Here is a 57671-nt window from a genome sequence, read left to right as displayed (position 1 = left end):
GGGGGCAGGTCGCATCGATCGTTGTGAGGTTCCGGGAGGCGGCCTCCTGATGCACGGTCGGCGCGACGCCGTGCGCGGAGAACATCACCACCTGGCCCTCGGGGACCTCCGTCGTCGAGTCGACGAAGATCGCGCCCTTCTTCTCCAGGCTCTGCACGACGTGCTTGTTGTGAACGATCTCGTGGCGGACGTAGACCGGGGATCCGTACAGTTCCAGGGCCTTCTCGACGGCTATCACAGCGCGGTCGACCCCCGCGCACCAGCCCCGGGGGGATGCGAGCAGGACACGGCCGTGGGGGCGCGTGATGGCAGTGGGTTCACTCATGCGAGGTCACTTCCAGCGGTGGCGGTGGCGGTGGACACAGTTGGCTGGACTCTCGTGGCGGGTTCAGGGTCAGTGTGCATCGTTCACGTCGTTCCACAACTTGACCGGTTGCTCCGGGTAGAACTGCCGTGCCCATTTACGGAACGGTCCGATCGGTCCCTCACCGGCCGCGATCCTCGGCGGGTTCGTGTATTTCTTGGAGGACCAGATCTGGAAGTCGGAGTTCACTTCCCGCATCAGAAGCCGGTACACCAGGGGGTGCATGGCCCGCCCCGTCGCCTTGAACGCCCTTTGGACCAGGGCTGCTTCCCTTCCGTAGGGGGGTGTGAGTCGGATGCTGGCGCCGATGGCCATGTGTACGCGCCATGGCTCGACGGGGCGTGGTGAGACCAGGATGCGCTGTTCCAGTCCGAGTGCCGCGATGTTGATGCGGATGGTGGAGAACCCGAGGCCGTGGTGCTGGATCTCGGCGCGCAGTTTCAGCGGGGGCAACGGGCGAATCGGCCGGATGAGGTCGAGGTCCTGGCTGAGGATGTGGCCTTCGAGAACTGCCGGTTGGGACGCGGCGCTGTAGCCGTGCAGCAGCAGTACATGTCGGATGTCGGCTCCGTTCTCCAGGACCTCCTGCGGGTGCGTGGGCACGTCGTAGGTGATGTAGCGGGCCGGTGTGTGGTGGGAGGTGAGAAATTCGGGGATGGTCCAGGACGGGGAGTTGGCTCCTGCCCAGGCGAAGATGCCGCCGTTGGTCTCCTGGCAGTGGAGTACGGGGAGTGTGCAGTGTTTGGGCTTGTCGGTGTAGCCCGGCCCCACGTGGGCTATCGCGCCGTTCGCGTCATAGGCGAAGTGGTGGAAGGGGCAGACGATGTTCTCGCCCTGCACGGTGCCGTGTCCCAGGTGTGCTCCCAGATGCGGACAGTGGGCACGTACGGCGCGCACGTGTCCCGAGGTTGTGCGGTAGACGACGACGTCCTGCCCCATCAGCCTTCGGGTGGCGACCTTGCCGGTGCCCAGTTCCGCTGACGGGATCAGCAGGTACCAGCTCTCCGGGTAGGGCAGCGGGCTGCGGCCCACATAGCCGGGAGTGGGTTCGCTCTCGCCCGCGACGGCGAAGTGCCGCCAGTTCGCTTGGGGTTTCATACGCCACATGCCGCTCTCCTCAGGCCGCGTGGCAACCGGTCAGGTGGGCCAGATGCTCTGCGTCGGGCAGTACCGCGTGAGCTTTGCCGTAGTAGCGTCCGATCTGCCCCTGCCACTCCAGATTGCCGCCCACCCACTCCAGGACTTCTCGTCCCCAGCGGTGGCACGCAGCACGGCCTGCCTCGTCGATGTAGAGGAGTTCACAGGTACGGTCGATGTCGTTCTGCGACTGGTGGTAGTCGGTGGTGCGTTGCTGGATCATCTCTACGACTCGCTGCCGGGCCACGTCGATGTCCAGGCCCGTCCTCGCAAGGAGCAGGACTGCATTGGAACCATCGCCGCGCGCCTGGTCCTTCTTGACGCTTGCCACGTCATTGCAGAGTGTCACCAGGTCGGCCGCAGCGTCCCGGAGCCTGCGGTACCCGACATGGGTGCGGAAGCGGGCTGGGAGTTCATAGCGGTGGGCCCGCTCCAGCATGTCGAAGCACGGGGATGTGCCGACCACGGTGCGCCGGAGTTCCAGGTACTCGCCGATCGAGGGGTCCTCGGTCGTCGCCTCCGAGAGATAGCCCCAGAAGTAGTCCAGCCAACTGCGTGCGGCGTGCTCACACCAGGCCGGGCTCATCCCCTCGCAGGATCGCTCCCACGTCGGGATGAACGCCCTCACCAGCGGAGCATCGAATTGGTCCGGGTCCATCGGGGCCTTCGCGTGCAAGACCTCGGAGATCGCTTCCAGATAGCCGACTCCCGCGCCCGGGTCCTTCCAGAACGTGGATTCGAAGGAGTCGTCCGTGGCCACGAACTGGCACATCATGTCGATGGCCAACTCGTGGTCGGATCCGTGCGCGTCCGGATAGCAGTAGCCGATGATCCGCTCTGGATCGGCCTCCCGGTATCGGCGCCAGGTCACAGCCGTGTCCTCGGTGATCCCGCAGGCATGACACCAGGCGATCGCCATCCGCTGGCCGTCGGCGATATGCGGATTGGTGCGGTGCGGCAACGGGGTGCGGATGATCGAATTGGTGTCCTTGACGGCGTTCACAATGGCGCTCCTTGGTCGGCGGTCCCGGGCGGATAGAACTGGCGCACGTGACGGCGGTAGATCCCTACCGCCTTGTCTCCAGATGCCAGCTGGGGTCGGTGCATGTACCTCTTGCTCTTCCAGATCACGTTGTCCTCGTCCAGGACCTTGCCGATCTTGTAGACGACCGCCCTCGCCAGCAGGCGCGCCAGAAGTGCCTGCACCGGTCGGGGAAGGTGTTGGAGAGGTCCTGTCACAGCACAGGAAGCCAGCAGCCGGATGTCCGTCTCCCATACGTCTGTCGCTGTGAACAGTGCCCAGGAGCGCACGGTGACGCCCACGCGTGGGAAGTCGATCTCCGCCACCAAGTACCCCAGACCGGCGATCAACACGGTCTGGCCGACCCAGATGTTGCCCACCCCGGGAATCCGCGCAATGGGCACCTTCGTATGTACGCGGAGGAACGGCCCGTCCGTTTCCGGCGGTGCGATCTCTTCCAACGGCACGGCGTGCACCACACTGAAATGCCGGTAGTCCACCGTGTTCTCATACAGTTCCTGAGGGTGACTGGACACATGCTTGAAGTGCAGTTGGGCTCGGTGAAAGCCCTGCGGGTCCACCTGCGGGATATCCCAGTACGGGGCCGCACCATCGTGCGCGTACCAGATCATCACCAGGCCGTTGAGTTCCCGGATGGTCCGCTGCGTGAGGGTCAGCTTCTTCGGTGGTTCGCTGTTGGGCACGCGCACACAGGTGCCGTCGGGGTCGTACTCGAAGGCGTGGAAGGGGCATTGGATGTTCTCCCCGACGATCCTCCCGCCGATTCCCAAGTGGGCTCCAAGGTGCGGGCAGTGCGGTTCCACAGCGCGCACAACACCTTTCTCGGTCCGGTACAGGACGACATCTGATCCCATGAAGGAGCGGGTGAGGACCGTTCCCGGTTTCAGTTCGGATGCCAATCCCAGACAGAACCAACCAGCCGGATAGGGCAGTGGAGGCCACTGGTCGCCCGAAGTCATCGGGCGTTGGGGTTCGAGTTTGGTCATGACACCTGATCCTCCTGTGGTGAATGCAGACGAGGCTGACGGTTGTGGACCCGTTCGTGTTGGCAGGGCTCGGCTACCGGGCTCATGTGCTTCTCCGAACAGCCTCATCGGCAAGGCGGCGCAGGGCGTCGGCGGCTGCGGGCTGGATCGGTGCGGTGTCCAGGGCGGCAAGAGCCGTCTCGTACCGTTGCTCGATCATGTGGTTGACGGTGTCGTGGGCACTGGTGGCCTGGATGATGCGGCAGGCCACTTTGGCCTGGCTTTCGGTGAGGGTGGGGCATCCGAGGAGGAGCCGCAGTTGGTCGGCCTGTGCACGGTGGGCGCGCTGAAGGGTGTGGGCAATCAGCACGGTGGCTTTGCCTTCTCGGAGGTCGTCGAGTACGGGTTTGCCGGTGACATCCGGGGCACCGAAGACGCCGAGCAGATCGTCACGGAGCTGGAACGCCTCCCCCAGTGGAACCGCGTACGCCGACAGGGCCTCCAGCAGCGGCTGGCTGGCATCGGTGAGTGCTGCGCCGAGGTGAAGGGGGCGTTCGATCGTGTACTTGGCGGTCTTGTAGCGGCAGACCGCCAGGGCGTGTTCGATGTCGTCGGTGGGTGCCCCGGCGGTGGTGACGTCGAGGTACTGCCCGTACATGACCTCGGTGCGCATGGTGTCGATCAGCGGTAGGACGTCGGCCAACTGCCGACGGGTGAGGCCGGCGGTGTGAAGGAGTTCATCGGACCACGCAAGCGCGAGGTCGCCGATGAGGACGGCGGCGCTGTTGCCCAGTTGATCCGCCGCGGACCCGGTGCGCCCGTGGGTGTGGTGTGCCGCCACAGCACGGTGGACGGTGGGATGTCCGCGACGGGTGTCGGACTCGTCCATGACGTCGTCGTGGATGAGGCAGAAGGCATGGAACATCTCCAACGACGCCGCGACCTGGACGACCGAACGCGGAAGGCCCTGCCCTCCCGCTGCCTGCCAGCCGGTCACACACAACAGGGGGCGAATCCGTTTCCCGCCGGCTGCGAGGAAGCCCCGCAGGACTGCGGTCACTTCAGCAGGCATGCGCTGTGCGGCGGCGGTGCGGGCCTTCTCGGTGAGGAAGCAGTCGAGTATCCCGTCGACTTCGACGCGGACCAGATCCTGGTCGAGGCCGCGGTGCTCCGCGGCCGGGATGGTGATGGCGGTCATGTGGATTCCCCTACAGATGTGTTCTGGGCTGCGGGTTCATCGACGAGTCGGAGGGCTTCATCCAGGAGGGCGTCGACGATCTTGTTTTCGGGGACGGTGCGGATGACCTCGCCCTGGGCGAAGATCTGGCCTTTGCCATTGCCGCAGGAGACGCCGAGGTCGGCTTCGCGTGCCTCGCCGGGGCCGTTGACGACGCAGCCCATCACCGCGATGCGCAAGGGGTGGGGGAAGCCGTCGAACGCGGCTTCCACTCGGGAGGCGAGTTGGTGGATGTCGACTTGGAGGCGTCCGCAGCCGGGGCAGGAGACAATCTCCAGCTTCCGGGGGCGCAGGCCGAGGGAGGACAGGATGTGGCAGCCGGCCTTCACCTGCTCGACCGGGGGCGCGGAGAGGGAGACCCGGATGGTGTCGCCGATGCCTTCCCTGAGAAGGACCCCGAGGGCGACAGCGGATTTGATGGCCCCTTGGAAGGCAGGTCCGGCTTCGGTGACACCGAGGTGGAGGGGGTGGTCGCAGGCGCGGGCGAGGAGTTGGTTCGCGGCAATCATGGTGAGCGGGTCATGGTGCTTGACCGCGATCTTGATGTCCGTGAAGCCGTGTTCCTCGAACAGGGAGCACTCCCACAAAGCGGACTCCACCAGTGCCTCGGGGGTCGCGCTGCCGTGCTTGGCGAGCAGGCGGGGGTCAAGGGAGCCGGCGTTGACCCCGATACGGATCGGCACCCCCGCCGCCCCGGCGGCCTTCGCGATCTGGCCGACGCGGTCGTCGAACCTGCGGATGTTGCCCGGGTTCACCCGGACCGCCGCACAGCCTGCGTCGATCGCTGCGTAGACATAGCGGGGCTGGAAGTGGATGTCGGCTATCACCGGCAGCTTCGACCGGGCGACGATGCGCGGGAGGGCGTCGGCGTCGTCCTGCGAGGGGACCGCGACGCGGATGATGTCGCAGCCGGCTGCGGTGACCTCCGCTATCTGCTGAAGGGTGGCGTCGACGTCCGCGGTCACGGTGGTGGTCATGGTCTGTACGGAGACCGGTGCGCCGCCGCCGACGACAACGCTCCCCACGTGGATGGGGTGGGTGCGGCGGCGCACCGGAGTCTTCGGCACCGCGGGAAGGCCCAGCTCAACGGTGGGCATCACGCCTCCCCGGGGGCCGTCGCCGAGCCGGTCGTGGTCCGGGTGGGCGGCGCGGCCCGATGATGGGGCTGATGGCTCGTCACCAACGCCTCGCCGTGGTGCTCATGGCCATGGGCCAAGCCGATGGCACGGTGTGCGGCCATCCGTAGTCCCGGCACCGCGGAGAGCAGACTCACATCCCACATGCCGTGATGACTCGGCCCGTCGGGGCCGGTGATCCCGGCCCGGTCGAGCACGAACGTCACCGCCAGTCGGTGCAGGGCCACATCCATCAGGACCTGGTCGAATGCCCGGTTCAGGAACGTCGCGTAGAGGGCGACGACCGGATGGAATCCGCCCATCGCCAGCCCGGCCGCCGAGGTGACGGCGTGCTGCTCGGCGATTCCGACGTCGAAGACCCGCTTCGGGAACCTCTCCCGCATCGGATGCAGCCCTGTCGGTCGGAGCATCGAGGCGGTTATCGCCACCACATCGTTGTGTTCGGCGGCCACTTGCGCCAGGTTCTGCCCGAAGACGCTCGTCCACGACTGCCCGGAAGACCCCGCACGTACGGCGGGACGTCCGGTTGTCCGGGCGACGACGCCGACCGCGTGGAGACAGTCCGCCTCATCGGCCTCAGCCGGCTGGTAGCCCCTCCCCTTCACCGTGACCACATGCACCACCACAGGCCCGCCCAGATCCCGTGCGCGGCGCAGCGCGTCCTCGACCGCCCCGGTGTTGTGACCATCAACCGGCCCCAGGTAGGTGAAGCCCAGTTCGCGGAAGAGATTGCTGCGGTGGCCTGTGATGCCGCGGTCCCGCTTGAGGGTGGTCAGGTGGTCGGTGAGGGCACCGGTGGTGGGGGCGTAGGAGCGGCCGTTGTCATTGAGGACCACGATCACGGGCCGACCGGTGCCGCCGAGGTTGTTGAGCGCTTCCCATCCCATCCCGCCGGTCAGCGCGCCGTCGCCGATGACCGCGACCACCGCCCGGCTGTCCTCACCGGCTAGTTCGCGGGCCCTGACGAGGCCGTCTGCATACGACAGTGCGGTGGTGGCGTGCGAGTTCTCCACCACGTCGTGCTCGGACTCGGTACGGGACGGGTATCCGGTCAGACCTCCGGCCTGGCGCAGCGAGTCGAAGTCCTGGTGGCGGCCGGTCAATAGCTTGTGCACATAAGCCTGGTGGCCGATGTCGAACACGAGCGCATCGCGCGGCGAGTCGAACACCCGGTGCAGGGCGAGGGTGAGTTCCACCATCCCCAGGTTCGGGCCCAGATGACCGCCCGACGCACACACCTTCTCCACCAGGAAGTCTCTGATCTGCGCCGCCAGCAACGGCACCCGCTCAGCGGGAACGGCGCGCAGCGCCCTAGGGCCACTGATCCCGGCCAACAAGGGGAAGGTCCTGGTACGGGGGCGTTTGCTGACGTCGGTAGTCATCTGGCATCGGGTCCTCATGGTTGGTGGGCACGGCGAAGCAGACGTGTTCGACCGTGGTGTTGTGTCCGGCGACCGCGGTGGGCCCAGGCCCCGCGCGGCGGAACGAGTTCTGCCGCGCGGGCCGACGGCGGAATGCCCCGGCGGTGATGCCGCGCACGCTTGGGGATGCGTACATCCCAGAGTGCCCCCAAACCGGTTCCTGAACGATTCCGGCCTTGATCGTTCCGTGAGCGCGTTGAACGCCTGTGCACCCGTCCACAAGGCTGCTCAGTCGTGTGAAGCGGTACGGAAGTCCCTGTAGGGCGGGTGTGACACCGCCCAATGCTCAGCCCTGGCGCAGGACCGCTGTCCTGGCACGGAGGGGATGCAGGAGTGCGGGTGGTGTCCGTGGAAGGCCGCCCGCCCGCAGCGGAGTTGACGCCGCGACCGAGAGTCCGAGCACCGGAATACGGCGTGACGCGTCCGGAATCCGGTCACAGCGTCTCTGCCCGTCGACCCCCGGCATCGAGTCGGGAGGCCCGACTCCCCCGATCAGGGCCTGCCAGCAGTTTCGGTCCTGCGGCTTGCTGGGCCCATGGGTTCCGCTGGCCATCTCACGTCATGGCAGCAGCGGCGGGCCGCTTTCGATCATGGCTCGCACGGGCAGCCTGACAGGCTGCCCGCCCGTCTTTGCCGTGGCCCACTCAAGAGGATGCGCAATATGGGCAGAACGCCCTCTACAAGCCACCAGTTGGATGGATCAGGGGCTGACGTTGCCCTGGGACGCCGTGGAGAGCGCGCTGGAGACCGGCTTCCTTATGTTCACGGGCGACGAGGCAGACCGAGCATTCCGGGCTGACGTGCGCCATGCCCTCCGCACCGGATCCCACTGACGACGCCCTGACCACCAAGTACGCGCAGAACGCCCAGTACGCCCAGTACGCCGGTCCCGCGAAGGAGGCTCACCCCACCCGGCCGTGGCCCAGTATTCGGGTGGCGACTTCCAGGGGGTCGGCCCAGATGTCCTCGGAGACCGGATCGTCGTCGGCCCGTCGGCGCATCTCCTGGACCAGGGCCCACAAGGTCGCGGGGTCCTCGTCGGTGCTGGTGCGGGTCAGCAGGCCGATGCGTTCCAGTGTGTCCATGCGCTCGGTGAATCCGATGCGCATCTCTTGGTCGGGGTCCGGGGTGACGGCGGCAACGACCGGTACGCCGTTGGCCACGAGTTCGCAGCTGGTGAAGCCCAGGGCATTGGCCAGCACGACATCCGCGGCCCGGTAGTACAGTTCGGGCCGATCGCTGCGCCCGACCCAGTGGATGTTGGGGGCGGTCGGGACACGGCCCCGGGTGGGCGGGGGGTCTGCCATCAGGAGCAGTTGGTCCCCGAGTGCGGCGTGTCCGCTCCATGCCTGGAGTGCCTGCAACTGGATCCGCAGTGCGTCGATGCGGTCCGGCCGGCCTCCCGCCGCCACGGTCAGGACGAGCGCGTCCTCGTCGATGCCGAGGGTCTTCCGCGCCTCGGCCCGCTGTGGGGTGAAGGAGTCCACCAGGGGGCCGCAGTACCAGATCGGCGCGGTGGTGGCCGGAGCGAGCGGATGTGCCTCGGGAAAGTCGGGGACCACGACTTCCCGTGCGTCGTCCAAGCGCGCGTCGAACTCCGGCAAGCCGAGCTCGGCGAAGAACCAGTCGGTGATCAGCACGTTCGGAAGGTCAAGTACATTGCGGCAGAATCCGGGCACGGTCAGGAACTCGTCGCTCACCACGAGGTCAGCGTCAGCATGCTCGTACAGGAATCGCCAGATGCGCCAACTCGCCGCCTCGCCCATATCGTCGGCGTCGTCGAAACCGAGGTCGACGGCCTCGACACCGCGGGAGCGGTAGTAGTCCGCTCCGCTTCCCGCCGAGGCCAGCCTGATCTGTATCCCGGGGTTCACCCGGCGCATGGCGGCCATGATCCTCAGGTCCCGGGCGGCGTGACCGTAGCCGTGCCCGCGGGAGACGAAGTTGACTCTCATCGGTGGGTTCCTCTTCAACTGCTGGGCAACCGGTGGTCGGGGAGTAGTTGCGCGTCGCGGCTTCCGGACGGGGTGACGCCCTCGGTGAACGCCTCATGGGCGAAGGTCTCCAGGACGGGTGACAGTTCCAGGAGTCTTTCCGGCAGCAGGTACTGGTCGAAGATCCCGGGGCCGATGTTGGCCAGGGCGATCTGCCCCAGTCTCCGGTCGAGCACCCGGGCCGGGGCCACGGCATGGTCGTCGAGGAGCCGGCGCAGTTCGACACCCCCCAGCCATGCGGTGATCCACAGGCTGATGACGATGTCGGGCCGCAGATCCGGTTCGGCGCGGTGCAGACCCGCCGCCCTGCGGGCCGCCGTGCGTTGTAGGGCGGGCACATCCACATCTCGGCTGCGCAGGACGTCGAGCAGACCGCTCTGCGACCAGCCGAAGGCGCTGTCGGGGTTCCGTTCCAGGTAGTACGGCCTGCCGTACGAGCGGGAGAAGCACGGCAGCAGGTCCACCCGGGCATCCACGACCGGCGAGGTGTCGCCATGGGGCTCGGTGGTATAGCAGGCGGCGAGCCGCAGCCCCATCGGGGTATTGCCGGTGAGACTCATCTCGGTCGCGTGCTGGACCAGATGCGGAACGGTGACGTACGCGGGCACACCGAGCCGGTGCAGCACACCGGCGATCATGACGTCGTCCTGCGGAACCTCCGGCGTCGTCCTCGCGAGTTTTCGGGCTGCCTTCGCCGGCAGGACGAGTCCGATACAGGGTGTGTACGGGTCGCACACCTCGGCGAAGGGCTGTCCGAGCCAGGCCGCCAGGTGGACGGCGGACGACGTGGCCGAAGCCCATTCCGTGTAGAGGCTGATCGCGGCGGCCGGCCGCTCCCGGACTGCGCGCAGCACACGTTCCCGCAGGTCCGGAACGGGGACGGCGTCGTCCTGAAGGACCAGGTGGTGAGTGGCCTCGGGTGCCAGCGCCCCCCACGCGAGCACCGCGGTCCTCGCCGAACAGGAGCCGGGGCCGTACGGGTCGGGATCCTCGACGACCTGGAGGCGCAACTCCGGAAGGCTGTCCCTGAGTGCGAGGGCTCTCGCCCTGCGGGCGGGATGGGTCATGATCGCCGCGGATAGTCTGACGGGCGGGCTCACGGTGCCGCACCCGCCTCGGACAGGTCCTCGTCGCGCAGGCGGAGGAGGTCGGAGTAGCGGCCGGGCGCGGTACGGAGTTCGCCGTGGGTGCCCTTCTCGGCGACGACCCCTTCCGCGAGAACGACGACGCGGTCGGTGTCCTTGACTCCGGACAGCCGGTGGCTGATGACGACCGTGGTCCGGTTGCCGCGCAGTTCCTCCAACGCCGCCTGCACCGTTCGTTCCGTCGCCCAGTCCAGCGCGCTCGTCACCTCGTCGAGCACGACGACGGGGGCGTCCGACAGCAGGGCGCGGGCCAGCCCGAGTCGCTGGCGTTCGCCACCGGAGAGTTGGTAGCCCCTTTCACCGACCGAGGTGTCCAGTCCTTCGGGGAAGGAGGAGACGAGATCGTCGAGAGCCAACCGGGACAGCACCTCGCGCAGTTCGGCCTCGGTGGCGCCGGGCCGGGCGAGGAGGAGATTGTCCCGGAAGGAGGCGTTGAAGATGCCCGGCTCTTGGGGCACCAACAGGACCGTCTCGGACGGCTTCTCATCGCCGCCGAACACCCGGACCGTACCGGCGCCGGGCTCCAGCAGTCCCGCCACGAGGTAGCCCAGCGTGCTCTTCCCGGAGCCGGTGGAGCCCACGATCATGGTGGTGGAGCCGGCCGGGAAATCCAGGTTGATCCCGCACAGGGTGCTCCTGCCGCTCTCCGGATAGCGGTAGGAGACCTCGCTCAGTGTGATGCCGACCGCTGGTCCCCGGGCTCCGGTGTCGGGCGGGCGCGGCGCCGGCAGGGCCGCCGTCGGTCCGAGGTCGATGTACTCGAAGATCCGGTCGAAGTGGGCGAGCGAGCGCCGTACGGACGTGCTCAGGCCGAGCAGTGCCTGGATCGGCTGTGCGAGTTGGAGTTGCAGCACGACCAGCACGATCGCAGTACCGATCGACAGGCTGGTGAAGCCGCCGCCCGCCATCCAGTAGACGACCGGCGGGATCACCGCGAAGGAGACACCGATGATCGACTCAGCGCTGGTCGCCATGGCACGCTCACGGATCGTCAGATCGGCGATGGCCGCCGACGACGCCCGGAACCGGTCTCGCTGGCCGCCCCAGCAGCGCATCGTGCGTCCCATGAGGACACCGGGCAGGGAGAGGTGTTCGCCGGCCAGGCGCATCATCTCGGATGTGTGCTCCTGCGCCTCGACGGCCAGGAGGCGTTGCCGTTCGGCGTAGCGCTGGTTCATGATGACCAGCCCCAGCGTGAGACCGATCGCCACCACGGCGATGGGCCAACTGAGGATGAGCATGGCCGTTCCGATGGTGATGACCATCGTCAGTGACCCGAGTGCGTGCTGAGCGGTGAAGGTGATCACATCGGAGATGCCGCCGATGTCACTGGCCAGCCTCGTCTGCACCTCGGATCCGGACCGGCCGGCGTGGAAGGTGATCGGCATCGACTGCACCCGTTGGTACACGTCCACCCGCAGACCGTGGACCACCCCGAGACCGATCGAGTTCGTCAACCTGCTCTGGAGGTAGAAGAAGCCGCTCTGGGCGATCCCTACGGCGAGCATGCCCAAACACATCCACATCAGCAGCGTCCGGTCGCCCTGGGGCACGGCCTCGTCGACGATGACGCGAAGGAACAGCGGCCCGGTGATCCCGAGTCCCGTGGACAGCACGACGGTCAGCAAGGACAGGGCGAAGCCTGCCTTGTGCTCGGCGAACCGTCGCAGTACGCGCCGGCCGAGAGCGCGTACCTGCATCCGTTCGGTGTCACTCACGGTCCAGTCCGCTGTCCGGGGCTTCGGCCGGGTGCCCCAGCACCAGGGTGAACAGATGCCTGGCCGGTGTGCTGGTGTGCCGGCGCACGATGCGGGTCACCTCGGACGATGAACGGCCGTGCACACTGCCGCCGAGACCCGCGGCCACCGCCGCCAGCCAAGCGTTGTATCCGAAGGCGGATGCCCGAAGGAGCGCCTGGGTGTAGTTGGCGCCGCCGCTGTCGGTGATCTCCGCACAGATCAGCACCGCGACCGGTGCCGGAACGTACCGTTTGGCGAGTGGAGCGAGCACGGCACAGTCTCCGTGGTCGGTGAACTCCCCCGCGGGACGCTCCCCCGCCATGTCCTGGCCCGGGGCGTACCGGCGCAGTCGCACTTCCGAGGTGCCCGTCAGGCCGCTGACCAGCCATGCCTGCGGGGTGGATTGGACCGCACCGTGCGGCCACATCTGCCGATCGGTCGACGTGGCAAGACTCAGAATGGCGGCGAGGTCGGTGTCGGGGACCGAGTCCTCGCGGAACCGGCGGACCGATCGACGGGCCGTCAGCACATCATGGAGCGCGCTGCTCTGGGAGATCGCCGTGTTCTCAGGGATCGGTGTGCTCTGCGGGATCGGTGTGTTTTCAGAGATCGGCGTCCTCTGGGCGGTCCGGGAGGTGTCCTGGGCCGACGGCCGGTCCGGGGAGGTGCGTTCGTCGGGGCTGTCGGCGGGGACGAGAGCACGCTTCGTCCGGGGCCACAGGTCGGTCTCATTGATCAGTGGCATTGCGCGCTCCCGGGGTCCACAGGCCGGCCACGGCCATGACCTGTTCGTCTTCCTTGAGTTCCAGCAGCTTTGGCAGCGTCGGCCGCCAGCGGTCGTTCAGGGTGACGCGCACTCCTTGATCGGTGGCCACCGTGTGCAGTTGTGCGAGTGCACAACCCGCGTCGAGGTGCCCCAACCGGACCCCGAACGTGCCGTACTTGAGCTTCAGCCTCCAGAGCGCGCCGACGAGGACCACAACGAAGTCAGGACTGCCCGTGGTCGCGGTACCGGTCGTGATCGCCGTACCGGTCGCGTCGAGCATGGACTGCCACATTCCGGGCCCGTGGGTGCGGCGGGTGACGAGGAGTCGGTGTTCGATGTCGTCGTACTTCAGCAGGGTGTGCGCGGGCAGGTCGGAGACGGTGTCCGCGCACATCACATACAGCTCGACCGATGCGAGGTCGCCCCCGGACGCGGTCCACCTGCGGTGTGAGCCGTCCCCGCGGAGCCCCGCCACCATCGCCGCCAGGCCGGCGACAAATGCCGCATCGGATGCGCCCGCGGTATGGGATGCGGCCAGCGCCTCGTCACCGCTCGGGGTGCCGAACGCCGTCGCCGGTACGGGAGGCAGGGGTATCACGGGTGCGGTGACGAACGACTCGCGTCCCTTGCCCAATGCCGTCAGGTGCTTCTCCCGGCTGGAGGTGATCGGCGGCTGGGGCCGGTCAGCGAGGGGATGCGCGGCGACGCTGTCCTCGTACGCCTCCAGTACGTCGACGATCTCGCCTGTGCGGCGCGACGTTGTGGCACACGATGTACAGCCGGCCTCGGCGGTCACCCCGTACCGCACCGCGGTGGAGTCCGGCAGGTTCCAGCGGACGAGGGCCTGGTTCGTGCGCATGCTGTCGATGTCGGCCAGATAGGCGAGCACTTCGCCCGCCACCAGACCGGCGGCGACCGTCCCCGTCGCGGCGCCGGCCGAGGCCGGCTGTTCGTTCCCGAACTCCGCGAGGTAACCGCTGGTGAAACACCCCCAGCACAGGGTCGCCCGCGGATGCATCAGCGGGCCGAGGTCGATCTGCTCCTGGTGCGCGGCATAGTGCAGCACCGCGATGTCACGGGCCGCGCAGGCTTCGGTGAAGCTGTCCGTGCCGTCGTCGTGGCGGGGCGGGCCGTGCAGCACCACGAGACTGCCCGCCGCCTCCCGCAGGCTGTCGAGCAGTTCATCTCCGACCCCGGCCGGGGTGGACGCACGGTGAACGGTTCCGACGCCGCTCATCGCCAGGTCGTCGCGGATGGCTTCCGCATGCTCCGGTGGGGCAACGATCAGCACCGCACATCGAGACAGTCGTTCCAGTACCTCGGAGGCATTGCGGTAGGACGCCGAAGTACCGGCGGTCAGTTCGAGGTAGTCCATGACGCCGGCTGCCAGCGGCCTCGTCGAGGAGACCTCGCCGGAGAGGACGAGCCCCTGCTTCACCAGCAGTGCCACGACCTGGGCCACTGCCTCGTACGGAAGGTCCGTCTCTTCGGCCAGGTCGCCGACCGTGCGGCGTCCGTCCATTGCCGACGCGACCGGCAGCAGGAGCCGAAGGGCGTCTCCCCCGCCGATCCGCTTGCGGATCTGGCCGGCCGAGAACACGACCTGACCGTCGACGGCCGAGACCGCCACCCCACCACGCAACCGAGGCCGGAGCCCGTCGGCGGGAAATCTAGTTGTACTCGTCATGAGTGACGCCTCCCACGGTGCGGAACAGGTGATCGAGCTGTCGCGACTGGATCAGGCGTTCGGTCTCGTCTCCGCAGTGCGGGCAGCCGTGGCAGCCGATCACCTGGTCCGAGCGAATCGCCGCCGTGCGGAGATCCACGGTGACCACCCGTCCGCGTACCGGTTCGGCCAGCGACAGGCTCAGCAGTCCCACTGCGATACGGGCCTGATGCGGCAGGACTCCGGCTGCCGCCGCAATACCGACCTGCTCCTGCTCGGCCGCCGCCGGCGCATGCGAACAGTCAGCCCCGTGCTGGTGACCGTGACCATGCTCGTGTGCGTGACCGTGCTTCCGTACGGGCGCCGGCTTGTCGGCGTGCTGGTCCTCACGCGCGTAGAAGCAGTCCAGGCATGGCCCGCCCGTCGGATCGAAGTACGGTCCCACTCTGATGGCGGGGTGGTCGAACTCCACCAGGAGCCAGGGCTTTCCCGCTTCGGAGGCCACCTGCCGGAATCGACGTGCCAACGGTCGGGCGGGGCGGTCCAGCACCAGCACGGCTGCATCGACATCGGCGAGCAGGTCGTCGGTGATCTCAGGGCCGACGCGCGTGACGTCGAGGCCCGAGGACTTCGGCAGCAGTTCGGACACCCGAGCACCGAACGCCCCGGTACCGAAGACGGACACACGGGTCAAACGGGTCAGGCGAACGGTTGCGGACACGGGTTCAACTCCTCAACAGGCAGTACGCGATAGCCCATTGCCGCGGGAGCGGAGTAGAGCCGAGGATGCGCGTGGTACTGGGCGAGCGGCACCAGGGACATGGGCTGGAGATCGGGGATGACCACATTCACCGAGTGCAGTCCCACCGAAGCCAGCTCCGTCGTCGTCCGGTCCACGGCGATCACCGACATGTCCAGTTCGGCGAACCTCCGGACCGCGCGGATCAGTCCTTCTGTGGCATCGGCGGCAAAACGGCCCCGGTCCTGGAAGGAGGGCCGATCGGGGTGGTCGTCGATGAGGAATGCGAAGTGCCCGGCGTTCTCCGGCTTGCCCATGTACTTCGCGCCGTCCGAGATATCGGTGTAGTCGGCGAAGGACTCGGGTTCCTCCCATTCCAGGTGCAGGGAGTCGCGGAAGCAGGTGGCCTCCAACAGCGCCTTGTACGCGGCGTCCTGGATGGTGAGCCCGGTACCGCACCCGACCATGGTGCGTATCGTTTGGTCGTGCGGAGCAGTCTGCAGGCAGTACACCGTGGGCAGACCGATGTCGCTGGTGGCATCCAGCAGTACGGTGTCGAGGAAGCGATCGTGCGCCCACTCGATCAGGGTGATCTCGCGCTCATCCAGAAAGTCGAAGGGGATGTGCGGCAGCGGGAGCTTCTGGAGCCATAGGACGGCGATCATGTCCCGCTCGACGACCTCGCTCAAGGCGCCGAAGACAGCGCTCGCGGGATCGGTGTGCACGGCGTAGCCCGTCGAGATGCCCACCACGAAGCGCTCCGCCGGTGCAAGGTGCCCTGACCGGTAGGCCGCCATGGCGAGCGGCAACCAGGTGGGTTCTCCGTCCCGGAGGTCCACCCCGGGCACCCATCTGATCGGCGCCGCCGGATCGAACGGGACGAGGGGGCACCGCGGATGCGCGTACTCCGCGTCCGACAGCCGTGCAATGCGCGACCAGTCGAGCACCCTGCCGTCGAGCTCGTGCGCGGCGGCGGTCACAACGCCGTCCGTACCGAACTGCGCCCCCGAGTAGCGCTCGCACCCCTCGGCGATCGCGAGTAGGCGCGCCTTGTCCTTGTCCTCCAGTGCATGCCCTCCTGCCACCACCCGGTTGTCCTGGGGTGCCGCAATGCCCGGGAACGCGCTGCCGAGATCGACCCCGTAGGAGCTCAGCCCCGGCAGACCGCGATAGCGGGAAAGGGAGAAGACATCCCCGACCACGCCGTAGCGCGAGAGCAGCGGATCAAGCTGTTTCATGTTCACGTCATTCAGGTGAGGCAAAGAACACCGGTTCCTTGTCCGGGCGGAACCCGCCGGCGGGGCCACCGCCGGCGGGCCGATTCGCTACCTACTGCCTCGACCGGCGGTGTTCGCCGGGAGCGGCACTAGAACGTGCTGACTGGCGTCGTCCGCCCGAAGGGCGGGGTCTGCGGCGGCCGGTGCTCCCCATCGGCTGCGACCTGGGAGGGCGCCCTCCCAGCTCGCGATACGGAGACTCACCCTCGTACTGGATGTACGCGGGTGGCTCCCGACCACGCAGCGAAGGCGGGTACCTCCCCTGCCGCTAGGCAGAGGGGAAGTGCGTGCAGGGCGTCACAGGCCGGACGGGATGTGCCAGCCATGACTACCGGCATGCAGAGTCACAGGGGGAGCACCTCCAGCCGCCGGTGTTGCAGCTCAGTCCGCAACCGCCGCCGCTGAGACAACCGGGGCTACCGCCACAAAGACTCTGGCAAGCGCCGCAGTCCGTGAGGATGCGCGAGGGGTCCGCGGGGCCCGCGATCAGATCGAGGACCAGGTCCTCCCAGGACGCCTCGGCATCGTCGACCACCAGGTCGACCGCTACTCGTGGCGTGAGATCGGTGTCAATCATCTTCGTTCCCCTCTTAGGCGAAAACAAGCCATTCCAGACACTTAGATGGCCTAAACCATCACTGTCTCGGAGTCAGGCTCAACCTAAGGTCGCCGATCACTTCGAAAGCTCAAGTAAGTGTTAAGAAATTACGTGTATGTGCGTGATGCGTTCATCAACTCATCAAATTCGTAAGCTTTTTGACAACCCATCAGTTTGCACCAATGCGTCTATTCCGGGCGTTCACCAGAGTGGGCCGCACGGGTTCGGCTGCCCGTGACCCACCCGACGGACGGCGATCCGGCCGTGGTCGTCCGACTGGACGGAGCCGGTACCCCTGCGTCGTTCCGCGGTCGTGCTCCAGGTGTCCGTGCTGGCGACCACCACGATCGGACGGTAGAACCCGGGCGGCTCCGGAGAGCCCTCGGGGTGAACACGCGATCGTCATGATGGGCGCGACCAGCGCCCTGTCGCCCATCGGATGGACGCAGGAGTATGCGCATGAGTTCCTCAGCCATGGCCCGGCCCATCCCGGTGGGTTTGGCTGGTCGTGAGCAACGCACGGGGCCGGGCAAGACCCCATCCCGTGCTCTTCCGACTCCGATGAACTGGGAAGGAACCGGCATGAGAACCGACTCGTCCAGCCGTCGCAACGAGCTTCCGACATCCGGCGCACACCCCGAACCGCCCGAGCAGCAGAACTCCACTGCGAAGCGCACTCACCCGAGCGGTACCGTCGCGGGAGTGCTGTTGATGATCTCCACGGTCGCGCTGGGGCTGACGGCGGGGCTGCTCTTCACCTTCGGCATGGCCGTGATGCCCGGGCTGGCGGCGACCGACGACCACACCTATGTGACCGCCATGCAGAGCTTCAACGACACCATCCAGAGCAACTGGGCCCTCGCCGTACTCTTCGTCGGGGTGCTGCCGGCCACCGTGGCCGCGGCGGTCCTGGACTACCGCAGCGGCCGTGGCGCCGCCGCCAGATGGGCCGCGTACGCGACGGTCCTCTATCTGGTCGCCCTGCTGGTCACGGCCGGCTTCAACATCCCCATGAACAGCGACCTCGCAGCGGCCGGGAACCCCTCCACGATGACGGACTTCGCCATCGTGGACAGGTTCAAGACCTCCTGGGTGGCGGCCAACGCGCTGCGCGCGGCGCTCTGCGCGGTGGCTCTCGGCTGTCTGACGCGCGCTTTGGTACTGCACGGCAGGAGCACGGCCACAACGGGACGGGTGGAGGGAAGCCGTCAGACAGACCGATGAGCGCTCCGGTAACGCAACTGCGGCAGTTGGTCCACCGTGACGATTCCCGGCCTCGCATCGATGACATCCGGGATTCGGTTGATGAGCGTTGCGCAGGTGGTGTGCGCGGTGTTCAGATCACTGTTGCGCAGATGGAGCGTCGGCGCTCCTGAAGCGTCCGCCAGATGCCACTCGTTGTAGTCCCGCTCGCCCTCCCCGTAGACCGTTCCCTGCGAGCTGATGGACAGTGTGACGCCTTCCGCCGTGTGCAGGATGTCCGTGTCGGTGTATCCCAACAGTCGTCCCTGCGGCACCGTCGCACCGAGTGCCGCGGAGTGTGTGTCACCTAGGGCGATGACCGGCTCGGTCGTGGTCTCCACGGTGCCGTGTGGGGTCAGACCGATGGCAGCCGCTAGGGCGTACAGGGAGTAATAGGTAAAGGTCGGCGGCCGTTCGGCGGCGGTCTGCCACTCGGCGAACTCCTCGGCGGTGGCGTTGACGCGTTGTTGTTCCGCCAGGGCGGGGCCGAAGTCGTCGACGTTCCAGGAGAGCCGTCCGGTCACACTCCCGAGGTCGTGACTCGAACCTGCCAGCACACTGATGAGGTTCACCCAGTAGGCGTCCTGGTGCCCGGTGCCGGTCACCGTCACCTGGTGCCGCTTCGCCAGGGCGTCCAGATCACGGGCGCGGGGGTTGTCCGTGGCGAAGGGGTAGAGCATCTCCTCGGCGAGCGTGATCACATTGGCCCCGGACTTGACCACGGTCGAGAAGATCTCGTACTGGACGTCATCGAGATAGGTGCTCACGGTGACAACCACCATGTCCGGAGCGGCTTCGCGCAATGCCTGCTCTGCGTCTCCCCGGGCAGGGAACGCCAGTCCGGCGACGCCCGCCAGCCGACCGAGATCCTGGCCGTCCTTGTCGGATCCGGGCCGGACGATGCCTGCGACGATGTTCGCGCCCCGGCCGTGCAGGATTCGTAAGATCTCCAGCCCCATGGCGCCGAGTCCATAGATGGCGATGCGCGGACTGTTCTCGATCCGGGACATGTGCTCCTCCGTACTGTTCACGTCGTTCACGTTGCTTGCATGGTTCGTGTACGCAGCGGTCGCTGTGTTTGCTTTGCTCGCTGCGGTCGCTGCGGTCGCTGCGGTCGCTGCGGTCGCTGCGGTCGCTGCGGTCGCTGCGGTCGACGAATCGGACGCCACATCCGACAGGCCATCATCTCCACCGGAACCGGCATCGCGAGGACTTTTCAGCAGATGCCTCGGCACCGGTAGCTCGGGCACCTGAAAGAATGTGCGTCGACTTGATCGACTGTTCGACAGCAGCCCGTGTTGTGGGACCGTTGTCAATCGGCCGACAACTTCAGATGGATCGTCCAACCTGGAAGCGCACCGGCTCCTCCAGGGCTGCGCGTGCTCCCTCGAAGTCGGCCATGCGCGCGGCGAGGGTGGCCACCGCGAGGCGCTGTGGCAGGGCGGCCGAGAACTTCAGTCCCCTCACCGCGCGGTGGTCGACGTCCGGGAGTACGAGCGCGGCGCCTGCGCCGGCTCCTTCGAGGGCCGAGCGCCAGAGGTCAGGGGTCAGGTCCTCGCGCAGTCTCAGACAGCAGTCGGTCGGGCGTTGGACAGGGTCTGCGATCGACGGGAGGGTGGCGGCGAGGGTCGCGTTGGCACGGTATCCCGCCCAGGTCCACCAGTGGACGTCACTACCCAGGCGGGTCACCAGAGTGCCGCCGGGGTGGACCAGGTCCGGGGCTTCGTCCTGCCGCCACTCCGCCAGACATGCCTGCGCCCGGGTGGTGAGCGCTACTTGGGGATCGGCTCCGAGGAGCACCTCTCGCATCGCCCGGGTCAGGGTGTAGGAGAGTCCGGCGATGCCGCCGCCCGTCCACTTGGCGACGCCGCCGCCGTCGGCGGGTTCGACGAAGACCCGTCTGCGGCCCCAGTCGATGAACGTCACCTGCCAACTGCGCCCGCCGAGGAGTAGCCGGCGCGGTCCCGGTCGTTCCTCGGTCAGTACCGAAGGGTCGGTCTGTCCGATCTCGGTGCGCCCCGACAAGACGGTGAACTGCGGGGGTGCGGTGAAGGAAGCGGTCAGCTCGATGAAGTGGCGGTGGCCGAAGCGGCGTTCCGCCTCGGGGCCGATGAACAGCATCCCGCCGTCCTCGTCGAGGAAGCCCTCGCCGACCAGATGCCGAAGGATGGGGGTCGCCGAGCGGTCGAAGGGCGCGAGTCCGTTCCAGAGTTCCGGCCACAACCGGTCCCCCACTCTGTGCTGTTGGAGGGTGGCGGCGAGGAGTTGCTGTGCGACGAGGTGGCGGGGTTCCGGCGGTGGGGTGACCGCTTCGACCCACCCCCTCCCCCAGAGCAGCAGCAGCGCCGCGGCCTGGAGCAGGGTGTCCTTGCGGGTGGCGAGGAGGAGGCAGTTGCGGGTGCTGCCCGGCCGTCGCCCGGTGCGGCCGATGCGCTGGAGGAAGGAGGCCACGGTACTGGGCGAGTCGATCTGGATCACGCGGTCTAGGTCGCCGACGTCGATGCCGAGTTCCAGAGTGGACGTGGAGACGATGACGCAGTCCCGCGCCTCGGCGAACGCCTGCTCGGATCTGGCTCTCTCGTCGACGGAGAGCGAGGCATGGGAGAGGAAGGCGGTCACCTCGCGGGCCCGCAGCGCCGCACCGAGTTCCTCGACCTGGCGTCTCGATTCGCAGAACACCAGGCGCTTCTCGCCCCGGTGCAGGGCGGCTATGAGTTTGGCGGCGTTGCCGAGGGAACCCACGTAGTCCAATTCCACCCGGCCTGGCGGCGGTGTGCTCACCGAGATGGGGGCCGCGCCCGGAGCCATGGAACGGCCCGGGTCGAGGTCCGGTGCGACGACCCGACCTGGGCGTTTCCCCACGCCCGCCCCCTGGAGCCAGTTGAGGAGCTGCTGTGGATTTCCGACCGTCGCCGACAGTCCGATGCGCTGGATGGGGCGTCCGGTGACCTGTTCCAGCCGTTCCAGTACGGCGAGCAGATGCCAGCCGCGATCGTCGCCCGCGAAGGCGTGCACCTCGTCGACGACGACCGCCCGGACTCCGCCGAGCAGCCGGGCGTGGTCGGTCTTCACCCCGATGAGCATGGCCTCCAGGGACTCGGGGGTGGTGAGGAGGATGTCGGGTCCGTCGGTACGGATGCGCTGCCGTTGTGATTCCTTGGTGTCCCCGTGCCACAGTTCCGCACGGCGCCCGAGCCACTGGGCGTAGGAGTCGACACGGGTCACCAGGTTGTTGAGGAGCGCCTTGAGGGGGCAGAGGTAGAGCACGGAGGTGCCGGACCAGCGCTGTTCGGACATCGCGGAGAGGATCGGCAGACAGGCCGCCTCGGTCTTGCCGCCCGCGGTGGGGGCGAGCAGTATCGCGTCCTCGCCGTCCATCAGCGGCTGGATCGCGGCCCGTTGGAGAGGACGCAGGTCGGGCCAGCCGAGGGTGTTCACCACATGGTGGAGTACGACGGGGTCGAGCCGGTCGACGGGGTCGCTCGGGGCGACCGGCGCGGGGTGACCGGGCGTTTCCCGGGGGGAATCGAGGTCGTCCCCTGCCCGGTCGTCGTACGGTCCGGGGTGGTCGTCGTTCGGTCCGGGGCCGTCCCTCACACGTCGTCCAGGTCGATGTCGCCGGCTGTCACAGCGGTGGCGAGGTTCCGTTCGACGTCGGTGAGTTCGCTGCTGGTGACCGTGAGGCGGTAGTGGCGGCGGGGGTCGAAGTCGTCGAACTGGTCGACCCGGTCCAGGACGTCGCCGACGAGCTTCTTCAGAAAGAGCCGGGGGGCGACTCCGGTCTTCCCGCCGAGGGCTCCGCCGACCGCGCGGGCGAGGTCGGCGACGTACGCGTCGTCCACGAGTGCCTTGACCCGGTCGGGGGCGCCGGCCCCTTCCGCGTATAGGTCCCGGATGGTCGTGCCGAGGCCGATCAGTGACTCCTGGGTGAAGCCGGGAAGGCGCAGTTGGACGGCGCGCGGGTTGTCGAAGCGCGGGTCGGTGGTGAAGTCGGTGGCGAGGCGTTGGGCGAGCGGGGCGAGGCGCTGGACACCCTGCGGGCCGTCGTAGAACGCCGGGGTGCCGGTGATCACCAGGTAGAGCCCGGGGAAGCGACCGGAGTGGACCTCGTCGATGAGTTGCCGCAGCGCGTTCAGTGCCTTGTCGCGGGCGTCCGACCGGACGCGCTGAAGGGTCTCCACCTCGTCCAGGACGACGAACAGCCCGCGGTGCCCGGAATCGCGCAGGACGGTCAACAGCCCCTGGAGGAAGCCGAGGGCTCCGAAGTGGTCGAGGTCGCCGCGCACTCCGGCGGAGCGGCGTGCCGCCGCGGCCACATGGGGTTGGCCGCCGAGCCAGGCGAGGACGGCCGCGGCCGTGGTCTCGTCGCCCGCGGCGAGGGCGGCCCGGTAGCCGCGGAGTGCGGTCGCGAAGGACGGGGCGTGCCGGGAGACCTCGGCCAGCCGGGCGGTCAGCAGCTTCTCGACTTCGGCGGGGAGTTCGTCCTCGGTGGCCCCGGCCGCGAGGGAGTCCTCCTCCAGTGCGTAGAACCAGGCGTCCACGACGGGCCTCAGGGCGCTCGGCGGGAAGCTCGCGGTGGCCAGGCGCTCGGTGAGGCGCCGGTAGACGGTCTCCAGCCGGTGCAGCGGTGTCTCGGTCTCCGAGATCTGGATCTCGGCCACGGCCAGGCCCCGCCGCTTGGCCCGCTCCCCCAGCCAGCGGGTGAAGAACGTCTTGCCCGATCCGTATTCGCCCCGGACGGCCTTGAAAACGGATGCGCCGGAGGCGACCGCGTCCAGTTCGGAGTTGAGGGCGGCCTCGTACCGGTCCAGGCCGGTGGCCAGCAGGTCCAGTCCGCTTTCGGGTACGGCGCCACGCCGCAGCGCGTCCAGGACGGTTCGGCGGCGGCCGGCGGAGACGGACGTGGTGGAGGCGGTGGTGGGACGGGGCACGATCACCGGGTCAGTCTCCCATCCGTGCCGGATTGCGGAGTCGTCCAAGCGTTGGGCTTCCTCTCGGTCGAGCGGTCGGTCCGGAGGGCGGGCTGGTCAGGGGGTGCGGACGGGCTGCACGGCCCGTCCGTACCCGAGGGTGTGACCGTGCGTCACCCAAGTCCGAACTGGGCGCGCAGCAAAGACGCGTGCAGCCGGAGGGTTCGCCCGTCGGGAAGTGTCTCCAGGACCTGTACGCCGTCGTAGTTGAGGAGTTGGCGCAGTACGGCGGCGAAGCCGTCCGCCCGCCCGGCCGGGTAGTCGACGCGCTGTGCCAGGGCGGTGACGGGCAGGGTGCCCCCGGCGTCGAGGAGTGCGCGGACCGCCTTCTCCACCTTGTCCATGGGTGGTTTGCGGGCGAGGACGGCAACCTGGTCCCGGAGGGTGTCCGAGGCGAGGAGCCCCTCGATCAGGGCGTCGTCCGGTGAGACCAGGACGGGTGTGATGAGGCTCTGTTCGTCCTGGTCGGAGGGCACCAGGGCGACGTCGAAGAGCGAGTCGTGCGTCTGGGCGAGCTGGGCCTGTGCCTTGGTCGGTTTCGCCCGTCCCGGCTTCTCGGGTGCGGCGGGAGCCATTGCCGGTACGGGAGCGGGAGCGGCGGATGGCCGGGGCCGGCCGTCCGAGGTCCACCACGGCGGACTCGGGTCGCCCAGCTCGCGCCAGTTCGCGGGTGGGGTGGCGCCGAAGGGGAGGAAGGCGAGGACGGGGATGGTGAACTCGCGCAGGGACGAGCCACCGTGATAGCCCGCTTTGAGGGCGGTGTATCGCGAGTCCGTGTCCCACAGCGCGACGATCGAGGCACCGGGTTCGGGCCAGACGACCCGCGGGCCATGGAGCGCGACCTCCGAGGCGGCCAGCGGCCCACCGGGGGTCCGGTGGCGGGCGGACTCCGGTGCTGCCGCCTCCACTCGGACACCGTGCCGGTCGACGACGTGTCCGTGGTCGCTGGTGAGGATGACCGCCATGCCCTGGGCGGCGGCGACCCGGAGCAGATCGCGCAGCCGTCCTATCTCGTCGATGCGCCAGGCGCCGTCGCCGAGTTTCTGCTCCTTGCCGAGGCGGTCGTCGATGGTGTTGAGGACGACGGCGACATGGGTCCGCTCATCGCCGAGGGCTTCGGTGAGGGCCGGGCCGAAGGTGTCGCCGGAGCCTTCGGCGCGTAGATCGTCCTTGTGGAAGACGGCGGCGGGCGCACCGCCCCAGAACGCGTGGGCGGCGAAGAGCCGCTTCTCATCGGCCTGGTTCCCCTTCATCAGGCGTCCCGCGAAGAGGGAGGTGCGGCAGACCGCCGTCACTGTGGGCAGGGCGGCGGCCATCGCCCGTCGGCCCGGCGCACCGCCCCGGTCCGGGGTGAGCGGGTCGAATTCGGCCCAGGAGGCGCGTAGTTCCTCGCCGAGTTCGGTGGCGATGGCCGAGCTCATCCCATCGAGTACGAGCAGCAGGACACGGCGTCCGCTGCCGTCCCGGGCGACCGGTTTGACGACCCGTTCGAGGAAGGTCTCGACCGTCAGCATCGCTCCGGGCCCGGTCCCGTCGGCGGTCCAGTTCGCGAGGTCGGCGGCGAAGGAGCGGTCGATCTCATGCCGCTTGCGGCGTACCCGGGTGCCGAGCACGTCGTACGCGGACTTGAGGACCGGGTCCGGGTCGCCGCCCGCCTCGATGTGTTCCAGTGCCCGGTCCACCCAGCCGGTTTCGGCGATCTGGCGGTCCATGGCTGCGGCCACCGTGTCGGAGCAGAGGTCCGGTTCGCCGGCCAGCCACTGGGCGAGCCGCTGGCCCATCCGGGCCCGTTCCAGCCGGGCCCGGGTCTCGGGCCCATCGGCGCGCAGGTGGTCGCCGAGTGCGCGTACGGCCTCCGAGATCGCTTCGGGACCTTGGGAGGCGAGTGCCCGTCCGACGGTGGCGAACCGGGCCTCCAGACCGGCCGCGAGGAGGGGGCTGGCCGCGGCAGCGGCTTCGGCACCGAACTGGCGGACCAGTGCGGACGCCCGGTCCAGGACGGTTTCGCCGGTCCTCCTGGCCTGCCGGGCTTCTTCCCTGTCCCCCGCCGTGGCGCGGGCGGCGGTGGCGAGCAGGGTGGAGACGTACTCCTCGGTGGCCGATGCGAAACGGGACACCAGGGCGTCGAGTTCTTCGCCGGAGGCCGGGGGCTGTTCGCCGAACCAGCGTTCAGCGCGGCCCCGAGCACGGTAGCCGTCGGCATCCGGTTCGCCGTGCAGCCACAGGGCCGCGCAGACGAGGCCGAAGGCCACGGCCTCTGTGCCGTGTTCGGCGTCGACCAGGGCGAGCAGGGCCCGTCCGGCAGGACCGGCCTGGTCCTCCTCGCCGAGGAAGGCGGCGAGTCCCGAGCGTTCGGGGCCGCGCAGTTCCAGCAGGCGTTCCGGGCCACCGGGGGTCAGGGACCAGGCGAGCAGGGCATGGGGGTCGAGGCTGTCGCTCGCGGGGGCGCGGCCCGTGACGGCAGTGTCGGTGTCGGTGTTGTAGCGGCCGAGGCGCAGACGGCGCAGTGCCAGGGCGGAGAGTGCGGTGCGCCGGGAGAGCATGCCGCCCGCCAGCGGGGGCCAGCCGCCGGGCGGGGTGGCGCCGAGGAGGGCTTCGGCGGCCCAGTTGACGTCCTTGAGGCGTGGGTCGACCTGTTCGGCGCCGAACGCCTCGCGGACCACGTCCCAGCTGTCGACGTTCTCGATGCGGGGTTTGTGGGCGCGGGCGAGGATCGCCGGGTCGAGTTCGCTCTGTTCGCGGTCGGTGAGGATGACGAGCACGGCCGGGCCGCTTGGGTCGGCGGCGCCGGCCGTCCCGGCTCCCAGGTGGTCGAGGAGGAGTTCATGGATGGCGAGCGGGGAGGGCGCGGCCACGATCCGGGCGGTGAGCCCCTCGCCCCATACGGGTTCGACGGGTCCATCCCACTGCGGGGCGGACCGCAGCAGCACCGCCCTGCGCTTGCCCTCTCCCTCGGGGGTTCCGGCCGGGGAGAGGGTCGAAGCCTCGTCCCGAGTCACGGCAGGAAGCCGGGTGAGGGACGCAGCGAGGGAGCGCTGTGACGACAGGTACTGGGTGACGGTCGCGAGGTTCAGCCGGACGGCGGCCGATGTGGTGGCTTGCGCGCTCATCGGTCGACCACCTTCCAGGTGATTTCGATGGTGGCGCCCGGCTCCCTGGCGGCCAGTTCGGCAAGGTCGGCCTGGAGTTCGGCCGCCGCACGGGCTGCGGTGGTGCGTCCGCCGCCGGAGCGGGGGGTCCGCTTCAGGGGGGAGGGCTGGGACGGCAGCGACAGGAGCCCGTCGATACGGGGGTCGCTGGTGTCCGTGTTCAGTGTCACCGTCCCGGCCCCGGGAGCGGGGGTGGCCGGTTCGGGGGTGACGATCACAGGCGGTGGGGTGGCCGCCGCCCGGTTGCGCTTCACCAGCGCGAGGACTTCTCGCTGGGTGTGGGCCAGGGCTTCCTTCAGATCCCTGGTCCGCTGGTCACAGCGGGCCACCTCACGCAGGGAGTCGAGAAGCGCCCGACCTTCGGGCCCTTCGGCCGAGGCGAGGTCCAGGGTGGTCCAGGAGGCCGCGTCCAGCGCCTGGACGACCTTGCCCGCCTGTTTGACCGACACTCCGTAGCGGTCCGCGCCGACCTGGCCGAGGTCGAACCCCGCCAGGGCTTCCACCGTCTTCTTCGCTCCGGCCGCGCCTTGGCCCGCGCCCTGGGTGAGTTCCTTCAGCAGGGCGGCTGACCTGCGGGCGAGGGCGAGCCGTCCGGTCTCGTCCGTCTCGTCGAGCTGGAGGAATCCGGCGTGCTCCTCCAGCTTCGCGACCAGTTCCGCGGCGGACTCCTGGTGGGCGCCCGCCTGCTGGGCTATCTGCCGGGCGAACTGGTTGACCATGCGCCCTCGCCTGAGCGTGGGCGCATGTTCGCCGAAGATCGCCATATAGCGTTGCCGGGCCGTCTCCCACTCCTCCTCGGCGGGCAGCGGCTGGCTGCGCAGCGCGTCGCGGTCCTTGACCTGCGACAGTTCGGGTGCCGGGTCGAGCGGCATCCCCGCCCGCACCCACACCCGGTCGTCCATCTCGGCGAAGGACGCGACGACGAGCCGGGCCAGGTGCTCGGGCAGTCCGCGCGGGCTGGGCCGGTCCGTCCAGTCGGTGAGGGTGATCAGGGTGAGGTCCCCGGTGACGCCCTTCTCGCGGGCGAGCTGCCGGAAGTGGTCGGCCCAGTAGGTGGAGAGCTCGAAGTACGCCTCCTTCTGCCGCCCCAGCCCCAGCGGCCCGGCGATGCGCCGCATCAGCGCCCGGTCACCGGCCGGGACTTCGGTACGGCCGTCGCGGGCCTCGGCGGCGGCCCGGACATGGGTGAACACCTTGCGGGCGTCACCGGTCTTGACGGCCGTCCCGCTGTTCTCGGGATCGAGCTCCGGATGGTCGGGGTACTGGGCGGCGAGGAGCTTGCCCGCGATGTGCCGGATTCCGTCGTGCAGGGTCTGGCCGATGGAGAGGGTGAGGCCGTCCACCTCGCGGAGCGATTCGAGGTGGTCGCTAAAGCCGACCTCGACATCGGCGGGCTTCTTCTCGGCGAGTCCGTACGCCTGCTTGAAGGCCGCCTTGACGTTCTTCAGCAGGGATTCGCGCTGGGTCTCCAGGAGGCCCTTGGCGCGGGCCCGGTTGTCGGCGTTGAGATGGGCCGCGTACTGGGTGTCGAAGCGCTGGCCGTCCGCGAGTGCCCGGTCGATCACAACGAGCCTGCGGAAGTCCCCGTACCGCTGGGCGGCGAGGTGGGTGGGGAGCCAGGCGACGGTACGGGACCTTTCGCCCTGCTGCTTCTCGCGGAGCCGACGGACGCGGTTGGCGTCCTCGACGGGTCCGTACTCACCGTCGTCGAACGGCAGGTCGATGGCGAGGCGCCAGCGACCCTCCTCCTGGGGTATCAGGTCGTGGTCGGGGAGTTCGTCCTCGTCCGCGATGTTCCCGAAGATCACTTCGACGGTGCGCTCCGTGCCCCGCCAGACGAGGTTCAGCTCATCGGTCAGCCGGCCCTGCTCGATGCCGAGTTCGGCGGCGAGCAGACGCTTGGCGAGCGCCAGGCGGTTGCCCGGGTTGTCGTTGACGTTGGCGTTGGCGATGACCGAGTCGACGTCGACGCCGGAGAGCTCCAGACGGACACCCGGGTTCGCGTCGGTGCCGGTCTCCTTGATCTCCGGGAAGCGGCCGGCCCACTCGGCGACCTTGTTCTTGAGGATGCCGTACTCACGGCCGGGGATCGGGGCGACCACGGAGCCGTAGTTCAGTGCGGAGAGCCGTCGGATCGTCAGATCGGCGAGGGCGGGCACGCTGGGGGCGAGCGCGGAGAGCAGCAGGGTGCCGATGATCCGGTTGTCGCCGGTGAAGGTCTTCACCCGGCCCTTCAGGCCCCGGTCGGTGATGCTGTCGGGGCGGTGGGTGTACTGCTCCACGTCCTCTTCGGACACGTTGTACGTGGCGAGAAGGTACGGGCGCAGCTTGGTCCGGTACAGCTTGTCGGCGGCCTCGAAGACGACGCGCATGCTGTCGCTGAACGGCTTGTCGCCGCCCGCTGTTATCAGCGGGTACAGCTCGCCGACCGGGATCAGATCGCCCAGGCGCAGTTGGTCGCGGTGGTTTGCGAGGAGTTGACCCATGAGCTTCATGCCGGTCCGGTTGCGCTGGAGCGCGGAGGAGACATGGACGAGGGTGTCCATGAACGCCGGGGAGAAGGGGTACGTGAGGCGGAAGCTCTCCTCGTCGGCTCCGACGCCGCCACTGCCCCCGTCTGAGCCGAGGAGGGTGTCCCAGACCTCCTGGCGGACCTTGCGGGTCTTCTCGAACTCGCTGGTGACGAGGGCGGCGGCCTCGGGGCTCTTGGGCCGCAGAAGGCGGGCCTGGGCGATCTGGGGGAGGTTGCGGTCCTCCAGCGTGATCTTGTCGAAGCGGCCGGACGCCTGGTTGAGGGTGTCCTGGATGGCGGACTCGGCCGCCCCGGACAGTTCCTCGCCGACGAGTTCACGGAGATCGCGCTGCCGGGCGATGAAGGAGACGATGGGGATGGCCCGACGGGCGTCCGCGCCCTCAACGAAGTTGGTGATCTTGCCTGCCTCGCGCCCCACCGTCTTCGTCTCGTGGATGAGGGTGGCGAGCCAGAGGATCAGTTCGTCGAGGAAGAGGATCAGGCCGTCGTAGCCGAGTTCCTTGGCGTGGGCGGCGATGACGGAGAGACCCGCGTCGAGCGAGATGAATCCGTTCTCGCTCTCGGTGGCGTGCTGGGCGAAGCCGGGGCGGAGGTTGGTGATGGCGTCCTGGACGAGACGTGCCCGCAGCTCCATGGGGGTGGTGGGGTGGAGCATGTTGAACCCCTCCACCTCCTCATGGTTCTCCTCGGCGGCGAGGGCGGTGTCGAGGAGGGCAGGGGTCCAGGCGAAGGACTCGCCCCACTCGTCGTCCTCGTCGGCGACCTCGATGGCGGCCTCGTCGAGCGGGATGAGTGTGGCGAGTCCCTTGATGACGGACTCGTCGCCCATCCGGGCCCGCATGGCCCGGATGTCGGCGAAGAGCGCGTCGGTGCGGTAGACCTGCGGGGTGGGGGCCTCGGGGTGGAGCTTCTTGACATGGGTGACATAGGTGCCGAGGACCCGCTGCTCCAGGGCCTTCGCCCCGAGCATGTGGTACGGCACGAGCAGGAACTTCTTGCCGTCGGTACCGAGCCACTGATGCTTGGTCAGTACGGGGTCGAAGTCCTCCCGCCCGTGCGCGGCCGGACTGCCGCTGAGGAGCGCGTGCAGCACCGCCATGAAGTGCGACTTACCAGAACCGAACGATCCGTGAAGGTACGCGGCCTTCGAAGCGCGTCCGTCGAGTGACGCCTTGATCAGGCCGAGTGCCTCGTCGTAGTTCTCCAGCAGACGTTCCGTGACCACATAGTCCCTGAGCGCGCGTTCGGCGCCTTCCGGGGTCGTCGCCTCGGAGAGCTGGAGAACGAAGTCGGACGTGGAGATCGACTCTTTGATGTTGATGACATCGCGGAGCAGGGGCGGCTGCTGGGCCATTGTGTGTGTCGCTCACCTTCTGACGGCACCCGCCGCCGCTGTCCGCGCCGGGCTCTGGCCGACGTACCAAGGACCGTAATGACGGACATTGTCCGTCAACGGCGTTGGTTGCAACCCCCCAGCGGCAATCTTCTACCTCACAGCATGTCAGCAACAACTGACCATCTGTCGCTCGTCACGGGTGCTATCTGCCGGAGGGTCAGACTCCGTTCAGTGGTCGGGAAGCCATCTACGGCTCCGGGCGTTGATCTCGGCGATGCGTGCGCTCAACTCCTCCAAGTCGTTCAGCCGCTGAAGGTGGACGGGGTCGGCGTCCCACGCACGACCGCCACCGAGGGGGCGGAGTTGTAGGTACGGGCCGAGGCGGGCCATCACGACGCCGACCCGGTCGCGCTGGAGGTCCCGGACGGTCTGTCCGATGTCGAGTTCGTCCGTCATCGGGGGATGCCCTGCTCGATCACGGCCGCAAGGGCGAGCGCCACCGGCGCCGAGCAGACGCCGAGGTGGACCAGAGCGCCCCGGGTCTCGTCGGACCAGGGGCTGCGGATGTCCATGGCGGGCAGTTGGATACCGGCGCGGCTCAGAGCCTGGGCGAGGGCGTCCCGGGCTTCGACAGCCTCTTGGATCTTGTGCGGGGCCGCCTGGACGGGGGTGGCGGGCAGCGCGTCGGCAGTTCGTTGTTCCGTGGTCATGGGGGTGTACTCCTTCGGCCGTTTCTACGGACTTCCCTGACCGGATCGCACACCGTGGATTACCGTGCGTAGTCCGGTCATTACGAGGATGTATCCGGAGAAGGCCGCCGATGTCGCGGATGGGCCACCGCTGCCCTGTTACGCGGTGTTGCTTCCACACCTTCCACGGACCGTCACGGAAGGGAGCCGACCATGCCGCCACGTCGGGCGATCAGCGGCCGAAGCCAGGAGCCACGGCAACGCTTCGCGGAGGAGGTCCGCAAGTTACGGACGGCCAGCGGAACGAGCCTGCGCCAACTCGGCGAACGGCTCGGCTGGGACTACTCGCTGTTCGGCAAGATGGAGAAGGGCGAGACGCTGAGCAGCCCGGATGTCGTCCAGGCCCTCGACACGCACTACGGGACGTCGGGGATGCTGCTGGCCCTGTGGGAACTGGCGGCGAGGGACCATACGCAGTTCCGGGAGCGGTACCGGCGGTACATGGCGCTGGAGGCGGAGGCGGTGAGCTTGTGGCACTTCGCGGTGAGTGTGCTGCCGGGGTTGCTTCAGACGGCGGGGTACGCGGGCGAGTTGCTGAGCGCGGGCGGCTTCAAGGGGGATGAGCTGACGCGTCAGGTGGAGGCGCGAGTAGGGCGACAGGAGCTGCTGGAGGGCGAGGATGCACCGCCGTTCCGGACGATTCTGTCGGAGGCTGCGTTGCGGACGGCCTTGCGGGATGAGCAAGCGTGGCGGCAGCAACTGGAGTATCTGGCTGAGGCGGCTGAGCGTCCGAACGTGACTCTTCAGGTGCTCCCGCAAAACGCTGGGCTGCACGGCTTGTCGAGCACCGACGTCTGGTTTCTGCGGCTTCCGGACGCCCGCACGGTGGCGTACACGGAGAACGGCTACGGAGGCGAACTCATCGAAGATCACGCCGCAGTGGAGCGTATGCAACGTGCGTACGATATGACCCGCGACCTGGCCCTGTCGCCTGCCGAGTCGCGGAAATTCGTCCTGCGCATGTTGGAGGAACTGCCGTGCGATCAATCGATCTGACCGCCGCAACCTGGCGCAAGAGCAGCTACAGCAATCAGGACGGCGGTGCGTGCGTCGAAGTCTCGGACGGCTTCGATGGCACCATCCCTGTACGGGACAGCAAGAACCCGAGCGGTCCTGTTCTCGTCTTCCCATCGGGTGAGTGGTCGTCCTTCGTGACCGCCGTCAAGGACGGGCATCTACCTGCCTGAACACTGCTTGAGTGCCCGAGCGAACGGCCCCCGTGGCGGGACTTGCGTCCTGCGCTTCACGGGGGCCGTTGTGGTCGTCGGTGGGCCTACTTCTTGGTGGTACGACGCCCACGGGTGGCGGGGGTCGGACGCCAGGCGCGTAGATCGGCATCGGTCAGCCCGTGCTGCCCCTGCACCATCTGCCGATCCCCTCGGAAGAACTCGGCCGGCGAAGCGCCGAAGTCCGGGTCGAACTCATCGTGCCACTGCTCAAGCCACGGCTGAAGCTCCAACAACCCGGCGAGGAACGGCGTCAGCTCCTCGGAGGTCAGCCCCTCGTTTGCGGCGATGTACACATCGAGCGCATATGCCTGCTCCTGATGATCCCAACCGGCCCAGCCGTACAGCTCGGGCGTCGCGGAGTTGGTCTGCCCATAGGAGATGAACCGCTCCTTGGGCACATCGAGCTTCCCCCGGGCCTTCCAGTAGGAAGGCCGCAGGAAGTCAGCAGAGGTGTACTTCGGCGGCACGGGGATGGCATCCCGGATCTTCCGCTTCTCCAACTCGTCCGTCGCGGCGTCCTCCTGCCGCTGGCGGTGCCAGACGTCCTCCCAGTCCAGGCGCTTCTTCAGCCCGGAGGGCTTGTAGCGCAGGGCGGGGAGGAAGGGCACATGCTCATTGGTCATCAGCTCGGCGACGACGACGGGTAGTTCCTTGCGCGGTGCGTAGATCTTGGCAACGGAGACGAAGTCCTCGTCGCGAGAGAGTGCGTCCGTGAGCCGGGAGAGTGCGATGAGTGCTGGCTTGTCGTTCTCGTCGAACCAGTGATCGCGGTTCTCGATCCGATCGAGCAGCCAGGATCGGAGGGCCTTCTCCTGAAGGGAGTCCCAGCCTTCGGTGGCCCAGCGCCGCTTGTACTCGGGCCGCTCGATCATGCCAATGGCACGAGACGACTCGATGACGTCGATCCGCTTCTGGACTACCGCGCGATAAGGGGCTGGCCAGTGGGTCGGGATCTCGGTGATGGGCGTGGAGCCATGACGTTTGAACCACTCGTCGCTGGCCTCACCTGCGGCGACACGCCGGGCGAGCACAATCTCGAATGCACGCTCGCCAAGAGCAAGTTCAGGAACGTCCGAGTCATCGGGTTCCTCGGAGACACACAGGCTCTCAGGGAGCAGCCTATACAGCGAGTAGACCTGCCAGTCCAACTCCTCTTGGAGAGTGATCATGCGACTACGGGTCGAGAGCCAACTGTCGCGAGCATCGCGAAGGGCCTGAGCACTGGGAGTCGTCCTAGCAGCAAGAGTGGGCGGGCTAGTGGTGGTTAGCTTTTGGGCGCAATGGTCCAGAGCAGTGGCGAGAACGGTGGGGTAGGCAAAAGGTAGCGGGAACTCCTCCAACTTAGTTCCGGTAAACTCGAATCGATGCTCCCATAGTTCATCGGAGATACCACCACCAATACCGCCATTACCCTTTGATTGACTCACTTGCTTTAGCCAAAATCCAGCGGTGGAACTATTCAGCAGCCCAAGAAGTTGCAGATGATCCTCCTCACTTGCACCCGCCCTCAGTTTGATTACCGGAGCAGACTGCTTGAAAACTCTACCGCCCCGGTCTAGCACAAAGTGATTGTGCGTGGAAACAAAAGAGAACGCGATAGACAGCGGAGTTCGATACGCAGACGCGGTGAACTGCATATAATCCCACCACTGAAGGCCGGCATCAGCCATGTCCCCCTGAAATGTACGCCGCACTTGGAGCACACGTCGCAAGCTCCAGAGATCATGAGCCAAATCGCCTGGAGCGATCTCCTTCGCATACGGGAACCAGATCGACTCCTCGGACTCAGCATTCCAGTCGCGTACAATCTCACCAATCATTAGAGGGCGAAGCCCTTCACGACTTGCAAAAGTTCGATACGTTTCACGCAAGGGTCGAATATACGCTTCATCCGCCCCCGCACGGATCGCACGGCCAATGGGGACCTCAATTGCTGACTTCATAGGCTGAACGCTAGCCTCATCCAGCTTTTCTACCATTTCGAGTCCACCAGCACCAAGAATCCAAGGTTGCTTGCCAAAATAGCGTTGCCGCTCAAGGTCGTCCACCGATACCCACTGACTGATGGACCCTGGTCTATCAATCTGATCCACAATAGAATTCCAGACCAACCCGTCCTCGGCCCTCTCTGGCGCTACGGGTTCACCCTGAACACTTCGTACCGTACGGACGAAAACTGAACGCCCACTTCCTTCATAGCGCCTACCCACCAAAATGACAGTCGGCGTCCCATGACCAGGAATGTAAGCACCAGAAGTGTCAATTACTTCCGTCAACTCTACGCGGTCGCGCAAATAATTCTCGACTAGCTTGGCCCCAAACTCACGCTTCATAAAGGAGTTGGAAGTAATCTGGCCGATCATTCCGTACCCCTGACCATCGGCACCACCTCGCCTGGAAAGTTCAAAGAACCGCTGGGCAAACGGCACAGACAATGCGTAAGTACCCCCGCAGGAATCATAGAGATCCCGGTACAGCTCATTGAGCTTCTTGTCCTTCACTGTGATATATGGCGGATTCCCCACCACCACGTGATACCGCCCCTGCTCCAGAATCCCAGGGTGCTCGTTCACATCCTCCGTCGCATAAGCGAACTCAACCAGCCGATCCCCGGACTCGCCAATAAGTTCCAGCTCCATTTGCCGGTCCTTGATCAGCGAATCCCCCACAGCTAGATGAATTGGCCAGTCATACGCACTGGCCTCTGCCAGCGTCCGGATGTGCGCTGCCGCCATAGCAGCCATCAGAAGCCGGAACCTCGCCACCGCCACAGCAAACGGATTCAGGTCCACCCCATGAACGGAATCCAGCGCCTCCCGCACCCGCTCGTACCGGTCCTTGCCCGGCTGGCCCTCGCCCCACAGCCGCACCAGCCGCCGGAACGCCCCGAGCACAAAGTGCCCCGACCCGCACGTCGGGTCGATCATCTTCAGGCCCTCGTAGCCGAACTCCCGTACCGCCGGGGTCATCGTCCGGTCGAGGATGAACTCCTCCACGAACTCCGGGGTCTGGAGCAGCGCGTACGTCTTCCGGGCCGCCTCGCTCAGGTCCTGGTACAGGTCGCCCAGGAACCGGGTGTCCCAGCCCTCCGTGCCGTCCTCGTTCAACAGGTCCGTGAAGTCATGGACCAGCACACCCGCCTCGTCCCGCTCACGCCAGAACGTCACCAGCTCCCGCGCACCATCATGTGACAACGGGATCTGGAACAACGGGTTGTGCTTCCGGTTGAAGAGCAGTCGTCCCGCCTGGCCCTGGCCCAGTTCCGCGAACGCCTGCTCCAGCCAGCCACGGAATGTGGGGTCGTCGGCCGTCGACAGATACTCCTCAAAGCGGGCCAACGCCAGGTCCCGACGGTCCGGCTCCGGGGCGGTCACATACGGGTCCGGGATCAGGCGGTTGTCCTCGCAGAAGCGGACGAAGACCGTGCCCAGCACCCAGGCCACCGCGACCTGGGTGACCCGCTCGTCCAGCCAGGAGTTCCATGTGCCGCCCGTACGGCCCAGCTTGCGAGCCTGGTCGTACTCGGCGCGCAAGCGCGCGCCGACCTCCCCGACCGCTTTCACCTGCTGCGACAGATCCGTCTCAACTGCCTTGACCTGCTTCTTCAGGTCATTCAACAGGGCTGTGCGGTCGACCACTTGAGGTCCCCCCTCGGTGCTATCGGACGTTTAGCCCATGTTCACACGAAGATCGCCGCCGCGGTGGGTGTTGTTCACCCATGAATCAGGGAGTTCGATCCACTCCCCCAGCCCCGCCTGATACGCCACCGCGGCCTGACCGAGTCGCGGTTCGCGTGACGGGTCCGGCTGTGGGACCAGCAGCCACAGGCCCCGGCCGCCCTGTCGGGAAGCCTCCGCGAGCCGGTCCAGGACGCCCATCGCGTCGTACCGGGCGAACACCGCGGCGTCCGTCAGCAGGACCGGGCCCGTACCCGCGCCGAGGAGTTCACGTATCCGGGGTTCCACCGAACCCCAGGCGGTCCGCGCGTACTCGGCGAACTTCACCGCGCCCCGGGTGCCGGGCTCGGCCGCGTCCGCCTTGAGCAGGGTCTCCCAGGTGGGCTTCGTACCCTCGGGGACCAAGGCGTGCAGGGCGTCCAGGAAGAGGTCCGTGACCGAGACGGCCTGAGCGCCGATACGGGCGTCACACAGCCCGCGTACGGCATGGCGGGAACGGTGCTGGTGCACCGTCAGAATGCGGTAGCCGTCGCGCCGGGCCGAGGCGGTCAGGCGTTCCTCGGCGCGTACCGCGCCCGCCATCAGCGGATCGTCGGAGTAGCGCGTCACCAAGCCGACCTCGGTGGCCTGTCGCCAAGCGCCGGTGGTCAGATAGCTGGACGCGCCGTCCATCCGCGCGGGCAGATACCGCAGGGTACGGGTGTCCTCACGGGTGGAGAGGGTGAGGTCGAATCCCGCGTCCCGCAGCGCCTTCGTCAACGGACCGCCCGTCGGCAGTTCATGGGTGGCCGTGCCGCGGGGGTCGCGCAGGACGAGTTCGGGGAAGCGCGCTCGTACCCGCTCGTGCACATCCTCACCGGTCACGCCCGGCTGCCTGCCTTCCGGCACACCCGGGATCAGTCGCACCAGCCCGGCCTGGGTCAGTCGCAGGGCCCGTACCAGCGGCAGATCACGGGGGTAGATCTCCAGTCGGGGTGTCGCCGCCGCGTTGAGGGAGGCAGCGGCGGCCAGCTCCACCAGCCGTCGTTCGTCCCACTCGACCGTGCCCGGCGGCGGGGTCAGTGTGCTCAGTTCGCCGAGGACCGTGGTCGCGGTGGGCAGGGTGTCCAGTTTGGCGAGGCGGTCGGCCCGGCGGCCCAGCCGGACCGCATAGTCGAGCAGGCCCGGAGCGGTCGGGGTGTCGGGGGCGTCGTCCTCGCGGACGTCCAGGGCGAGGAACCCCGCACCGAGGGCCTCCTCGGTGGCCTTGCGGTTGGGTTGGTGTCGTAGCTCGGCCTCCTCCGGCACCAGTTGCTCCACCTCCACCACCGCCCGTACCGCGGCCAGCGCCAGCGCCCGCCGCTGCTCGCGCTCGGAGAGCTGCGTACCGCGCCGTACCGCGAGGGCGTCGGCGATCTCGGCTGCGGAGGCGACCCGGCCCAGGCCCACCAGGAGATCCACGATCTCCGCGCGCAGCGCCTGCACGGCCGGGTGCTTCTTCCAGCGCTTGCGTTCCTCCTTCAACAGCTGCGGGATACGGCCGGTCGACAGGGCGAGCGCGTCGGCGACGTCCTTCTGCCGGGGCCAGACGCCGATGCCGGGGAGTTCGCCGCGCTCGTCGGGGAGGCGCAGCAGCAGCCGGACCATCTCGACCTTGCTGTGGTTGGAGCGGTTGTTGTTGAGCTCCGGGACGAAGATGGTGGCGAGGGTGTCCAGGCTGACCGAGCGCAGGGCGGAGGTACCCAAGCCCGGGTCCCCGTCGGTGGCGACCCTGCCGAGCAGGGCGGATTCGGTGGCGGTGAGCTGGGCCAGTTCCTCCTTCGCCTCCGCTCGGCCGCGCGGGGTCAGTGGCGAGACGGGTGTGCCGTGCAGGCGGTCGCCCCACTCGCGTTGGCGGCGCTGTACCTCACCGCGGGTCTTCGCGCCCAGGCCCGGGGCGTTGAGGAGCTTGCGGCGGCTGTAGTCGAGAAGCCCTCCGACAGCGGTGATGCCCAGTCCGTAGAGGAACGCTTCGGCAGCCGGGGTGAGGCCGGCAGCCGAGAGATGGGTGTCGCGGGTGACGTCCGCGGCCAGCCGCTCGCGCTGCTCCTCCGCCGTGATGGGTTCGGCGTCCGCGATGACGGCAGGACCTGACGGTCCCGGCTGTCCTTGCTGCCCCGGCTGTCCGGGCTTGAGGGGTTCAGAGGTCTCGGGGTGCCGGGAGCGGTGGCTGGAGGGCACGATCTGCGTGGCGTCCAGGAATATTCGCTTCCAGGCGTCCCGCATCGGCTTCAGCTCGGGGAAGCGTCGGGCTGCGTCGCGGTGCAGGGCCTTGCGGAAGAAGGCGACCAGGCCGTCCCGTACGGCGGGCTCGAAGGCGTCCGCGGCGAGGGTGGGGTGCGGGTGCTTCTTCTGGTCGGTCATCCGGGGCAGGACGGAGCCGTCGCCCCACTTGGGCAGTTCGCCCGAGGCCATCTGGTGGAGGGTGACGGCGACCGCGTACCGCTCGGCGTGGGCGTCGTACGCGGTGCGGGTCAGGGTGCCGATGAACGGGTCGAGATAGCCCTCGGTGCCCGCCTCGTAGTCCTTGGCCGGGTATCCGGCGAGGGAGAAGTCGATGAGGACCAGTTCGCGGGTGCGGTTGGGGCGGATGCGTATCGCGATGTTGTCGGGCTTGATGTCGCGGTGCCAGACGCTCTCGCCCTCCAGGAAGTCGACGGCGCCGAAGAGGTAGTCGCCGTACGCCTCCAGTTGGTCGATCTGGAGCCGTCCGCGCTCACGGAGCTGCCGGGCGACGGTCTCCTCACGGCCCCGGGCGCGGGCAGTGGTCGCCGTGTCGGTGCCCTCCGCGCCGGCTCCTGGTGTGCTTTCCTCCCGCTCGTCGCCCACGTACTCCAGGGCGAGGAGCGTACGGCCGCCGATGCGCAGGGGCTCCGGCTCGACGAGCCGGATGACGCGGGAGTCCGGGCGCAGCCGTCCCATCACTCCGGCCTCGTGGACGAGGATCTCGCCCCGGCTGTCGGAGAGTGCGACCTTGAGGACGGCCAGCGGGCGTGTTCTGCGCGCCTCGGCCTCCAGGTCGCGGACGAGGAAGGCTCGGCTGGTCGAGCCGGTGCCCAGTCGGCGGCGGACCTCCCAGCGGCCTCCCAGTACATCGCCCGCGACGGCCTCCAGCGGGTCCTTCTCGGGCGCCTCGGGGGAGGTGGGGGCGGCGGCCGGGGCGGTGAGGGAGTCCTCGACGAGTTCCAGCATCTCCAGGAATTCATCGACCGTGGAGAGCCGCTGCCCGGGGCGGTAGGCGGTGGCGGCCTGCACCAAGTCGTCGATGTCCTCGGAGAGACCGTCCACCAGCGCGCTGGGGCGCAGCCCCTCGCCGGCCTCTAGTCGGGTCAGCAACTCGGCCTGGCTCGCGGCTGGTGCCTTGCCGGTGACCAGGAGATAGGTGAGGACTCCGAGGCCGTAGACGTCCAGATAGACGGGGTCGGCGTTACGGGCGGTCAGTTCGGGGGCGAGGTAGGCGTCGGAGCCCTCGGAGAGGTGGATGGCGGAGAGTGCCGTCGGGGCGAAACGGGTCATGCTCTGCCCGGTGCTGCTGTTCGCGGTGCGCTGGGTGGCGATCTGCCAGTCGGAGATCTGGAGGTGTGGGGTGAGCCAGGCCGCGTCCTCGCCGGAGGGCTGCGCGTTCGCGCCCCGGGCGCCTCGGGCGCGGGGGATCACATGGACGGATCTGGCGGCGAGTGCCCGGTGGTGGATGCGGCTGGAGTGCGCGGAGCGCATGGTCTCGGCCAGTTGTCGGACGAGCGCCATCCGGCCGAGGATGTCGAGCTTCTCCCCGTACTGGAGGAGGTATTCGTCCAGGCGCAGGGTCTTGGGGTGGTAGTCGAAGATCAGCGCGGGACCCGCCGAATGCCCTGAGGGGTCGTACTGGGTGAGCTGGACGACGCCGGGGTGACGGAATCGGCTCAGTACCGCGGCTTCCCTGCGGGCGGCGTCGTCCACGGACCGTCGTATCGAGGCGTCCGAGCCGCGCTCCCGCAGATAGATGCGGACCCTGACCTCCTTGTGCAGGTCGGTGTGACGGCCCTCGTAGTCCGCCCAGGTCTCCCCGGAGTCGAGGGACTTCCGCTCCAACTGGTAGGGGCCGACCTTGTATTCGGCGTCGCTGCGGCGGATGCCGACGCGCTCCAGGACGGACTTGATCTCGCGCGAGCTGACGGCTGTGATGCGTCGGCGTTCGTCGCGCGGGGGCTGCTTCAGCATCTCGACCAGTTCGGCGACGGTGTGAACGCCGTTCTCGTCGTGGGCGGGGAGTCGGACCCGCAGTGAGCCCTCGGTGAAGCAGACGGCCTCACCGACCCATACGCGCTTGCCGTTCTGCCCGAGGAGGCCCGCCAGTTCCTTCGCCTTCTTGTTGACCAGGTGCAGCGGGTTGCCGTGCGGGCGGCGGCCACCATGCGGAGCGGTCTGAATCCAGGTGCCGTTCTCGCTGGTCAGGGTGCCGTGCCAGTTTTTCAGCTCAATCATGAAGACGCCACCGGGGGCGATGACGAGGAGATCGACCTCCCGGACGTGCCCGGTGTTCGCGGTGAAGGTGAAGTTCGACCAGGCCCGCCACGGGTCGGCATCCGGCAGTTGCTCCCGGATGGCCTCCAGACCCCGACGCTCGTGATCGAACTCGGACTCGGTGACCGTGGTCCACCGGCCTTCCCGCATCTGCCCGCCCCCACTTCCAGCTTCCGTGGTGAAGTGCAGCCCAGCTCGGTCACCGGACGGCCAGAAGCCCTCGGGAGATCCTAACGGCGCGATCCGACATCCAGCGGTTCCCCGTACATACGGGGTTGATTCACACTCCAGACCACCGCGACACGCATGCGGGATAGACCGTTGGCGCCATGGACCGTCACGACCCCTGAGGGCGTCCGCCCGCTGTGTCCACGGGTGTTGCCACCGACTCGTGGTACGCCTGCCAGATCAGGGGTGGGAAGGCGCTGCCCCGCTCCGAATCGGGGCCGCCCACTCCCTGCATGGGCAGTAGTTGCGGCACATCGGGCTTCGTGCGGAACATCGCCACCGATGTGCTCAGTTCCTCGGTCGCTCCGATGAACCAGGCCGACTTCATACGGTCGTTCGGACCCGTCTTGCCCGCCCAGGACGGAATGTGGGACCTGTTGTCCTTCGTCGTCCCGATCGTCATCCAACCCACGCGGCGGAGTGCCTCGCTGACGATCGTGGCCACGTCGGGGCTCATGGCCCGTCGCTTCGGCGTCAGGTCGAAGCCGTCGACCGCGACGCCGTCGCGCTCGACCTTGGTCACCGAGTAGGGCTCGGTGGCCCGGCCTTCGTTGATGAAGGTCGTGTAGGCACTGGCCAGCCGGACGGCGCTGGGGGTGGAGGTGCCGATCGAGAAGGTCGGCTCCAGCTTGGCCATGCTCGCCTCGCGCAGTCCCGATGCGACCGCGAGCTCTTTGATCTTCTTCAGTCCGATCTCCTTGCCGACCTCCACGAACGGTGTGTGGTCCGAGTCGACCAGGGACGAGCCGAGGTTCATGGCCAGGGCCGGCGGCACACCGATCGACGGCGGCGTCAGCGGGCCCAGGTCGGGGGCCTCGGCGGAACGGTCTGCGAGCCCCTGCTCCAGGGCGGCTGCGTACACGAACGGTTTGAACGCCGAGGCGGCAGGTACGCCTGAGGTGTCCGCGTTGTTACTGAAGTGCTTGATCGCGTCGGAGCCTCCGTAGACCGCGACGATCGCTCCGTCCCTGGGGCGGACCGAGGCGGCGCCGACCTCCACATGGTGGTCGTCCGCACGCGCCTTGGGGTCCAGATGGTCGGCGCGCACCTTGTCGACGGCCTTGGTCAGGGCAAGGACGTTGGCCTTCTCGAAGGTGGTGTGGACGCGGTAGCCGCCACCGGCGAGGTCCTTGTCCGTCACCCCGCTGCGGCTCTTGATGTACTTGTTGGCGATGTCGACGAGATACCCGACCTGCCCGGCCTGACTGGTCGGTTTGACCGGGGGCTTCGGCTCGGGGAACTCCTTGTACAGCGCGCGTTCCTCGGCGCTCAGCGTGCCCGTCTCGACCTGGCGGTCCAGGATCCAGCTCCAGCGGTCCACGGCCCGTCGGTGGTTGGCGGCGCTCAGCGAGGGGTCGTAGCTGTCCGCGCCCTTGAGGACGGCGGCCAGCAGGGCGCCCTGACCGGGGTTCAGGTCCTTGGCGGGGATGCCGTAGTAGGCGTACGACGCGGCCTGGATGCCATAGGCGTCACGGCCGAACCACGAGGTGTTGAGGTACCCCGCAAGGACCTCGGTCTTGGGCCGCTGGTTGCTGACCTTCAGGGAGAGGAAGACTTCCTTGACCTTGCGCTGGACGGTCTGGTCCTGGCTCAGATACGTGTTCTTCACATACTGCTGGGTGATCGTCGAACCGCCCTGGGTCTCCTTGCCCTTGACGATGTTGACCGCTGCTCGGACGATGCCCGACACCGAGATGCCCGAGTCGTCGTAGAAGTCCGCGTTCTCCGCCGCGATGACGGCGCGCTGGACGGATTCGGGCACCTGGTGGAGCTCGACGTCCTGCCGGTTCACATCACCCACGCTCACCATTCGGCTGCCGTCCGCCCAGTAGTAGACGGTGGCCTGCCGGCGGGCGGAGTCATGCGCGCTCGGGATCTCCACTTGTACGTAAACGAGGGCGAAGAGGCCGGCGAGAGCGCCGAAGAAGAGCGATAACAGACCGGAGGTCAGCTTCCAGGAGGGCATCCAGCGCCGCCAGCCCGACCGGCCTCTCCTGGGGAAGTCGATGAGGCGGCGGCCGGTCCGAGCGGCTCTCCTGGGGCTCTTCGCTCCGTCCGACCGGCGTCTGTGCTTGGAGCCCTTCGTCCGCTCCGGGGTTCCGGTACGGCTCGCGTGACGATTGCGGGGCAGCCTCATGCGGTATGCGACCTCCTCGATCACCAGCCGTCACGTCGGCACCGTGACGGCTCGGCCGGAATGATGGCCAGACCAGAGCAGCGGTTGAGTCGTTCACAAAATCTCCATAAGTGATGCGGGACTCATTCCGCTTCTGTGCCTGCACTCCGAGAGGCAGTTGACGCGCGTCAACCGGTGCCCAGGCCGGAGGGCCTCGGGCACTGGATCAACTTCATTTCGGTGCCCGGGCCTTCTTCGGCCGCGCACGGTCGGTCCAAGTCGTCCTCAACACCCGGCAGATCCTCAAGGTGCCGGGTCGTACTGGCTACGAGGGGCGACTCGGTCGCTGCGTCGAAGGTTCCGGATCGCCGGAAAGGCGAGCAGCAGGACGACGGTGACCATGAGCATGGCCGAGGAGAAGAAGAGCACCGGGATGGCGCCGACCCAGAGTGCTGCGGGTCCGGCGGCCATCTGCCCCACCGGTCGCATGACGAGCGATCCCGCGACGTCGTAGGCGTGCACCCGGCCGAGTACATCGGGGGGGATCTTCGTCTGCACGCTGGAGTGGAACATCACCAGCCAGAACGCCGCACCCACGCCCCACAGGGCATAGCCGACCGCGATCATCGGCGGGGACAGTTGCAGGGCGACAGCGAGCAGACCGAAGACGGTGCTGACCATGGCGATGGCGCCCGCCCTGAGGGGATGCGGCGGCTTCAGGCGCACGGCCAGGAGTCCACCCAGAACACTGCCGAGGCCGAACATCGACATGATGAAACCGAGGGCGCTCTCGCCGTGTTCGATGGTGATGAGGCTCTGCCCGAGGACGACGAACGGCCCGTTCACGGTGACCTGGTACAGCATGAAGATCACGATGACGCCCCAGAGCCAGGTCCGCGAAGAGAACTCCAGCCAGCCCTGGACGAGGTCCCGGCGGATGGAGGTCCGCTGCGTCGATCGGGGAATCTTCAGGCGGAGGGCGAGCAGACACAGGGCGCTGATCCCGAACGTCGAGGCGTCGACGATCAGGACGACCGAAACGGACGAGAAGGCGAGGAGCAGCCCGGCGAAGGCGGGCCCGGCCACTGTCATGAGCGACTCGGCGACACGGATCGCGGCGTTGGCCTTCTGGACGTCGCGGGCGGTCCGCGGAATGACGCTCACGTATCCGGGTTGGAAGGCGGCCGTGCCGATTCCGCCCAGCGCGAGGAGTGTGACGATCAGCAAGAGGCTGGGCTTGCCCATGGCGAAGGACGCAGCGAGGATGCCGTGGAGGATCAGTCGGGCCGTGTCCGCGACGATCATGACCCTTATCGGCGTGAATCGGTCCACGAGCACACCGCCGAAGATCACGAAGAGTGCCAGTGGTGCGGTGTGCGCGGCCAGTGCGTACCCCACGCCGATCACGCCGTACCCGGCCTGGAGCACCGCTACGGTGATCGCGGTCGGAATGAGCATCTGATCGCCGAGTACGGAAATGGTCCGGGCTGCGAAGAGGAGTGTGAAGTCTCGCGACCAGAGCTTCTCGGGCAACCGGTTCGTTTCGAGGGTGTGCACCACCAGGCACGATCTCCCATCTCCGGGATATGAGGAATCGCTCCCGGGCACCGTTGGTTCCGCCCTCGGTTCGGCGTGTACGCATCGCACGACCCCGTCGTCAACGGGGCCCTTCACTCTCCGGCTCGCGGTTCAGACGATCTCGCGGTTCAGACGATACGGAGGAGAGGGGTTCGTGAACATCGTTTTAAAGTGGGGCAGTTGGCGCAAATCGGTGATGCTCTAGGGGGCTCCGAGCGACCCCATACAGGACGCTGGGGCAGTGCTCGCGATCCCGCGACCCATGGACTGTCGTCACATCGGGAAGTGCCTCAATGGAGTCGGCGCCGCTTGTGGGGGGACCAGGTGAGGTGCTTCACAGGGAGGTGCGCAGTGCAGTGCGGCCGTCCCGCCAGGCGGTGAGCAGGTGGTCGCCGAGTCGGGCTTCGGTCCATTCGGTGGCGTCGATGCCGAAGGCGATGTCCTCGTCCAACGCGGGTTCGGATTCCAGCAGACCGTCGATGACGTCCCGGCGGACGATCTGCTCGTGGACGGCGTCGGCTTCGACGTGTTCGGCGTAGAAGTGGACGGCCGCGGGGCCCGCGCCGATGCGCGAGAGGCCCTGGGCGAGACGGCGTGAGCCGGGTGAGGAGGTGATCTCCACCGCCGCGAAGTGTCCCACCAGCGCTCCGCGCAGGGCACGGTGGAGTCCGAACAGGGACATGAGGTTGACGACGGTCAGCATCTCGGCGGCGGCTGCGTCGACGTACCGGCCGTAGTCGGTGCTCAGGCCGAGGTCCGCCATCAGATCGGCGAAGAGGCGGGCGTGGATGCGATCGGCACGACCAGCGCCGAACTCGTCGTACTCCACCGCCACCATCGCGGCCTTCGCCCGGCCCGTCAGCCGTGGGATGACCCAGACATGCGGATCGGCCTCCTTCAGGTGGTAGAGGGAGCGTTGGGCCGCGTACTCACGGAAGTGCCACAACTCCCCCTGCTGCTTCAGGAAATGAGAGGGACCGGTGCCGTCGACGGGTTCGACGAGGAGTTCCGCGAGGGCCTCCCCCGAACTCCTCGGTGGACCGACGTCGGCCCGCAGTGCGGTGAGGAAGCGATGTTCCAACTCCGCCCGCAACCGCAGCAGGCCGGGCTCCCACTCCCATGTGGCGTCGACACCCGCGAAGCCGCGGTAGTGCAGTTCGTAGCAGAGGTAGAGAGCCAGTTGCAGATCGTCCCCGTACGGGTCCGCGTCCGCTGCGCCCGACCGTTTCGGCAGGGCCGTCCCCACCGGGCCGGTCAATGCCTCCAACACGGTGTGCGACAGCTCTCCCCTGCTCCGGGGCAGTACGGGGGCGATGGTGTGGCCGGTGGCCGGGGCGGGGGCGGTCATGCGGTCCGCCTCTTCTCTCGGCTGCGGTGGCTGGTGTCGCACCAGGGGAAGGACCGGCTGCGTCGACAGACGCAGAGCGCGACGGTGAAGCGGTCCGACACCGCGGTGCTGCCGTCGTCGAGGACGACCTCCACCGGTCCCTCGACCAGGATCGGTCCGTCCTTCGTGAGCGTGACGCGACGCGGTCGCCCGCTGGGGTCGTGCGGAACCGGTCGCCCGACGGACCCGTGGGGAGTCGATCCCGCAACGGGCCAGTGCGAAGCCGGTTGTTCAGCGGGTCCGTTCGGCACGGATGATCACCAACTCTTCCTTCTCGTCGCCGGCCTCGATGAGTCCCCGGTGCCGCAGCCATGCCAGACGGGAACGGAGTACGGGCCCGAACGGGATATGCCGCCGGTCCGTCACACCAGCCCGAAGACCCGAACGCTCAAGCGCTGCCAGCGTCGAGGGGATGCCGCACAGGGCGGAGTGCACCATCAGCAGTACGCCACCGGGCCGCAGCTGCATATGTGCGCTGCGGCAGATGCGGTTCAGCAGCAACCGTCCGTCGGCGCCGGCGTCCCAAGCCACCGCGGCGCTGTGGCGGGGCGGGGCGGCCCTATGCGTGGGGACGTAGGGCGGATTGCTCACGATGAGGTCGAACCGACGGCCGGTGACCGGTGCGAAGAGGTCGCCGTGGAGGACTTCGAGGGGCAGGCGGGCGAGCCTGGCGTTGAGTCGGGCGGTGAGGACGGCCCGATAGGTCGTGTCGACGGCGGTGACCCGGGCGCCTCGGCGGGCCGCGGCCAGGGCGAGGGCCCCGGAGCCGGTTCCCACGTCGAGGAGGGTGGCGCCAGCAGGCAGGTGCTCCCTGTCCAGGGCCTGGGCCAGCAGGAGGGTGTCCTCCTGCGGGACGTACACCGTCCAGGGGGCCAGCACCCGGCCGCCGCCTCTGTTGTCGTTCTGGGTCATCACACCGAGCACGCCTACACCTCGCAGCCTGCACCCCGGGGCTTTCACCAGACGCACCCAACGGGCGGGACGGTGCAGCGGGGGCGCTCCGCGGGTGGCCTCATACGGCACACCCGACCAATGCGTCACCCTTCCACCTGCCCTGCGAACGGGCTCGCACACGACCGGACAGGGGCCTTCACGATCATCCCACGCACGGCCGGGACCCGCAGGTCCGCCGAGTGTGGGTGTCACCTGGGCCCGCCTTGTCGTTCACACCGCCAGGTGCCGTCCGGTCAGTGGGTGGGACGGCACAGGGGCAGCGGCACGTTCACCAGTAGTGCTTTCGGCCTCCCACGGCATGCCCCAGGGCTCCCAGCCCCCACAGCACAACGCCGATCGCGAGGAGGATGATCCCGATGGTCCACAGAACGCCGACGCCGGCCACCAGGCCGATGATCAGGAGTATCAAGCCAAGAATGATCATGGTGTCTCCGGTCATGGAGCGACCCCCTGCTCCCAGGGTTCTCCTGTTCCCTGTGCAGCACAACACGAGGCATCTCGTGTTGCCGGGCACCTGCTGCTGAGCCGACCTTCACAACAGGTGGTCCCAGCGCAGGAACGCCGGGCCCGGCAGGGTGGTCGTCTCGTCGTTGGGTTCTGAGCCGAAACCGGGTGCGCGGTGGCCCAGGTCATCACCCGCCATGGACGGCCCGGACGGCTACCTCGATGGGTCGCTGCCGAGCCCCACGGTGTCAGACGGAGATCCGCGGGTACCCGCGGATCTCACCCGTTCGACAGCAGAGGAGTGGACATGTCGAAGATCGAAGAGTCCGTAGAGGTCGCCGTGCCGGTCCGCACCGCCTACAACCAGTGGACCCAGTTCGAGGACTTCCCGCACTTCATGGACGGGGTCGAGCGCATCGAGCAACGGACGGCAACCCTGACGCACTGGGTGACCAAGGTCGACGGAGTGGGCCGCGAGTTCGATGCGGAGATCACGGAGCAGATCCCCGACGAGCGGGTCGCCTGGACCACCGTGGCGGGCGAGGTCCGTCAAGCCGGGGTGGTCACCTTCCACCGGCTCGATGACACGCACACCAAGGTCATGCTCCAACTCGATCACGACCCTCGGGGCCTCGCTGACACCATCGGCGACAAACTCGGCTTCGTCAGCCGTCAGGCCAAGGGCGATCTGAAGAACTTCAAGGAGTTCATCGAGGCACGCGGCAGGGAGACCGGCGCCTGGCGCGGCACCGCCTGAGACCGCCCGCGTACGCAGGGCGCGCGCTTTCCGCGCCGGAACAGAACACAGGTGTACGGGCGACCCTCCGCAGGTAGCCAACCCCTCCCTTCCACCCCTTCTGCCCATGTTTGCCCGGGTGGAAGGGAGGGGAACGTGGGCTCAGTGGACGGGGAAGTCAAGTGGACCGGTGCCGCCGTGCGTACCGGCTCCGCTCGGGAAACGCACTCAGGAGGACCGTGAACGACGACCGCACCGGTGATGAACAGGCCGGTGATGAAGGGGCCGATCCGTCACACCGTCGGCCCGATGGAGTGAGCGACGCGACCGTCGAGGCGCTCGGAACCCTCTCGGAGGCCCTGGAGACCGTGGAACGGGCGCGGGGCAGCCTCTACGCCTTCCACCAACTGACCGGAGGCGCGGATCTCAAGCTGGACGAGGCGCTGGAGCAGTTGCGCAGGGGCGGTCACGATGCCCAGGCCGACCTGCTGGAACGCGAGATCATGGGCCGGAACGTCATCCCCGGTCGCTGGACCTTCCAGATCGTCGAGGAGTACAACGCCCACTACTACCAACCCTTCACCGAGATCGAGAGCCGCATCCGCGGTGAACTGCTCGACGGACGGCAGCACGTGTACGAGGCCGAGATGAAGGAGGCCCGCCGCACCCATGGGCACCCGGGCCACACTGCGCATCCCTGACGATGCATCAGACAGTGTCCCCTCGCGCGACGCAGACGCACAGCCACGTACGCACGCAGAGCGTAGGAAGGCCCTCGGCAGCGCGCACAATCCCGATACGTCAACCCTGCCGAGTAGCCGAGCATGAGTGGCGACCGGGCATGAGTGCGCAGCCACCCTGAGGGCCCCTGCGTCGGGGCGAACGGGCCCTCAGGAGATGGCTGCGGCAGTCGATCCGAAGTCTGTTCGTCAGCGGTCGGTGAGCATTCCCTTGCGCAGCCGCCCGAGAGTGCGCGTCAGCAGCCGGGAGACATGCATCTGGGAGAGGTTCAGCTCATCGCCGATGGCGGCCTGGGTCATCTCCCGGCCGAAGCGCATTTCCAGGATGCGCCGTTCACGGTCGTCCAGTTCCTCCAGCAGCGGTGCGAGCGCATGGAAGTCCTCCACGAGCTCCATCGCCGGGTCGACGTCACCGAGGACGTCCCCGTACGAGGCCCCTCCTTGGGCCGGACCGTCTTCGGAGTCTCCGATCGGGAGGTCGAGGGAGCCCGCGGTGTATCCGTTGGACGCCACCAAGCCCTCGGTGATCTCTTCGTCGCTCAGATCGAGGAACTCGGCCAGTTCCCTGACGGTGGGGTCGCGGTCCAGTACGGCACCGAGTTCGTCGCGGGCCTTGGCCAGCTCCGTACGCAACTCCTGGAGGCGGCGCGGTACGTGGACCGCCCAGGACGAGTCACGGAAGTAGCGCTTGATCTCCCCGACGATGTAGGGGATCGCGAACGAGGTGAACTGGACTTCACGGCTCAGGTCGAACCGGTCGATGGCCTTGATCAGACCGATGGTGCCGACCTGGACGATGTCCTCCATCTCCCCGCTGCCGCGGTTGCGGAACCGGCCGGCGGCGAAGCGCACCAGGGAGAGGTTCATCTCGATCAGGGTGTTGCGGGCGTACTGGTACTCCGCCGTTCCCTCCTCCAGAGTCTGGAGCCGGTCGAAGAAGACCTTCGACAGGCCCTTCGCATCCCTGGGCGCGATCTGCGCGGGATCGGCAACCTGCGGGAGGTCACCTTCCCCCGCACGGCACGTCGTCTCCTCGTTCGCGGTGCTCTCACGGTGCGGTGCGGATGCGACTTTCGTCATCGCGGTCGGGCCTCCTTCGAACGCAGGTGTGGAACTGCACCTGCCCGAACCACTGGCGTGCACACGTATCGGATTCCCCGTCAGACGCGCCGGGAGGGCACTGGCGGGTTCTCGACGAACTCGGAAAGCCGGGCGAGCATGCCGGGGTACGGCAGCCGGAAGGGGCGCATCAAGGGTGGTGAAGCGAGGATGGGGACTCCCGGAGTCGGCCCCATCCGCGGAACCGGTGGTGGAGGCTGCTACCGGTCCAGGGCTCGCTTGAGTTGCTGTTTGTTCATCGTGGAACGCCCTTCGATGTTGCGCTTCTTCGCCTCTTCGTAGAGCTGGTCCTTCGTGGGCCCTTCGGCCCCGGAGTGCGACCGCTGGCCGCCCCGCTCCGAGGCGGACTTGGGGTCGCGCAGGGAAGCTCTGCTCGCGGTGCGGGACTCGCCGGCCCGGGCGCGCTCCTTGTTCACGGTGCGGGCGGCGATCTCCTTCGCGCGCTTCGGAGACTCCCCGCGCTCTTCGGCCGACTCCTTGACGTGTTCGTACTGGCGTTCCCTCTTGGGGCTCGATCCTCGCGGCATGGCGCGTTCTCCTCGTCGTGGCGTATCCCGCCCGCGGCCTGGTAGGAACCCCTCCAGCCGGGGGCTCCCTTCGTACGGGTAACCCGCCTACCGGCCGTCCAATCCCGGCAGGGCCGACCGGGCGTCGGCCGACCAAGGCGGGCCATGCGAAGGGATGGAGTACGGGGTTATCCGGCCGGTAGGGCAGAGATCACCATCCCAGCGCTGCGAAAAATGATCGCGAGCGCAGCCGTACCGAGCTGATCTGCGGGCAGGAGCCCAGCAAGACAGTCTCCGCTATTCAACGTGTAATGGTGGATAGCTAGAAAACCAACCCATACCAAGACGGAAGGAATGTCATGGCCAAGGACGAGAAGGCACGTGCGAAGGCGCAGCAGGTCAAGGGCAAGGTCGAGAAGGAAGCCGGCCGCGCGGTGGGCAACGATCGCTTGGCGGCCAAGGGTCGGGCCAAGGAATCCGAAGGCCACGCCCGCGCGGCCAAGGAGAAGGCCAAGGACACCTTCAAGCCGTAGCCGTATGTCGGGCCCGCCCTTGACGGCCCTGACGTTCGCGGACCGCGCCGGCGGGAACGAGAGTTGTCAGATCGCCGGCGCGGTCGGCCCCCGTCCGGACCCGTTCCCGGCGTCGGACGGTTGCGCGGAGAGGGGGGTGGCGATGTCCTCCAGTGAGCGGCCCTCTGCGGCGACGGCGAAGAAGAAGGCGACCAGCCCGGCGGCGACCATGAGTGCGGCCCCGATGCAGAAGGCGAGGGCGGCCTCGGAGACGGCTCCGCTCTCGGTGAGGCCGGCGAAGACGAGTGGGCCGGAGATGCCGCCTGCTGCGGTGCCGATGGCGTAGAAGAAGGCGATGGACATCGCCCGGGTTTCCATGGGGAAGATCTCGCTGACGGTCAGGTAGGCGGAGCTTGCTCCGGCCGATGCGAAGAAGAGGACGACGCACCAGCACAGGGTCATCGTCGTTGCGGTGAGCACTCCGGCGCCGAAGAGTGCGGCGGTGGCGAACAGGAGCAGTCCGGACAGGATGTAGGTACCGGCGATCATGGGCCGCCGTCCCCAGGTGTCGAAGAGACGCCCGAGCAGGAGCGGGCCGAGGAAGTTGCCCGCGGCGATGACGGCGAAGTAGTAGCCGGTCGAGCCGGTGGGGACGTCGAAGAACGTGACCAGGATCGAGCCGAAGCCGAAGGTGATGGCGTTGTACAGGAACGCCTGCCCCACGAAGAGTGCGAAGCCGAGGGTGGCGCGTCGCGGGTAGACGCGGAAGACCGTCCGGGCGATCTCCCCGAAACCGATCGTGCCACGCTGATGGACGGTCATCTCCCCCGCAGGGTCGGGCAGGGGTCGTCCGATGTCCTGTTCGACCTCGTGTTCCACTTCGTCGACGAGCCGCTCGGCGTCCTTCGCCCGGCCGTGGATCAGCATCCAGCGCGGGCTTTCCGGCACATGCCGTCGGACCAGCAGGATCACCAGTCCGAGTACGACGCCCAGGGCGAAGGTGAGCCGCCAGCCGACGTCCTTGGGGAACAGATCGGTGTTGAGCGCGACGACCGACAGCAGTGCGCCGCCCATGGCTCCGAGCCAGTAGCTGCCGTTGATGATCAGATCGACCCGGCCCCGGTACTTGCTGGGGATCAACTCATCAATGGCGGAGTTGATCGCCGCGTACTCCCCACCGATACCGAAGCCGGTCAGGAACCGGAAGAGGAAGAACCACCAGGCGGTGAAGGAGACCGCGGTCAGTGCGGTGGCCGCGAGGTAGACCGACAGGGTGATGAGGAACAGCTTCTTGCGGCCGTAGCGGTCGGTGAGTCGGCCGAAGAACAGGGCCCCGGAGCAGGCGCCGGCCACATACAGCGCCGCGGCGACCCCGGTGATCTGAGCATCGGAGATGTCGAGCCCGCTGCCGTCCTCCGAGATCCGCCCGGCGATGGCACCCACCACGGTGACTTCCAGACCGTCGAGGATCCACACGGTCCCGAGGCCGATGACGATCATCCAGTGCCAACGCGACCAGGGCAGACGATCGAGCCGGGCAGGCACCTTCGTGGTGATGGTGGGCGCCTGCCCCGGTCCGTTCCCGCTCATGTGCTGGCGCCTTCCGCCCGTGTCGAGGACCCGGCCGGATGATCGAGCCCTGAGGCGCCCACCCGTACCACGCGGCGACCGGGCATAAACCGTGCCCGTCCGCGATGAAGGGGCAGTGCATCGGAACCGGTTCGGCCCGCCGATAGCGGGTATCCGCTGGCGGACCGGGACGAGGGGGTGGACGGTGGCGGACATGGAGAGGCAGCGCAGCCGTGGCGGGGCTCAGGACGCGGGGACTCGTTTGACGGTCCTGGTCGCCCTCGGCGCCAATGTGGTGATCGCGGGGGCGAAGACGGCTGCCGGGCTCATGGCCGGTTCGCCCGCGCTCCTGTCCGAGGCGGCGCACTCGCTCGCGGACAGTCTCAATGAGGTCTTCCTGCTCATCGCCGTACGGCGCAGCAAGCGTCCTCCGGATGAACACCACCCGTTCGGCTACGGCAAGGAACGCTACTTCTGGGCCCTGCTCGCCGCGGTGGGCATCTTTGTGATGGGCGGCTGCTTCTCCGTCTACCAGGGCATCCAGGCGCTGCGTACGGACCCTCAGGAGTCGATGCGCGGATACATCACCGGGCTGGTGGTCCTCGCGGTCGCCCTGCTCGCCGAAGGCATCTCTCTGGTTCGCGCCCTCCACCAGGCCCGACGGGAGGGCACGGCGGACCCGGCACTACGAACGGTGATCGCGGAGGACACCACCGCCGTGGTCGGGGTCCTGCTCGCGGCGTCCGGGATCGCGCTGCATCTGGCGACCGGCGATGTGGTGTGGGAGGCCGGCGCCTCGCTGGGGATCGGCCTGCTCCTGGTGTACGTGGCCTTCCGATTGGCCCGGGAGGCCAGGGACCGGCTGATCGGGGAGGCGATCGACCCTCGGCTCACCGCCCGGATGAGAGCCCTCCTCGATGCGCAGCCGGAGATCGACACCGTGGCCGGACTGCTGACCATGCGGCTCGGGCTGGACTCGGTGCTCGTGGCCGCACGGGTCGATCTGATGCCGGGGATCGACAGCGAGGACGTCGAACTCGTCTGTGTGCGCATCAAGCGGGAGATCACCGCCGAATGGCCGCAGGCCGACCAGGTGTTCATCGACATCACCGAGGCGCCCGGCAGCGGCGAGGAATCACACGCTGTCGGCACCAGCAGCCCGGCCGACGGGGGGCGCCGCGGCGGCGATGGCACGGACACGACGGGTCCCCCGGCAGGGGACAACTCGGCGAGGGACACACGAGACCGCCCCTAGGGCGATGCGACGGGGAGCGCCAGCGGGCCCGGGAGGTCTTCACCCCTCCCGGGCCCGGGCCTTGGCGTTCCTGATCAGCCGTGTCTCCGCCTAGAACGTCAAGCGGAAGCTGTTGATGTGGCCGCTGTCCTGCGGTGCTTTGTCCTGCACCCGTAGCTTCCACACCCCGTTCGCCGTCTCCGTCGAGGCGTCGACCGTGTAGGTCTTCTTGAGGTTGGGCGCTGTGTCATAGGGGCTCGACGCCTTCAGCGGATACACGGTCCCGTCGGGGGCGAGCAGATCCACCGCGAGGTCGCCGCGGAAGGTGTGGGTGATGTCCACACCGACGGGCAGTGCGGCCGGGGCGTTGCCCGGGATGCCGGTGACGGTGACCGAGGAGGTGACCGCGGGCCCGAGGTCATTGATCGGGATGTTGGTCGTGTTCTCGAAGACGGTGCCCGGTGGGTTGGGCTCGCCGCCGCCGGGGCGGTCGCCGACATTGACACCGGCCCAGGCGTTGGTCACGGCCGTGACCTCCGGGCTGGCGGCCCCGTACAGCTCGGTGGTGACCGCGAGGGTGCCGGCCCGTGCTCCCGCGTAGTCGGTCGTCGAGTTGAACTTCGTCGTCAGCGCCTTGTACCAGATCTGCGCGGCCTTGTCCCGACCGATGCCGGTGACGGGCAGGCCGTCGGAGGTCGGCGAGTAGTAGCTGACGCCGTTGATGGTCTTCGCGCCGCTGCCCTCGGACAGTAGGTAGAACCAGTGGTTCGCCGGGCCCGAGGAGTAGTGGACGTCCTGGCTGCTGATGCCCGGGTACCAGTAGTCCTTGGACGGTCCGTCCTTGCTCGGCTCGTCCATGTAGCGCAGCGGTGTGCCGTTGCCGCGGATGTCGATCTTCTCGCCGACCAGGTAGTCACCGACGTCCTGGGGGTTGTTGGCGTGGAACTCCACGGCCGCCGCGAAGATGTCGGAGGTCGCCTCGTTGAGGCCGCCGGACTCACCGCTGTAGATGAGGTTCGCGGTCGCCGATGTGATGCCGTGCGTCATCTCATGGGCGGCGACGTCGAGCGCGGTGAGGGGTTCGGCGTTGCCGTAGCCGTCGCCGTACGTCATGCAGAAGCAGGAGTCGTCCCAGAAGGCGTTGGAGTAGTTGTTGCCGAAGTGGACCCGGGAGGAGGCGCCGACGCCGTCACCGCGGATGCCGTTGCGCCCATGGATGTTCTTGAAGTAGTCCCAGGTCGCTCCGGCACCGTAGGCGGCGTCCGCGGCGGCGGTCTCCTTGTTGGTGGGCAGGCCGTTGCCCCAGACGTCGTCCGGTCCGGTGAACAGGGTGGCGGTGCCGGGAGTGCCCTTGTTGAGGTCGTACGTCTTGTGGCCGCCGCGCCCGGCGTCGGTGAGGTCGTACGATCCGCCGGACTGCGTACTGCCGAGCGTCACCTGCCCGCTGTACTGCGTATGGCCGGTGCCGTTGTGCACCGCCTGCCACTCGTACAGTTTCGCGCCGCTGTCCGCATCGGTGACGACGTGCAGTTCATTGGGGGTGCCGTCGTGCTGGAGGCCGCCGACGACCGTCTCGTACGCGAGGACCGGTTTGGTGCCCTGCGCCAGCCAGACCACCTTGCGGGGTGCGCGTTCCGTGCTGGTCTTGGCGGAGCCCTCGGCCCTCGCGCGTCCCAGCGCCTGCTTCTCCGCGACGGCCGGGCCGACGCCCGCGTTGGTGTCGACGTTCTTGAGGGCGGTCCTCGATGCCTTGCTCACCGACTCGGTCGCACCGGTCTTGGTTTCGGCGACGACGAGATCGCCGCCGAGCACCGGCAGTCCGGCGAAGGTGCGCTCGTAGCGGGTGTGGGTGGTGCCGTCACGGTCCTGGGTGACGTCCCGGACGACGAGCTTCTCCTGTGCGGTGAGGCCGAGTTCCTTGGCGGTCGCCGCGGTGGTGGCATTTTGGGTGCGTATCAACTCGGCCCGTTTGGCGGGGCTCAGCTTCAGGGGCAGCGCCCCTGGGTCGGGCGTGCCGGTGCGGGGGGCACCGGGTGCGGCGGCGGTGGGGTGGGCCGCCACCGGACCTGCCTGGAATCCGACGGCCAACAGGGCCGCGGTCGCCATGAGCGCGCCGGTCACGGTGGTGCGCCGACGATGCGTGGATCTCACGCGAACTCCTTCTGCCAAGAGGTACGGGACGCCCTGGTGAAGGCGCGCCCGCAGGGGCACAGCGATGCACAACAACGGTGGGACGAACGGTGGAAGAGTGACAGGAGTGATAGATATCTGTCAGGGTCGCGTCAAACATTTGGCCGGAAGTCTCCACTGCCCAGGCAGCCGCTCGGTGCAGCGCTTCACGCCACTCGGCGCGACGGTCGGTGACACCGCCGACCCACCCGCCGACCCACCCGCCGAGCCGCCCGAACCGGGCCGTCCGGGGTACAGACGGCCGGGCGGCGACTCCCCGACATGGAAAAGTGGGCTCTCGGTGGCACCGTGCCACGAAGAGCCCACTGGGGCGGGGCGCGCTGCCCCTGATGACGCCGCCGATCGCCGGCCACCTCGGTCAAGGCAGCCGGCTACACCCGCTTCACGCCTGCGCGAGCAACGGGTCGTACGCCTTGGAGCGTTGGCGACCCGACATGAAGGACAGGAACTCCTTCACGAACGCACTGCGCGAGTACGTCCCACCGGTCTCGGACATATCGCGGTGGAACCCGGTGCGGAACAACGCCCGGTACTCGTCCGCGTCGATGGACTGGTTCCCGTCGGCGTCGGTGGCGTCGAAGAGGACATCGGCGAGCTTGATCAGCGCCGGCCCGGCGAGATGGGGCACGGCCGCGGCGTACTCCTGAGCGCTGATGCGACCGTCACCGTCGGTGTCGAGGGCCTGTTGGAGTTCCTTCCACCAGTCCGCGTAGGCGTTGTACAGCGCGGTCTCCGCGGGTTCGTCCAGGTCGAGGCGGCCGGAGAGTTCACGCGCCATGGCCGCGAGGTCCGGCCAGTCCAGTGAGCCGTCGCCGGTCTGGTCCAGCACGGTGCGGAAGAACTCCTCGGCACTGCGCTGGGACCCGCTGACGTCACCGGGCTCGGGCTCGTCGGGAAGCGGGGTGATCAATCTGAGCAGGGCCCCGGCACGCTTGATCCCGTCGCGTACCGCCGTGATCGTCTTGGCACGAGGATCATCGCTGTCGGGGGACAGGGACAGCAGGCTGGCGACCCCCTCGGCGTGGATCCAGCCGTCGGGCAGGAAGCGCGCCAGGCCGACGGCCAGATAGGCGCTCTGGGTCAGCGTCTGAGCGCCGGGGATCTCCGGGAGTCCCGCACGACGGCGGAACGACTCCGGCAGGGAGGCCACGGTGATCGTGCCGATGACCGGCCCGGCGAGCGCCCGGCCCGCCGCCCAGATGGTGGGAATGCCCTCCAGCAGAGCCGGTGCGGGAAGGTGGTCGAACAGCTTGTAGAGGATGATCTGGAGCGCTTCGGTGTTCTCCAACTCCTCCTCGACCATGCGGTCGTAGTACCGCCAGAACTCGTTCAGCGTGGGCGGCAGATAGCCGGCCTGGTCCCCCAGCGCCGCGAGGTACGCCCGGAACTCGCGGTACAGGCGCTCCATCGTGATCTGTTCGAGGGGCTGGCCGCTGAGCCGGCACATGGTGACGGCGCTCTCGAAGAGCGTCGCCACCACCCAGGCGCGCACCTCGGGGTCCATCGCGTCGTACGGCTGATTGCGGGCGTCGGTGCCGTTCAGTCGGGCGTGCAGCCGGTTCAACCGTGCGGCCTCGCGCTGCCGCACCTCCTCATCGGCGCCGAACATGCGCCGCATGCTCAGGAAGGTGTTCTGGAGCCGCCGCCACGGATGGGTGGTGAAGGTGGAGTTGTCGATCAGGGCCGCACCGATCTGCGGATGGGCGGCCTCCAGCACGGTCGCCCG

The 57671-nt window shown here is 68.0% G+C and carries 40 protein-coding genes and 1 pseudogene (2 of these 41 only partly in view); 7 read left to right on the top strand and 34 right to left on the bottom strand.

The window, feature by feature from the left end; genetic code table 11:
- From OID54_RS28875 to OID54_RS28810, 14 genes and pseudogenes are all read right to left on the bottom strand, one after another.
- Nucleotides 1-325, bottom strand: partial view of a 4-hydroxy-3-methylbut-2-enyl diphosphate reductase gene (locus tag OID54_RS28875; protein WP_329024189.1) — the 5' end (the start) only. Its footprint begins 656 nt before the window's first position; the window shows 325 of its 981 coding nt (coding positions 1-325); its start codon is at nt 323-325; its stop codon lies off the left edge, out of view.
- A gap of 69 nt (nt 326-394) precedes the next feature.
- Entirely contained in the window at nt 395-1471 is a 1077-nt protein-coding gene (locus OID54_RS28870; RefSeq protein WP_329024187.1) for a Rieske 2Fe-2S domain-containing protein, read from the bottom strand.
- A 10-nt stretch (nt 1472-1481) separates the two neighbouring features.
- Nucleotides 1482-2504: a terpene synthase family protein gene (locus OID54_RS28865; RefSeq protein ID WP_329024186.1), complete on the bottom strand. Its 1023-nt coding sequence runs from the start codon at nt 2502-2504 to the stop codon at nt 1482-1484.
- Nucleotides 2501-3529: a Rieske 2Fe-2S domain-containing protein gene (locus OID54_RS28860; RefSeq protein WP_329024185.1), complete on the bottom strand. Its 1029-nt coding sequence runs from the start codon at nt 3527-3529 to the stop codon at nt 2501-2503. Before OID54_RS28860 ends, OID54_RS28865 begins: the two co-directional genes overlap by 4 nt.
- Before the next feature lie 82 nt (nt 3530-3611).
- Nucleotides 3612-4706 (bottom strand): polyprenyl synthetase family protein, encoded by a 1095-nt coding sequence (locus tag OID54_RS28855; protein ID WP_329024184.1) that lies wholly within the window; start codon nt 4704-4706, stop codon nt 3612-3614.
- Nucleotides 4703-5842, bottom strand: coding sequence for a flavodoxin-dependent (E)-4-hydroxy-3-methylbut-2-enyl-diphosphate synthase (gene ispG, locus OID54_RS28850; RefSeq protein ID WP_329024182.1), 1140 nt, complete (start codon nt 5840-5842; stop codon nt 4703-4705). Before ispG ends, OID54_RS28855 begins: the two co-directional genes overlap by 4 nt.
- 128 nt (nt 5843-5970) lie before the next feature.
- Nucleotides 5971-7263: pseudogene (locus OID54_RS28845) on the bottom strand (1-deoxy-D-xylulose-5-phosphate synthase); the annotation flags it as partial.
- 941 nt (nt 7264-8204) lie between these two features.
- A complete protein-coding gene (locus OID54_RS28840) occupies nt 8205-9257 on the bottom strand; it encodes a glycosyl transferase (RefSeq protein WP_329024180.1) in 1053 nt (350 codons plus the stop codon).
- Between the two features lie 14 nt (nt 9258-9271).
- Nucleotides 9272-10363, bottom strand: a complete 1092-nt coding sequence (locus tag OID54_RS28835; RefSeq protein ID WP_329024179.1) for a hypothetical protein — start codon at nt 10361-10363, stop codon at nt 9272-9274.
- A gap of 29 nt (nt 10364-10392) precedes the next feature.
- Nucleotides 10393-12159 carry an ABC transporter ATP-binding protein gene (locus OID54_RS28830; protein ID WP_329024177.1) on the bottom strand — a complete coding sequence of 589 codons (1767 nt, stop codon included), beginning with the start codon at nt 12157-12159 and terminating at the stop codon, nt 10393-10395.
- Complete coding sequence (locus OID54_RS28825) at nt 12152-12925, bottom strand: nitroreductase family protein (protein ID WP_329024176.1); 774 nt, start codon at nt 12923-12925, stop codon at nt 12152-12154. Before OID54_RS28825 ends, OID54_RS28830 begins: the two co-directional genes overlap by 8 nt.
- Nucleotides 12909-14633 (bottom strand): hypothetical protein, encoded by a 1725-nt coding sequence (locus tag OID54_RS28820; protein WP_329024175.1) that lies wholly within the window; start codon nt 14631-14633, stop codon nt 12909-12911. Before OID54_RS28820 ends, OID54_RS28825 begins: the two co-directional genes overlap by 17 nt.
- Nucleotides 14617-15333 carry a TOMM precursor leader peptide-binding protein gene (locus tag OID54_RS28815; RefSeq protein WP_329024173.1) on the bottom strand — a complete coding sequence of 239 codons (717 nt, stop codon included), beginning with the start codon at nt 15331-15333 and terminating at the stop codon, nt 14617-14619. The genes OID54_RS28820 and OID54_RS28815 overlap by 17 nt, the downstream gene beginning before the upstream one ends.
- Nucleotides 15312-16589 carry a YcaO-like family protein gene (locus OID54_RS28810; RefSeq protein WP_329024172.1) on the bottom strand — a complete coding sequence of 426 codons (1278 nt, stop codon included), beginning with the start codon at nt 16587-16589 and terminating at the stop codon, nt 15312-15314. Before OID54_RS28810 ends, OID54_RS28815 begins: the two co-directional genes overlap by 22 nt.
- 1219 nt (nt 16590-17808) lie before the next feature.
- Between OID54_RS28810 and OID54_RS28805 the strand changes: the two genes are divergently transcribed.
- Nucleotides 17809-18450, top strand: coding sequence for an anthrone oxygenase family protein (locus OID54_RS28805; RefSeq protein WP_329024170.1), 642 nt, complete (start codon nt 17809-17811; stop codon nt 18448-18450).
- Here OID54_RS28805 and OID54_RS28800 read toward each other — a convergent pair.
- The 7 genes from OID54_RS28800 to OID54_RS28770 form a co-directional block, all read right to left on the bottom strand.
- On the bottom strand, nt 18435-19499 hold the full coding sequence (locus OID54_RS28800; protein WP_329024167.1) for a dihydrodipicolinate reductase: 1065 nt from the start codon (nt 19497-19499) through the stop codon (nt 18435-18437). The two genes, OID54_RS28805 and OID54_RS28800, sit on opposite strands and share 16 nt — an antisense overlap.
- A gap of 298 nt (nt 19500-19797) precedes the next feature.
- Nucleotides 19798-21909 carry a DEAD/DEAH box helicase gene (locus OID54_RS28795; protein WP_329027851.1) on the bottom strand — a complete coding sequence of 704 codons (2112 nt, stop codon included), beginning with the start codon at nt 21907-21909 and terminating at the stop codon, nt 19798-19800.
- Between the two features lie 152 nt (nt 21910-22061).
- Complete coding sequence (brxD, locus tag OID54_RS28790; RefSeq protein ID WP_329027850.1) at nt 22062-23399, bottom strand: BREX system ATP-binding protein BrxD; 1338 nt, start codon at nt 23397-23399, stop codon at nt 22062-22064.
- 152 nt (nt 23400-23551) lie between these two features.
- Complete coding sequence (pglZ, locus tag OID54_RS28785) at nt 23552-26548, bottom strand: BREX-2 system phosphatase PglZ (RefSeq protein ID WP_329024166.1); 2997 nt, start codon at nt 26546-26548, stop codon at nt 23552-23554.
- The gene (pglY, locus tag OID54_RS28780) at nt 26545-30474 is read right to left on the bottom strand and encodes a BREX-2 system ATPase PglY (RefSeq protein WP_329024165.1); all 3930 of its coding nucleotides are present in this window, start codon (nt 30472-30474) and stop codon (nt 26545-26547) included. The genes pglZ and pglY overlap by 4 nt, the downstream gene beginning before the upstream one ends.
- A gap of 210 nt (nt 30475-30684) precedes the next feature.
- Entirely contained in the window at nt 30685-30912 is a 228-nt protein-coding gene (locus OID54_RS28775; RefSeq protein WP_329024164.1) for a hypothetical protein, read from the bottom strand.
- Nucleotides 30909-31166, bottom strand: coding sequence for a hypothetical protein (locus OID54_RS28770; RefSeq protein WP_329024163.1), 258 nt, complete (start codon nt 31164-31166; stop codon nt 30909-30911). Before OID54_RS28770 ends, OID54_RS28775 begins: the two co-directional genes overlap by 4 nt.
- A gap of 192 nt (nt 31167-31358) precedes the next feature.
- On the opposite strand from OID54_RS28770, the gene OID54_RS28765 reads away from it, so the two are divergent.
- Nucleotides 31359-32201 (top strand): helix-turn-helix domain-containing protein, encoded by an 843-nt coding sequence (locus tag OID54_RS28765; RefSeq protein ID WP_329024162.1) that lies wholly within the window; start codon nt 31359-31361, stop codon nt 32199-32201.
- On the top strand, nt 32183-32392 hold the full coding sequence (locus OID54_RS28760) for a DUF397 domain-containing protein (protein WP_329024160.1): 210 nt from the start codon (nt 32183-32185) through the stop codon (nt 32390-32392). Before OID54_RS28765 ends, OID54_RS28760 begins: the two co-directional genes overlap by 19 nt.
- Nucleotides 32393-32478: 86 nt before the next feature.
- On the opposite strand, the gene pglX is transcribed toward OID54_RS28760, so the two are convergent.
- From pglX to OID54_RS28720, 8 genes are all read right to left on the bottom strand, one after another.
- Entirely contained in the window at nt 32479-36072 is a 3594-nt protein-coding gene (gene pglX / locus OID54_RS28755) for a BREX-2 system adenine-specific DNA-methyltransferase PglX (protein WP_329024158.1), read from the bottom strand.
- Between the two features lie 30 nt (nt 36073-36102).
- The gene (pglW, locus tag OID54_RS28750) at nt 36103-40782 is read right to left on the bottom strand and encodes a BREX system serine/threonine kinase PglW (protein ID WP_329024156.1); all 4680 of its coding nucleotides are present in this window, start codon (nt 40780-40782) and stop codon (nt 36103-36105) included.
- Between the two features lie 187 nt (nt 40783-40969).
- Nucleotides 40970-42826 (bottom strand): transglycosylase domain-containing protein, encoded by a 1857-nt coding sequence (locus OID54_RS28745; protein WP_329024154.1) that lies wholly within the window; start codon nt 42824-42826, stop codon nt 40970-40972.
- A 453-nt stretch (nt 42827-43279) separates the two neighbouring features.
- Entirely contained in the window at nt 43280-44533 is a 1254-nt protein-coding gene (locus OID54_RS28740) for an MFS transporter (protein ID WP_329024152.1), read from the bottom strand.
- 355 nt (nt 44534-44888) lie between these two features.
- Nucleotides 44889-45902: an iron-containing redox enzyme family protein gene (locus OID54_RS28735; RefSeq protein WP_329024150.1), complete on the bottom strand. Its 1014-nt coding sequence runs from the start codon at nt 45900-45902 to the stop codon at nt 44889-44891.
- A complete protein-coding gene (locus OID54_RS39280) occupies nt 45899-46192 on the bottom strand; it encodes a CDGSH iron-sulfur domain-containing protein (RefSeq protein WP_443055687.1) in 294 nt (97 codons plus the stop codon). Before OID54_RS39280 ends, OID54_RS28735 begins: the two co-directional genes overlap by 4 nt.
- Nucleotides 46173-46853, bottom strand: coding sequence for a HemK2/MTQ2 family protein methyltransferase (locus tag OID54_RS28725; protein ID WP_329027846.1), 681 nt, complete (start codon nt 46851-46853; stop codon nt 46173-46175). Before OID54_RS28725 ends, OID54_RS39280 begins: the two co-directional genes overlap by 20 nt.
- Nucleotides 46854-47163: 310 nt before the next feature.
- On the bottom strand, nt 47164-47319 hold the full coding sequence (locus OID54_RS28720; RefSeq protein WP_329027845.1) for a DUF6131 family protein: 156 nt from the start codon (nt 47317-47319) through the stop codon (nt 47164-47166).
- 327 nt (nt 47320-47646) lie between these two features.
- Here OID54_RS28720 and OID54_RS28715 point away from each other — a divergent pair, with 327 nt between their 5' ends.
- Both OID54_RS28715 and OID54_RS28710 read left to right on the top strand, forming a co-directional pair.
- Nucleotides 47647-48096 (top strand): SRPBCC family protein, encoded by a 450-nt coding sequence (locus OID54_RS28715; RefSeq protein WP_329024149.1) that lies wholly within the window; start codon nt 47647-47649, stop codon nt 48094-48096.
- Nucleotides 48097-48314: 218 nt separating this feature from the next.
- Complete coding sequence (locus OID54_RS28710) at nt 48315-48776, top strand: hypothetical protein (protein WP_329024147.1); 462 nt, start codon at nt 48315-48317, stop codon at nt 48774-48776.
- 228 nt (nt 48777-49004) lie between these two features.
- On the opposite strand, the gene OID54_RS28705 is transcribed toward OID54_RS28710, so the two are convergent.
- On the bottom strand, nt 49005-49895 hold the full coding sequence (locus OID54_RS28705) for an RNA polymerase sigma factor SigF (protein WP_329024144.1): 891 nt from the start codon (nt 49893-49895) through the stop codon (nt 49005-49007).
- A 239-nt stretch (nt 49896-50134) separates the two neighbouring features.
- Nucleotides 50135-50461: a plasmid stabilization protein gene (locus OID54_RS28700; protein ID WP_329024142.1), complete on the bottom strand. Its 327-nt coding sequence runs from the start codon at nt 50459-50461 to the stop codon at nt 50135-50137.
- Between the two features lie 338 nt (nt 50462-50799).
- Between OID54_RS28700 and OID54_RS28695 the strand changes: the two genes are divergently transcribed.
- On the top strand, nt 50800-50973 hold the full coding sequence (locus OID54_RS28695; protein ID WP_329024141.1) for a CsbD family protein: 174 nt from the start codon (nt 50800-50802) through the stop codon (nt 50971-50973).
- A gap of 66 nt (nt 50974-51039) precedes the next feature.
- Here OID54_RS28695 and OID54_RS28690 read toward each other — a convergent pair whose 3' ends face one another.
- Nucleotides 51040-52542, bottom strand: a complete 1503-nt coding sequence (locus tag OID54_RS28690) for an MFS transporter (RefSeq protein WP_329024139.1) — start codon at nt 52540-52542, stop codon at nt 51040-51042.
- A 193-nt stretch (nt 52543-52735) separates the two neighbouring features.
- Between OID54_RS28690 and OID54_RS28685 the strand changes: the two genes are divergently transcribed.
- Entirely contained in the window at nt 52736-53776 is a 1041-nt protein-coding gene (locus OID54_RS28685; protein ID WP_329024137.1) for a cation diffusion facilitator family transporter, read from the top strand.
- 90 nt (nt 53777-53866) lie between these two features.
- On the opposite strand, the gene OID54_RS28680 is transcribed toward OID54_RS28685, so the two are convergent.
- Both OID54_RS28680 and OID54_RS28675 read right to left on the bottom strand, forming a co-directional pair.
- The gene (locus OID54_RS28680; RefSeq protein ID WP_329024135.1) at nt 53867-55906 is read right to left on the bottom strand and encodes a M4 family metallopeptidase; all 2040 of its coding nucleotides are present in this window, start codon (nt 55904-55906) and stop codon (nt 53867-53869) included.
- A gap of 421 nt (nt 55907-56327) precedes the next feature.
- Nucleotides 56328-57671: the 3' portion of an oxygenase MpaB family protein gene (locus OID54_RS28675; RefSeq protein ID WP_329027843.1), read on the bottom strand. 81 nt of this gene lie beyond the right edge of the window; 1344 of the gene's 1425 nt are visible here — the last part of the coding sequence; the start codon falls outside the window, past its right edge; the stop codon is at nt 56328-56330.

The sequence above is a fragment of the Streptomyces sp. NBC_00690 genome, from assembly GCF_036226685.1.
Lineage (GTDB): Bacteria > Actinomycetota > Actinomycetes > Streptomycetales > Streptomycetaceae > Streptomyces.
This window is presented reverse-complemented; position numbering and strand designations above follow the sequence as displayed.

Excerpts from the sequence above, each read along its gene's own strand:
- OID54_RS28840 (WP_329024180.1), bottom strand. The coding sequence starts at position 9,257 with ATGAGAGTCAACTTCGTCTCCCGCGGGCACGGCTACGGTCACGCCGCC.
- OID54_RS28855 (WP_329024184.1), bottom strand. The coding sequence starts at position 4,706 with ATGACCGCCATCACCATCCCGGCCGCGGAGCACCGCGGCCTCGACCAG.
- OID54_RS28735 (WP_329024150.1), bottom strand. The coding sequence starts at position 45,902 with ATGACCGCCCCCGCCCCGGCCACCGGCCACACCATCGCCCCCGTACTG.
- OID54_RS28690 (WP_329024139.1), bottom strand. The coding sequence starts at position 52,542 with ATGAGCGGGAACGGACCGGGGCAGGCGCCCACCATCACCACGAAGGTG.
- OID54_RS28715 (WP_329024149.1), top strand. The coding sequence starts at position 47,647 with ATGTCGAAGATCGAAGAGTCCGTAGAGGTCGCCGTGCCGGTCCGCACC.
- OID54_RS28700 (WP_329024142.1), bottom strand. The coding sequence starts at position 50,461 with ATGCCGCGAGGATCGAGCCCCAAGAGGGAACGCCAGTACGAACACGTC.
- OID54_RS28765 (WP_329024162.1), top strand. The coding sequence starts at position 31,359 with ATGCCGCCACGTCGGGCGATCAGCGGCCGAAGCCAGGAGCCACGGCAA.
- OID54_RS28825 (WP_329024176.1), bottom strand. The coding sequence starts at position 12,925 with ATGCCACTGATCAATGAGACCGACCTGTGGCCCCGGACGAAGCGTGCT.
- pglZ (WP_329024166.1), bottom strand. The coding sequence starts at position 26,548 with ATGAGCGCGCAAGCCACCACATCGGCCGCCGTCCGGCTGAACCTCGCG.
- pglY (WP_329024165.1), bottom strand. The coding sequence starts at position 30,474 with ATGGCCCAGCAGCCGCCCCTGCTCCGCGATGTCATCAACATCAAAGAG.
- OID54_RS28685 (WP_329024137.1), top strand. The coding sequence starts at position 52,736 with ATGGAGAGGCAGCGCAGCCGTGGCGGGGCTCAGGACGCGGGGACTCGT.
- OID54_RS28820 (WP_329024175.1), bottom strand. The coding sequence starts at position 14,633 with ATGACGAGTACAACTAGATTTCCCGCCGACGGGCTCCGGCCTCGGTTG.
- OID54_RS28770 (WP_329024163.1), bottom strand. The coding sequence starts at position 31,166 with ATGACCACGGAACAACGAACTGCCGACGCGCTGCCCGCCACCCCCGTC.
- OID54_RS28720 (WP_329027845.1), bottom strand. The coding sequence starts at position 47,319 with ATGATCATTCTTGGCTTGATACTCCTGATCATCGGCCTGGTGGCCGGC.
- pglW (WP_329024156.1), bottom strand. The coding sequence starts at position 40,782 with ATGCGGGAAGGCCGGTGGACCACGGTCACCGAGTCCGAGTTCGATCAC.
- ispG (WP_329024182.1), bottom strand. The coding sequence starts at position 5,842 with ATGCCCACCGTTGAGCTGGGCCTTCCCGCGGTGCCGAAGACTCCGGTG.
- OID54_RS28745 (WP_329024154.1), bottom strand. The coding sequence starts at position 42,826 with ATGCCCTCCTGGAAGCTGACCTCCGGTCTGTTATCGCTCTTCTTCGGC.
- OID54_RS28725 (WP_329027846.1), bottom strand. The coding sequence starts at position 46,853 with ATGACCCAGAACGACAACAGAGGCGGCGGCCGGGTGCTGGCCCCCTGG.
- OID54_RS28805 (WP_329024170.1), top strand. The coding sequence starts at position 17,809 with ATGAGAACCGACTCGTCCAGCCGTCGCAACGAGCTTCCGACATCCGGC.
- OID54_RS28695 (WP_329024141.1), top strand. The coding sequence starts at position 50,800 with ATGGCCAAGGACGAGAAGGCACGTGCGAAGGCGCAGCAGGTCAAGGGC.
- OID54_RS28860 (WP_329024185.1), bottom strand. The coding sequence starts at position 3,529 with ATGACCAAACTCGAACCCCAACGCCCGATGACTTCGGGCGACCAGTGG.
- OID54_RS28810 (WP_329024172.1), bottom strand. The coding sequence starts at position 16,589 with ATGAAACAGCTTGATCCGCTGCTCTCGCGCTACGGCGTGGTCGGGGAT.
- OID54_RS28775 (WP_329024164.1), bottom strand. The coding sequence starts at position 30,912 with ATGACGGACGAACTCGACATCGGACAGACCGTCCGGGACCTCCAGCGC.
- OID54_RS28870 (WP_329024187.1), bottom strand. The coding sequence starts at position 1,471 with ATGTGGCGTATGAAACCCCAAGCGAACTGGCGGCACTTCGCCGTCGCG.
- OID54_RS28705 (WP_329024144.1), bottom strand. The coding sequence starts at position 49,895 with ATGACGAAAGTCGCATCCGCACCGCACCGTGAGAGCACCGCGAACGAG.
- OID54_RS28835 (WP_329024179.1), bottom strand. The coding sequence starts at position 10,363 with ATGACCCATCCCGCCCGCAGGGCGAGAGCCCTCGCACTCAGGGACAGC.